Here is a 54,282-nt window from a genome sequence, read left to right on the forward strand (position 1 = left end):
TCGATCTTTATTGTTATGGATAAAATCCACCATTATTTGTGTGGGCGGTCGAGCTCCGCCTGGGCGAAAAAAGCGGCTGCTTTACGTAGAATTTCATTGGCACGCTTTAATTCTTTAATTTCACGTTCCATTTGCCTCATTTTTTCTTGATCAGATATCTGTTGTACTTTAATAGGATTTTGCTGATCTAAATGCTTTTGATGCCAGGCACGAAGTGTTTCAGGAGTACAACCAATCTTAGGCGCAATTGCTGTGATTGCAGCCCAAGTAGAAGGATAATCTTTTTCAGATTCAATCAATAATTGAACCGATCTTTCTCTGATTTCAGGGGTATATTTTAATTTTGTCATCGGGATAGTCTCTCAGAATATTGACTCTCCGACAAACCCGGTACGGTTCAGTTAGACAATGAAATTAATCCTGAAACAAAGTCATACACTGATATTCATTTAAAAAACTTAACTGACGATGAAGCGGAAACAGAACGTAATTTTCAAGAAGGTGATATTTAATGGCTAATTTACCTTCTGTTCCTGCAAATGCAACTAAACCTGTTAATCCCCATGTCTCCCAACAACAACTTAAAAAAGCTGATGATGATGTTGGTAAATGGTTTATGGGCTTACTTGATGGCAGCGGGACAGGTCCAAGTCAGATTATTGTGACTGCTGTTTTAGGTTGTGTTCCTGTAGTAGGTCAATTATTTGACCTAAGGGATTTGATTAGAGGCATTATTTTAGTTTCAGCAAATCCTACAAATGTTATGGGCTGGGTGGATTTAGTCATTACGCTGATAGGATGTATCCCAGGTTTTGGTGATGCATTTAAAGCTGGGTTTAAGTTGGCTAAAAATGGGGCAAATGCAGAACGTGTCTTTGATGCAATGCGTAAATATGCCAAGATCGATCCCAAAAAAGCACTCAAAGAAATAAATTGGAATAAGTTAAAAAATGAGTGTATTTCTTTACTCAATAAAATGATTGATGAGATTGTTGATGTACTTGATTCTTGGTTAGCTAAACAGGTTATAGGTCGCCCAAAGGTCAATGAAGTAATCAAAATGTTTACTCAGGTAAAAAAAGATGCGCCTAAGTATATGAACGCTGCATTTGCTGAAATTCAAAAAACTGTCAATCAAATGCTAAATATGCATCCACCTTTACCATCAACTGCTGTTGGTAAAGCTAGCCAACAAGTTCCTGCAAGACCTGTCGTGCCTAGAGGTGGTGGAAAAGGGGCAACACCTCCTCCTGCTCAAAGGCCTTCAAATCCTCAACGAGGTGGTGCGCAACAACAAGTTAAAAATAATGCGCCTACTGCTCAAAGTTCAGCAGCTGCAAAAGCAAAAAAAAGCCATGAAATACGTCAAGCAAAGAAAAAGCGTTGGTCTACTGGCGTGCCAGCCGAACATATCGTTGATTATTATTCGAAAGAAAAGCGTAAATCTTTACGTAAGGTCAATGATAATGGACGTTTGATTGAGGAGTATGAGCGTTTAAAGCGTAATGCGGCTGGTGATCGGATACGTAAGCAAGATATTAACCAAACCGGTATAGATCATTTATGGTTTGGTAACCATAAAGGGCGTAAATATTTAGTAGGCGAAACGAAGGGAAGTATTTTTGGTCACTTTTCTTTTTTGGCTGGTATGGCACAATCCGATGCTAAGGCTATTGAAGGAAATCGTTCTGAGATTGGAAATATTTTTAACGAAAAAACTGAATATAATGAAAATTCAGGCTTAGGAAAGAGATCAACCAGTGCTGAGACTTCAATTAAAAATGAAAGTGCTTTGGAAGGGAGTAAAGGTAAAGCGGGTCTAGGCGGAACTAAGACGAAAGGTCGTCAAATGAGTCATAAATGGATTGGAGCCTCATTAAAAGAGGATAACTCAGTTTCTGCTACACATAAGAATACTATATCTGCAAATATTATAATTGCTCTACGTAATTTGTCATATCCAACAATATATAACCGTGAAATTTATATGGTAACAGGAAAACAATATGAGCAACATGATCGATCAAAAGGTAAATCACATAATATTCAGATGCCTCTAATTTTTTTACCCGATAATATTTTAGTTGAATAGAGAGTCATATATGGAGTTGTTAAGCAAAAGTGATTGGGAGTCGTTAAGACGCGAACCATATCAAAAGTTCAAGGATTATGAATACACTATTAAGCAAGCTTTAGAATCAACCCTAACAATTGCTGAAAGACTAAATGACAAAGATTTTTTAAAAGACAAACCCAAAGGTGCGGTTTATTTATCATCTAATCACTTTTTTGAGGCTTCTTTAGAGCTTGAATTCTTTAGTTATTCAGCAGGTGTTCCTGTAAATGTATTATCTGAATATTTTCCAAATGTTATTTATGCTCTTAAAAAATTAGAATTTTTTCATTTAGATTTTCACAAAAGCGGTGAATCCGATGGACATCTAGTCCCACATTTAGAGTTAGTTACAAGTGAATATTGGGAAGCACTACAGTTAGTCTGCTTTTCGATACTGTTTGCTCAACCTGAACATTTACCTACGATCATGGATATTTTGGCTTATGAAAATGACGAACAAGATGCTCTATTAGATAAGTTGGTATCACCTTGGTTACCAGAGCGAGATATTTCGAATATTTATTTAAGACAGTTGCCTTATCGAAAACTAGATAAAGTCTTTTCAGCCAAAGAAGAAGACAGACCAAAACTGATGTCACAGTATTTGGATGAATGGTATGGAGCCAGTAAACGAGAGCCTTATCATGATCGGCATAAGAGTAGTCAATTTCCAGGCTATTGGTCGCTTGAAGCAGCGGCAGTTACCGTTGTATTGAGAATAGATGATAGTAGTTATCGGGATAAACCTTATTATCCAAAAGACTTGGTTGATTATGCTCGAAGCCAATATACGCCTTTAGATCAACAAGGTAATGCTGAGGATGGTGACAAGCGTTTACGTTGTTTTGCAGGTGAAATATGCCCTCAATCTGGTGAATGGTATAGCCCAGCAAACAACATGGATAAACGTCATTTTAACCAAGGTGATGTGATGCCCGAGATTCCAAATAATGCTTGGGGTGAAACGATTTGGTATTTGGATTTAAGTCATTGATATGAATTTAAAGGAACTGATGAGGTTCCTTTTTTATAAAAATTTTCTGGCGTTTAGAGTAATAAGATTGATTTGGGAGAAATTTTTAATTACTCAATTAAACTGTTATTGAGTAGGTTTATGGATATTTTAACATTAGATGATTGGAATAATTTTCATAGAGAAAATTATCAAAGTCATAAAGATTATAATTCACGAATAGATGCTATTTTTAGAAAGATTTCGATAGGAGTTAAAACATTAAGCAATCCAGAGAATATCCCTAGCAATCGTTTGACTGGGTTATCTATGGCATCAAATACTTTGGCTAAACTATCCTTGGAAAGTTTATTAATTAGCTATACTGCAGGATTACCTGTTAAAAATCTTGCATCATTTTTTCCAACTATAGTCGAATATTGGAATATACATGCGAAACACCATATCAATTTTCATGAAAGTAGTGAATGTGACGGCCATTTAGTACCGCATTTAGAGTTGATTACAGACGAATATTGGGAAGCTCTACAGTTGGTCTGCTTTTCGATTCTGTTTACTCAACTTGAACATTTACCTACAATTATGGATATTTTGGCTTATGAAAATGATGAACAAGATGCATTATTAGACAAGTTAGTTTCTCCTTGGTTACCAGACCGAGATATTTCGAATATTTATTTAAGACAGTTGCCTTATCGCAAACTAGATAAAGTATTTGCAGCAAAAGAAGAAGACCGACCTAAGTTGATGTCACAGTATTTGGATAAATGGTATGGTTCTAGCAAACGCGAGCCGTATCATGACCGACATAAGAGTAGTTTTTTCCCAGGCTATTGGTCGCTTGAAGCAGCGGCAGTTACCGTTGTATTGAGAATAGATGATAGGAGTTATCGGGATAAACCCTATTATCCTAAAGACTTGGTTGATTATGCCCGAAGCCAATATACGTCTTTAGATCAACAAGGTAATACTATGATCAAAGAATTACGATAATTTGTTTCTAATAGAAAAAAGGCTGCAAATAGCAGCCTTTTTATTTTTTCATCTATGACAACTTATGTGTCACGTGATGTTTTACCTTACCAGCTCAACGCACCGCCAGTCTGATAATCTGTCACACGCGTTTCGAAGAAGTTCTTCTCTTTACGCAAGTCCATCATTTCAGACATCCACTGGAATGGATTGTTCACACCAGCAAACTGCTCAGGCAAGCCCAACTGAGCTAAACGACGGTTACAGATGAATTTCAAGTATTCTTCCATCATCGCAGCATTCATACCCAATACACCACGTGGCATAGTGTCACGCGCATATTCGATTTCAAGCATTGTTCCTTCAAGAATCATTTGAATGATTTCTTCTTGGAATTCAGCAGTCCACAAGCTTGGGTTTTCGATCTTGATTTGGTTAATCATATCGATACCAAAGTTCAAGTGCATCGACTCATCACGTAAGATGTATTGGAATTGCTCAGCAACACCATTCATCTTATTACGACGGCCCATCGACAAGATTTGGCTGAAACCACAGTAGAAGAAGATCCCTTCAAGGACACAGTAGAACGCGATCAAGTTGCGAAGCAAAATTTGGTCGTTTTCAGGTGTACCAGTTTGGAAAGTAGGATCACTTAAAGACTGCGTATATTTCAAGCCCCAAGCTGCTTTACGCGCAACTGATGGAACTTCGCGATACATGTTGAAGACTTCGCCTTCGTCCATACCTAAAGATTCGATACAGTATTGGTAAGCGTGAGTATGAATAGCTTCTTCAAACGCTTGACGCAAAATGTACTGACGGCATTCAGGGTTGGTGATGTGACGGTAAATCGCCAACACCAAGTTATTTGCAACCAATGAGTCTGCTGTAGAGAAGAAACCAAGTGAGCGCATAACAATGGTACGTTCGTCTTCAGTTAAGCCATTTTCAGACTTCCAAAGCGCAATGTCATGGTTCATGTTGACTTCTTGTGGCATCCAGTGGTTTGCACAACCGTCTAGATATTTCTGCCAAGCCCATTCGTATTTGAACGGTACAAGTTGGTTTAAGTCCGCACGACAGTTAATCATCGCTTTGTCGTCAACTTGTACACGTTGTGCACCCATTTCTAGTTCTTCTAGACCTGGAGCAACATCTAAACTTTCTAAGGCGTTAGATGCTCTTGCCAATGGATCGGCTGGATTTGTTGATCGGCTTCGAGGGGTTGAAGTGGGTTGTGCAGTTGCCACATTCTTCTGTGGTTGCTCTGCAGCAGATACCATCTGCGGATTAGCCGCTTTTTGCGGTTCGACGGGCGCAGACTTGTGTTCAGGTGCAGCCGGTTTTTGCGAATCATCTTCGAAATCGTCCCAACTTAGGATAGACATATCAATTCTCTCTACGTTGCTTTATATCTTTTATCGACATCCAGCAGTGCTGAGATGTCTTACTATACGCTTAATTTGTGAAAGCAAAATTAAGTTTTGCCAATCATTGTTCTAAAACTGTGCATAGAACGTGATTCTCACGACTTATTTTGCTTTCGCTTTTTGCTTTGGTTTGCTTTTACCCAAAAGTAGGCAATGGGCATATAAAACAAAACCACAAAGGAAATCACCAAGGTCGCAAGACCTAACATATAGTTATGTGTCATATGGAGCATGGTGGGTTCCTTTAATGAAACATATTAAATATGTTCTTGAATCCAATCACATCCTTTGAGTGATAGCCAACCTCTAAAATCTTTAGATGCTTGCAATACAAGAACGTGATCATTTTTATCTAGATGTTTATTTAACTTTTCATAAATTTCATCAGCGCTTTTAGGGGTACTGATAAGCCAATATGATTTCATTAAATGACACCAGCTATCAAAGCTTTTTAATTCTTTGATTAAGGCTTCATAGCTTTGACCTTCCTTATAGAGGTCGTAGCTTATCGAATAAACTGCCATTTATATCTCCTTAAATATCATTCATTAGAGCAGTTGTTACCCAAAAGTCCTTGACGATATTGCGAGATCAGGCGATTATTCACCTGCTTTTTACGAAGCAATATGTCGAAGAACTCGCTTCTTAGACTGGAAAGGGGATCTGTAGGAAGATTCCCTTTTTTTTATGTCTAAAATTTGTCTCTTAGGATTAGTAGTAGGAATTACTTTGCCTCTGAGTTGAATTAACTATTTACATAATTAATCCAAGAATTCTAACTTTTTTAATCTCCCTAAGTCCCTCTTTTAAAAGAGGGACTTTCACACCTCAATAAGTTTGGTGTAATTCCCCTCCTTTTAGGAGGGGTTAGGGGAGGTGATTACTGACAAGCCTCACAGTCTGGATTGTCAATTGAACACGCCATTGGCACTGGAGCTGCTTGACCGAAGCCTTCATCTTCAGCAACCACTTCTGGTTTAACTTCCTGAGCAACTGCTGCAACAGGCGCTGCCGTTACAGTTGCAGGTTTTACTGCGTTCAATGCACCAGTGTTAATGGTTGATTTCTCAGCAGAAGTTGCACCTAAAGCTCGGAGGTAATACGTTGTTTTCAGACCACGTAACCAAGCCATTTTATAGGTCAAATCAAGTTTCTTACCGTTTGCACCAGAGATGTAAAGGTTTAAAGACTGCGCTTGATCGATCCATTTTTGACGACGTGATGCAGCATCCACAATCCAGCGTGGCTCAACTTCAAATGCCGTCGCGAAGATTGCTTTAAGCTCTTCAGGAATACGAGAAATCTTCTGAACCGAACCTTCAAAGTGTTTCAGATCATTCACCATCACAGAGTCCCACAGACCACGGTCTTTCAACGCACGTACTAGGTACGGGTTGATCACTGTGAATTCGCCTGATAGGTTCGATTTTACATATAAGTTTTGGAATGTTGGCTCAATCGACTGAGACACACCACAAATGTTTGAAATGGTTGCAGTCGGTGCAATGGCCATCACGTTCGAGTTACGCATACCGTCTTTTTGAACTTTGGCACGTAAAGTGTCCCAGTCCAAACGTTGAGTGCGGTCAACTTCAAACATACGCTCAGGACGTGTTTTAGCAACAAGGTCTAGTGAGTCAATTGGCAGGATACCTTGATCCCACAGTGAACCTTTAAATGTCTCATAAGTACCACGTTCAACAGCCAAATCACTTGATGTTGAAATTGCGTAGTAGCTGATCACTTCCATCGATTCATCAGCGAAGTCTACTGCTGCATCAGAGCCATAAGCGAGTTGCATTTCATACAGCGCATCTTGGAAGCCCATGATACCCATACCCACTGGGCGGTGTTTCAAGTTCGAGTTTTTCGCTTGTGGCACAGCATAGTAGTTAATGTCGATCACGTTATCGAGCATACGAACCGCTGTTTTTACGGTACGTGCAAGCTTTTCACGGTCTAACACACCACCTTGAACGTGTTGTACAAGGTTGATCGAACCTAAGTTACATACCGCAATTTCATCTTTGCTTGTGTTTAATGTGATTTCTGTACACAAGTTAGAAGAGTGAACTACGCCAACGTGTTGTTGTGGTGAACGTAAGTTACATACGTCTTTGAATGTGATCCACGGGTGACCAGTTTCAAACAACATCGACAGCATTTTGCGCCACAAATCTTTTGCACGGATTTTCTTGTGCAACATGTTTGTTTCTTTCGCAATCGCTTCATAGTGTGCATAACGCTCAGCGAACTCTGCACCCATTAAGTCGTGTAGATCTGGTGTTTCAGACGGCGTGAACAGGGTCCATTCAGCATCTTCAAAAACACGTTGCATAAACAAGTCAGGAACCCAGTTTGCCGTGTTCATGTCATGCGTACGGCGACGGTCATCACCGGTGTTTTTACGTAACTCTAGGAATTCTTCGATGTCCAAGTGCCAAGTTTCAAGGTATGCACAGACTGCACCTTTACGCTTACCACCTTGGTTTACTGCAACAGCAGTATCGTTCGCCACTTTAAGGAATGGAACTACACCTTGTGACTTACCGTTTGTACCTTTGATATACGAGTTCAAAGCACGAACTGGCGTCCAGTCATTACCTAAACCGCCTGCCCATTTAGATAGCATTGCGTTATCACGCATCGCGCCATAAATGTCATACAGGTCATCATCAATCGTGGTCAAGTAGCAGCTCGACAATTGAGGACGTAGCGTACCGGAGTTAAACAGGGTAGGCGTAGATGCCATGTAATCGAAGCTCGACAAGAGGTTGTAGAACTCGATTGCACGTTCTTCACGGTTTGCTTCGTTGAGTGAAAGACCCATCGAAACACGCATAAAGAATAACTGTGGCAATTCGAAACGCACGCCATCTGAGTGGATGAAGTAACGGTCAAATAATGTTTGTAGACCTAAGTACGTAAATTGGTTTGAGCGTTCTGGTTGAATCGCTGCGGCCAATTTCGCAAGGTCAAAGTTGAGAAGTTCTGGTGAAAGTAGGTCTAGCTCAATACCTTTCTTTAGGAAAGTTTCTAAAGCATCGCCTTCAGCTGTGTCTTCAGACAAGCCAAGGAAAGTCAAACCTGTCGCGACCAATTCATCACGAAGTAGGCGAGCCGTCACGTAGGTATAGTTTGGTTCTTGTTCGATACGTGTACGTGTTGCCATCATCATCGTGGTTGCGATATCTGACGCTTTTACACCGTTGTAAAGGTTTTTAATGGTTTCATCGATGATCGCTTGAACATTGATGCCTTCTAAACCTTCAGCCGCTTTTGTTACAGTCGCTTCAAGCTTACGCATGTCAAGCGGTTGAAGCTGACCATTGGCGTCAGTGATTTGTAAGGTTGGGTGATGGTTTTCACCTGCTTGTTTACGAGCATCAGCACGTTGATCGCGGTAGATGACATACGCACGAGCAACTTTCTGTTCACCTGTACGCATCAGCGCAAGTTCAACTTGGTCTTGGATTTCTTCGATGTGAATTGTACCGCCAGAAGGTAGGCGGCGACTGAACGTATTTAATACCATCTCGGTAAGTTGAGAAATACGATCGTGGATGCGGCTTGAGTCAGCACTTTGTTGGCCTTCAACAGCCAAAAATGCCTTACCAATGGCAACAGAGATTTTTTCTGCGTCAAAGCTGGCAACATCTCCAGTGCGTTTAATCACCTGAATTTGACCAGGGGTTGAATTCGATACGCTCATGCTAGCATAGCTCCATTTTGTCATCTATTTTTATGTCTATGGACCGTTTGAACTGGGCAATTTTTATGCCACAGTGTTTGAGGTTTAAACACAAGACCTAGTGGTTTAAAAATTAATTGAACACAAGATACGGGAAAATTCAGGGTAGATCAATATTGACATTTTATTAAATATTTTGATCGATCTGGTCTCGAAAAGATCTCAAAAAGATCCCTTTTTTATGATTCTTGTATTAAGCCTTATTAGACAAGGCGATAGCATAACAAAGCTCGGTTTAAGTGCTTATAGATAACATTGTGGATAAGTTCAAAACAGGCGAATGAGTGAGTTATAAACTGTTCAAACAGTGACTTGGTATGAAAAATCGCCATTTTGTAAAGAAACGTTTCTTTTGCTTTGGTTGGATATACAGCAAACGCGAGAAAGCGCTCATTTGGAGGCTAAAAAAATGTATAACAAAATGCTACTTTGATGTATCAGTTTGGTGAACAAGATCTTGTTTACAATGTAAACGTGTGTATATTGCAAAATATATCAGAGCGTATCCCTTGGATTTTAAAGGATACGTTAAGTCGTCAAAATAAAGGGGCACTCCATGAGCCAAGAAGAAAAGTTACCAAAAATTTTAATCGTAGAAGACGATGAGCGCCTAGCTCGCTTAACTCAAGAGTACCTGATCCGTAATGGTCTTGAGGTTGGGGTAGAACCCGATGGTAACCGTGCCATTCGTCGTATTATTGCAGAACAACCCGATATGGTGGTGTTGGATGTGATGCTTCCAGGTGCAGATGGTTTAACCATTTGCCGTGAAGTTCGTCCACATTATCACCAACCGATTTTGATGTTGACTGCACGTACCGAAGATATGGATCAAGTGCTTGGTCTAGAAATGGGTGCAGATGACTATGTGGCAAAACCAGTTCAGCCACGTGTTTTACTTGCACGTATTCGTGCTTTATTACGTCGTACTGACAAAGCGCCGGAAGATGAAGTTGCCCAGCGTATCGAATTTGATGATCTGGTGATCGATAACGGTGGTCGTTCAGTGACTTTAAATGGTGAGTTGGTTGACTTTACCAGCGCTGAATATGACTTATTGTGGTTGTTGGCTTCAAATGCAGGACGCATTCTTTCTCGCGAAGACATTTTCGAGCGCTTACGTGGTATTGAATATGACGGTCAAGACCGTTCAATTGATGTGCGTATTTCGCGTATTCGTCCAAAAATTGGTGATGATCCTGAAAATCCAAAACGTATTAAAACGGTACGTAGTAAAGGCTACTTATTTGTAAAAGAAACCAATGGTCTTTAAGCCGTTTATTTGATTCGTTAAAACGGGACATTTTTAGTGTTCAAACACAGTATATTCTTGCGTATCTATGCTGGGCTGGTAGTGCTGGTCGCTATTGTTGCCCTCATGGGATATTTGCTTGTACAAATTATTAACTATCAGCGAGTGCAAGAATATCGCGAGTCTTTGACGGACGGGATTTCCTTTATTATTAGTGAAGGTGTATCCCGTCAGACCAATGCACAGCAAAAAGCAGACTGGATTTCAGATGCTTCGGATTTGCTTGAACTACCGATTAATATGATCCCAGCCGATAAGGTGGATTTGAGTCGTGCAGAGTTAAAGCGGATCAGTGAGCGTAAAGCGGCTGTGCGTTATGATGCGCAAACTCAAGTAGCTTACCTGATCATTGGTCTAAAAGATGATCCGAATCATTTACTGTATATTAAAGTAGATAAAATTGGTGAGCTGCAAATGAAAGCACTCCCGATTTTTATCCTAGATTATCTGGTGTATTACCCAGGCCAAGAAGAAGAGTACTTGGAAAAAGTACAGAAACATTTCTCTTATCCTGTACAAATTGAAGAAGTACAAAATCTGGCTTTAGAGTCGGAGCAGATAGGGCGGTTGCGTTTAGATCATAGCGTGATCTTATATCGTGATAGTGCTTCTGTGCGTGGCACCACCATTTCTATTGTGTCTCCACCTTTACCAAGTTCACCAAGCAAGGTTTTGGTATTGGGGCCTGTGCCTATTTTTAACTGGATGCCGTTTCAGCTCGCAGCAGGGATTACCTTGTTGAGCCTGTTTGTACTCAGTTTGGGGGTGTATGGCTTGCTTGTACCGATGCAGCGTAAACTGCGTGAGGTCAATTACGGTCTAAACCGTATGAAAGCAGGTGATATGACCCTACGTTTGCCTGTCGACGGCACGGATGAAATGGCCAGTCTAGCCAATAGCTATAACAGCATGTCAGACCATATTCAGCGACTTATCGAGGCGCAGCGTGAACTGATGCGCGCGGTATCACATGAACTTCGGACACCAGTTGCTCGTATTCGCTTTGGCATGGAAATGCTAGCGGAAGAAGACGATTATGAATACCGTCTTCAGCAAGTCGATATGATTGATAAAGACATTGAGGCCTTAAATACCCTCATTGATGAAATCATGACCTACGCAAAGTTAGAGCAGGGCACACCATCACTCGATATTGAAAACATTGTATTGTTTGAAGTCTTAGATCAGGTGGTGGTTGAGACGGAAGCCTTAAAAACCCAGAAAGAAATTCATTTAAATGCTCCTCCTTTAACCTTAAAAGTTGAAGCTGAACGTCGTTATTTACACCGCGTGGTGCAGAACTTGGTTGGTAATGCGGTTCGTTATGGCGACCATCAGGTGCTGGTCAGTGGTGGTATTAATGACAGCGGTATGGCCTATGTTTGTGTTGAAGATGATGGGCCTGGTATTCCAGAAGACGAGCGAGAGCGCGTTTTTGAAGCCTTTGCACGTTTGGATGATAGCCGGACTCGAGCATCGGGTGGCTATGGTTTAGGTTTGTCGATTGTGAGCCGAATTGCCTATTGGTTTGGTGGTAGCGTTAAAGTGGATCAAAGCCCAAGTCTCGGTGGTGCACGTTTTACCATGACATGGCCGGCACACCACTTTAGTAAGTCTAAAAAGAAATATAGTGTCAAAGATAATACAGACTCAAAAAGTTAAGCATTAAAAAGCACCGAAATTCGGTGCTTTTTTATTTTTTCATGCTGACTTATTCTTGGATGCTAGCATCGGGAGAAATAATCTGCTTGCCTTGTTTTAGGCTTTCAAGCGCATCTGCATTAAAGTCAATCAATAACGAGTTGTTTTGGGTGTCTATGCCATAACGGCTAATGAGCTTCTGATCACCATTAATTGTTTCAATTTTATATTCATCCACAATATTCATAATGCCATCAAGGTTGGTGGTGGCTGAAGCTTTGTCTTGGCGAAAAAGTTCATAAATGTCGCGTAAATCAAAGATGGCATTGTTGGCATCGGGGTGTTTACGAACATAAGTTTCAACATGGCGAATAAGCAACTGGGCAAATAAAAAATAGTTAGGTTTATGGGTGAATTCCAGACTCATGTGGTGCTCCTTATTCTTTGTTGTTGGTTGTCTATATCAATAGCACAAGAAAAAGCCAAGTGCATTAATTGATTGGAGTGATTTGCAAAAAAATACAAAAAATATGAGTGACTTAATCTACTTTTGTACTTTTAAAATAAGCAAAATGCTGCGGTTGATGAGCTGAGTTTTTTAAACCGCTGATTGTGTGATTGTTATCGGAATGAGGCTGAAAAATGCTTTATAGGCTTTGTTTGAATGTCAAAATTTGGAAAAATAATAGAATAGTAGTGTTTTATTAGATAAAGCGATTGGTTTCGAAATAAAAGGGCTTTCATCGAAAAAATCTCAAAAAACGAAGAGAAATCATCCTAAAGACGAAGGTCTATAAGCTAGCAACTTACGTCAGCAATCGGGTACAATTGGCGGGATTAATTTTGTGTTTGGTGTATTTGAAGGCCAATACATGCATTCTTTGTTAATAAATTAGGCCTGCCAGGAGTTATCCCCGCATGAGTGCCATTACTCCATACGAATGGGCAATTATTGCCTTCGTGATCGGCGTTACATTTCTTTGCGTCTTTATGCTCACTGTCCCATTACTCCTTGGGGGTAAGTCATGGGGCCGTGCAAAGCAAGAGCAATTTGAATCAGGTGTGGTTGGTGCTGGTGGCGCACGTATCCGCCTGTCAGCAAAGTTCTATTTGGTTGCAATCTTCTTTGTCGTATTCGACTTAGAGGCGCTTTACCTTTACGCATGGGCTACATCGGTTCGTGAAGTGGGGTGGGTGGGTTTCACCACTGCAGCAGTATTTATTTTAGTTTTACTCGTTGGTTTGGTTTATGAGTTGTCTACTGGTGCGCTTAACTGGTCGCCTTCTGACAAACGTAAAGCAGCAGGGATTAAACCTAAAGTTGGTTCTCCAAATATGAATCTTGCAGAAATCACTCGCTTTAATTCAATTGAAGAGTTGGTTATGGACCCTACAGGTCAAATCCCAGCTCAATCATCTGGTCGTGTGAAAGATAAGTCACCGGCTAAATCGTCTGATAAGGAGTAACTCGGGATGAAATATACATTAACCCGTGCGAATCCGGATGCTGATCAATATCCACTTCAAGAGCGTCAAATCGTAACGGATCCGCTTGAAGAAGAAGTGAATAAAAATGTGTTCATGACTCGTTTAGAGGATGTGGCACATACAGCAGTGAACTGGGGTCGTAAGAACTCAGTTTGGCCGTTTAACTTTGGTACATCTTGCTGCTACGTAGAGTATGCAACGACTTTAACAGGCGTGCATGACTTGTCGCGTTTCGGTGCCGAAGTAATCCGTGCTTCACCTCGTCAGGCTGACTTGATGATTGTTGCGGGTACGTGTTTTGTAAAAATGGCACCTGTAATTCAGCGTTTGTACGAGCAAATGCTTGAGCCTAAATGGGTCATCTCAATGGGCGCCTGTGCAAACTCAGGTGGTATGTACGACATTTATTCAGTTGTGCAAGGTGTGGATAAAATCATTCCTGTGGATGTGTACATTCCGGGTTGCCCACCCCGTCCAGAAGCATTAATCCAAGCATTAATGTTGTTACAAGACCAAATTCAATTAGAGCGCCGTCCACTTTCTGCCGTGATTGGTGATGATCTTAAGCCAGTGTATAAGCCAAAGATGATGCCAGAACGTGACCGTAAGAATGCTGAACGTATTGCAGTGAAAAACTTACGCTCTATGGATGAAATTAAATAATTTAAACGACAGTTGTTTTGATGCACCCGGTCTGGGTGTAGTTGTCGTTTAGGTTGAATGAATTTGTATTAAATAGGAAGCCAAGCTAATGGCTGAAACTGACATTGCTATGCCAGAATCAACTCCAGTTGATTCACGCCCAGCATTTGCAATTGTAGAAGAGCTCAAAACCAAGTTTGGTGAGAACTTCTACGTGCAAGCGACCTTTGAAGATTTTCCAACGGTCTGGGTTGAGCGCGCACGTGTACAAGACGTTTTAATGTTCTTGCGTACAGTGTCACGTCCATACGTGATGTTGTTCGACTTGTCAGCGGTAGATGAACGTTTACGTACACACCGCGACGGTTTGCCTGCGTCTGACTTTACTGTGTTCTATCACTTATTATCGCTTGAGCGTAATAGTGATATTCGTATCAAAGTTGCATTGAGTGAAAATGATGTAAATCTTCCAACTGCAACCAACATTTGGCCAAATGCCAATTGGTACGAACGTGAAGCTTACGATATGTTCGGGATCAATTTCGAAGGGCATCCAATGCTCCGTCGTATTTTGTTGCCAACCTATTGGGAAGGTCATCCACTTCGTAAAGAATATTCTGCACGTGCTACGGAATATACACCGTACATGCAGAACCAAGCGAAGCAGGATTACGAACAGGAACACCTTCGTTTCGTACCTGAAGATTGGGGTATGAAACGCGGTAATGACGACGAAGACTTCATGTTCTTGAACTTAGGTCCGAACCACCCATCTGCGCACGGTGCTTTCCGTATCATTTTGCAGTTGGATGGTGAAGAAGTGAAAGACTGTGTGCCTGATATCGGCTATCACCACCGTGGTGTGGAAAAGATGGCTGAACGTCAAACTTGGCATTCATTCATTCCTTATACCGACCGTGTCGACTACTTAGGTGGTTGTGCGCAAAACATGCCTTATGTGATGGGTGTGGAGCAAATGGCGGGTATTACTGTACCTGACCGCGCGCAATGTATCCGTGTCATGATGTCTGAATTGTTCCGTATCAATAACCACTTATTGTATATCGGTACTGCGATTCAAGATGCCGGCGGTATGACGCCAGTCTTCTACATGTTTGCGGATCGTCAAAAAATCTATGACGCGATTGAAGCAATCACTGGTTACCGTATGCACCCAGCATGGTTCCGTATCGGTGGTACAGCGCATGACTTGCCAAACAACTGGCAGCATCTGATTCGTGAAATCCTAGATTGGATGCCGAAGCGTATGAATGAATACTACACCGCTGCATTACGCAACTCAGTATTTATTGGTCGTACCCGTAACGTAGCTCAATATGATGCAAAATCTGCATTGGCTTGGGGCGTGACTGGTACAGGTCTGCGTGCAACAGGTATTGATTTCGACGTTCGTAAATATCGCCCGTACAGTGGCTATGAAAACTACGACTTCGATGTGCCACTTGAGTACGAAGGAGATGCTTATGCACGTGTGATGGTTCACTTCCGTGAAATTGAAGAATCACTCAAAATCGTGAAGCAATGTTTAGACAACATGCCTTCAGGTGCGTACAAAGCAGATCATCCATTGGCTGTTCCACCACCAAAAGACAAGACTTTACAAGACATTGAAACCTTGATTACGCACTTCTTAAGCGTATCTTGGGGTCCAGTCATGCCTGCAGGTGAAGCATCTGTGATGGCGGAAGTGGTAAAAGGTGCGTCGAACTACTACTTGACTTCAGACAAGTCAACCATGAGTTATCGTACCCGTATTCGTACACCGACCTTCACGCATTTACAGCAAATGCCTTCTGTGATTAACGGCAGCTTAATGTCTGACTTGATCATTTATTTAGCGACCATTGACGTCGTTATGGCTGACGTGGATCGCTAAGGGGTAAACGCATTATGATGATTTTGACTGATAAAAAGCCACGCGTGAATGTTGAAGGGATTTTGACTACGGACGAAATCCACGAAATTGAACATCACATTGGTCACTACCCGTACCCACGCGCAGCATCTTTGGATGCTTTGAAGTGTGTACAACGCCGTAATGGTTGGGTAGATGACGCGCAGCTAAACGCCATTGCTCAGTTATTGACAATCAGTGTTGCTGATTTGGAAGGTGTTGCAACTTTCTATAACCGTATTTACCGTCAACCCGTGGGTCGTAACGTCATTTTACTTTGTGACTCGATCGCGTGCTTCTTGATGGGTGCGGAAACTTTAGCAGAAGCTTTTCAGCGCGAGTTAGGCATTCAGTTTGGTCAAACGACTGCTGATGGTCGTTTTACTTTGCTGCCGATTTGCTGCTTAGGTAACTGTGACAAAGGCCCAACCTTAATGGTGAATGAAGACACTCACGGTTTGGTTGAAGTTTCTTCAGTGAAACAGTTATTGGAGAAGTATGTATGAATACCGAACCAAAACCAATTTATGGCGAAGGTAACCCAGAAACGCATCCATTAACTTGGCGTTTGAGTAAACAAGAGCACGTTCGTAATGCCGATGATTACGAAGCGCTCGAAGGTTACGCGGGTCTGAAAAAAGCAATCACCATGCCGCCGAAAGATGTGCTTGAAGTGATTAAAGCTGCGACCGTAAAAGGCCGTGGTGGTGCAGGCTTCCCAGCAGGGATCAAATGGTCTTTGATGGCGCCAAATGACAACTCAGGTCCACGTTACCTGATTTGTAATGCCGATGAGATGGAACCAGGGACCTTTAAAGACCGTTTGTTGATGGAAAAACTTCCTCACCAATTGATCGAAGGGATGTTGATTGCAGCGTATACGCTAGAAGCAACTCATGGTTATATCTTTATTCGTGGCGAGTACATTGAAGCAGCTGCGTACTTAAATGAAGCGCTTGAGCAAGTTCGTGCCAAAGGTTACTTGGGTGATAACATCCTTGGAACTGGCTGGAACTTCGAGTTGCATGTGCACACGGGTGCGGGTCGTTATATCTGTGGTGAAGAAACTGCATTGATCAACTCGCTTGAAGGTCGCCGTGCAAACCCACGTACGAAACCACCATTCCCACAAGTTGCAGGTGCTTGGGGTCGTCCTACAATTGTGAACAACGTAGAGACCTACAATAACCTACCAGCAATCATGTTGCGTGGTCCTGAATGGTATATCGGCTTATCTGCGGGTAAGTCGAAAGATCCAGGCACAAAAATTTATGGTGCATCTGGCAAGGTGAAATTCCCTGGTCTTTGGGAGCTTCCATTTGGTACAACTGCGCGTGAAGTCATTGAAGACTATGCGGGCGGTATGCGTGATGGCTTGAAGCTTAAAGCATGGTTACCGGGTGGTGCGTCTACAGACTTCTTGGCTGCTGAACACATTGATCTACCGATGGATGCTGAGAGCATCATGAAAGCAGGTTCACGTTTAGGTACGTGTTTGCTGATGGTGGTGGATGAAACGCAATGTATGGTTTCAGCGACACGTAACTTAGAAGAATTCTTTGCACGTGAGTCATGTGGTTTCTGTACGCCTTGTCGTGATGGTTTACCGTGGGCGGTGAAAGCACTGAAAGCACTGGAAGATGGCACAGGTAAGAAAGAAGATATCGATCACTTACAAGAACTTACTCGTAAGCTTTGGATTGGTAAGACTTTCTGTGCGCATGCTCCAGGTGCAATGGAACCGTTGATGGGTGCACTCAAATATTTCCGTGGCGAGTTTGAAGCAAAAGTAGTGAATGCTGCTGCGCAAACTAGCAACGTAGAACAAGCTTAAGGAATTCGACTATGGCTACAATTCATGTCGATGGCAAATCGTACGAAGTCAATGGCTCAGAGAACTTGCTGCAAGCATGTTTGTCTTTGGGTATTGATATCCCGTACTTTTGTTGGCATCCATCCTTAGGTTCTGTCGGTTCTTGCCGTCAATGTGCCGTGACTCAATACGCGAATCCTGAAGATACGCGTGGTCGTTTAGTCATGTCATGTATGACGCCTGCATCTGACAATACCTACATCTCGATTGAAGACAAAGAAGCGAAAGACTTCCGTGCGTCAATTGTTGAGTTCTTGATGACGAACCACCCACACGACTGTCCAGTCTGTGAAGAAGGTGGGCACTGTCATTTACAAGATATGACCGTGATGACTCAACATGATCGTCGTCGTTACCGTTTCACTAAACGTACACACTACAACCAAGAGCTGGGCTCATTCATTTCACACGAAATGAACCGTTGTATCGCATGTTACCGTTGTGTTCGTTACTACAACGACTATGCGGGTGGTACAGACTTTGGTGTGTATGCAAGCGCGTCACGCGTTTACTTTGGTCGTCCTGAGTCAGGCACTTTAGAGTCTGAATTCTCAGGTAACTTGACTGAAGTATGTCCTACAGGTGTATTCACCGACAAAACTCACTCAGAACGTTATAACCGTAAGTGGGACATGCAGTATGCGCCAAGCGTATGCCAAGGCTGTTCTTCGGGTTGTAATATCTCTCCGGGTGAGCGTTATGGCGAACTTCGTCGTGTCGAAAACCGTTTTAACGGTGAAGTGAACCAATACTTCTTGTGTGACAAAGGTCGTTTTGGTACGGGCTATGTGAACCGTGCAGATCGTCCACGTCAACCGCAGTTCCGTGATGGTGCTGAAGTCACTACAGTTTCTGTAGATCAGGCATTAGATACGGTAATTGCAAATATCCAAGTCAAAAAAGTTTTGGGTATTGGTTCTCCACGTGCATCACTTGAGTCGAACTTCGCGCTTCGCGAATTAGTTGGTCAAGAGAACTATTCAACAGGTATGTCTCAAAAAGAGCAAAACTTGGTTGAATTGGCTGCATCGATTATGCAAACCGAAGGTGTATATAATCCGGGTATGCGTGAAATCGAAAGCTATGATGCTGTGCTTATTTTGGGTGAAGACTTAACGCAAACTGCACCACGTATGGCGTTGTCTGTTCGTCAAGCGGCGAAAAACAAAGCCAAAGAAATGGCTGCGGAACGTCGTACCCAAGACTGGTTAGCAGAACCGCTACAACGTATTGCTCAAGATGCGAAATCACCGATTTTCATCCTCGCTGCAACGCAAACACGCTTAGCTGATGTTGCTGCTGGTGAAGTGGTTGCTTCTCCAAACGACATCGCTCGTTTAGGTTTTGCCGTTGCTGCTGCTGTGAAGGGTGATGCAATTCTTGGTCTGGCAGATGATGCGAAAGCATTTGCTCAGAACATTGCAGATACACTGAAAGCGGCGAAGAAACCATTGATCATTTCAGGTACAAGTTTACAAGATGCATCCATCATGGAAGCTGCTGCACAAGTCGCGCAAAATCTTGGTGGAAATGCTGGCTTAAGCTTGACTGTTCCAGAAGTGAACTCTATGGGCTTAGCAATCTTCGGTGGACAAAGCTTAGAACAAGCTTTTGCACAAGACTATGACACGGTTGTGATTGTTGAAAATGATCTATTCCGTCGTTTGCCTGCGGTACAAGTTGAAGCGGCACTTTCTGGTAAAGATGTGATTGTTTTAGATCACTCTGAAACTGAAACTGTGAAGAAAGCGGATATCGTACTTTCTGCTGCGTCATTTGCTGAAGGTGATGGTACGGTTGTCTCTCAAGAAGGCCGTGCACAACGTTTCTATCAAGTGTATGACCCGAGCTACTACAAACCTGAACTGGCGATTAAAGAATCTTGGCGCTGGTTACATGCCATTGAAACCGGCGTGAAGGGCAAAGCGATTTCTTGGACCTTACTTGATGATGTCATCGAGTCAGTTGCGAAAAACGTACCTGCACTTGCTGCGATTCAAGATGTGGCTCCAGATGCGGGCTTCCGTGTCCATGGTTTGAAAGTTGCGCGTGAACCGCGTCGTTACTCTGGTCGTACCTCTATGCGTGCACCATTGAACGTGCATGAACCGAAACAACCGACAGATATCGACTCTGCATTAACATTCTCTATGGAAGGTTATGTTGGGAACCAGACGCCGTCTCCACTGGTACCATTTGCATGGTCAGCAGGTTGGAACTCACCGCAAGCTTGGAATAAATTCCAAGATAACGTGGGTGGTCACTTAAAAGGTGGTGATTCGGGTGTGCGTTTATTCGATCGTTTAGCGAAGCGTCCAGCACGTAGTTTCGTTGCTCCAGCGGTTGTGGTTGCAAACCCTGAAAGCTTCCGTTTAGTGCCGATGCATCACATTTTTGCTTCTGGTGAATTTACTGTGAAAACACCTGCGATGGAATCGCGTATTCCTGAAGCGGTCTTTGCAGTGGGTGAGCAAGATGCAACTCGTTTGAATGTTCAAGATGGTCAAAAAATCACTGTGAAAGCAGGCGAGACTTCGATCGTACTTCCAGTTCAAGTGATTGATTATTTACCTACAGGTTATATTGGTTATCCAGTTGGTCTTGCACCTACGGTTTCACTTGCTGAGCCTGTATCAGTCGCGGTAGGAGCGTAATTCATGCAACAAGAATTAATCCGTCAAACGCCGCTTTGGGCTGAGAACTGGCCAATTGCCTACTCAGTCATTCAAGCGATTGTGATTTTACTCGTTGTAGTACTCATCGCTGCGTTGATGTCTTTTATTGAGCGTCGTTTACTGGGCTTATGGCAAGACCGTTATGGTCCGAACCGTGTAGGTCCTGGGGGGATGTTCCAGATCGTTGCCGACATGCTGAAAATCATGTTCAAAGAAGACTGGACACCAAAGTTTGCTGACAAATTGACTTTCCGTTTAGCTCCTGCTGTTGCCATGGCAACAGCGGTGATGTCGTTCATGGTTATTCCTGTATCACCATACTTAGGTGTTGCAGACATGAGCATCGGTCTATTGTTCTTTATGGCAATGGCAGGTATTGCAGTCTATGCTGTATTGTTTGGTGGTTGGTCCTCAAACAACAAATATGCATTGCTTGGCGGTCTACGTTCTGCAGCTCAAACCATTTCCTATGAAGTGTTCTTGGGTATTTCATTGATGGGTGTGGTTGCGATTGCAGGCTCATTCAACATGCGTGAAATTGTAGAAGCACAAAAAGATGTATGGTTTGTAATTCCACAGTTCTTAGGTTTCTTAATCTTCGTGGTTGCAGGTGTTGCGGTAACTCACCGTCACCCATTTGACCAACCAGAAGCAGAACAAGAATTGGCGGAAGGTTACCACGTCGAGTACGGCGGTATGAAATGGGGGATGTTCTTCGTTGCGGAATACGTCAACGTAGTTCTGATCTCTGCATTGATCGTAACGCTATTCTTCGGTGGTTGGTTAGCGCCATTTAACATCGATATTCCGTTCATTCCACCAGTATTCTGGTTCATTATCAAAACAGCATTCTTTGTGATGATGTTTGTCTTGGCTCGTGGTTCACTTATGCGTCCGCGTTATGACCAAGTGATGAACTTTGGTTGGAAGATTTGCTTACCATTAGCGTTAGTTAACTTATTAGTTACTGGCGCAGTGATTCTGTGGTAGGGGCAGGGAGAATAAAATGTATAAAATTCTAGCTGGGTTCGGGTCAATCGTACGTTCACTGTGGATGGTTTTCTCACACGTGACACGTAAACGTGACACCATTCTTTACCCAGAAGTGCCAGCCGAACAAATTGTTCCACCACGTTTTCGTGGTCGTATCGTGTTAACACGTGACCCAGATGGTGAAGAACGTTGTGTTGCGTGTAACTTATGTGCAGTTGCATGTCCTGTTGGCTGTATTTCACTACAAAAAGCAGAAAAAGAAGATGGTCGTTGGTATCCGGAGTTTTTCCGTATCAACTTCTCACGCTGTATTTTCTGCGGTATGTGTGAAGAAGCATGTCCGACGACTGCAATTCAAATGACTCCAGATTTCGAGTTGGGTGAATATGTTCGTCAAGACTTGGTCTATGAGAAAGAAAACTTACTCATTTCAGGTCCTGGTAAATACCCAGACTACAACTTCTACCGTGTAACAGGTATGGCTGTAACTGGAAAAGACAAAGGTCAAGCGCAGCGTGAAAGTGCACCAGTTGATGTACGGAGCTTATTACCATGATGTGGCCATTTTATTTGATGGCACTTGTGGCCATCGTTTCTACGATTCGTGTTGTGACCAACGCGAATCCTGTACACGCTTTATTAAGCTTGATCGTGTCACTTCTTGCGGTTGCAGGTATGTTTATGATCGTGGGTGCGCCATTTGCTGGCGCGCTTGAGATCATCGTCTATGCAGGCGCGATCATGGTGTTATTCGTATTCGTAGTGATGATGTTAAACCTTGGTCAACACACCGTTGAACAAGAGCGTAAATGGTTAACATCGTCTGCTTGGGCATATCCAGCACTCATGAGCTTCTTAATGGGCTTGGTGTTGGTGTGGATGCTCGGCTCTGACTACACAGCGGCTGGCCCTGTTATGGGTACCGAAGTTGTGGGTCCAAAAGTCGTTGGCCAAGCACTCTTTACTCACTATTTATTATTGGTTGAAGTTGCTGCCATGTTATTGCTTGCTGCGTTGGTTGCAGCATTCCATCTTGGCAAACGTGAACCAGGTGCAGAAGAGGACAAACAATAATGGGCAACATCCCTTTAGAACATGGTTTGATTGTTGCAACCATTCTTTTTGCACTGGGTTTTTACGGTGTGATGGTGCGACGCAATCTATTATTTATGTTAATGAGCCTTGAAATCATGATGAACGCAGCTGCGCTTGCGTTTGTTTTGGCTGGTAGTGCATGGGTACAACCAGACGGACAAATCATGTTTATTCTGATCTTAACGCTTGCTGCGGCAGAGGCTTGTATTGGTCTTGCGATCGTCCTTCAGTTCTACCATCGCTTCCATCACTTGGATGTGGATGCTGCTAGTGAGATGCGCGGATGAGTTTTTTATATTTAACAGTATTATTCCCGCTCATTGGTTTTGTCCTTTTAGCGGCAGGTCGCAACAAGCTTCCTGAAAATGTCGCTGCCATTATTGGTGTGGGAGCGGTTGGCCTTTCTGCATTGGTTGCTTTGATCGCTGGTCTAGACTTTGTTAATAATGGCAAAGTGACTTATGTTCAACATCTTTGGACATGGTTCAATGTCGGTAATCTAAGCCCAGGCATTAGCTTACATCTTGACGGTTTATCACTGCTCATGATGGGTATGGTGACGGGTGTGGGTTTCCTGATTCACATCTTTGCGTCATGGTACATGCGTGGTGAAGAAGACTTTGCACGTTTCTTCTCTTATTTCAACCTGTTCGTTGCTAGCATGTTGCTGCTCGTATTGGGCGATAACTTAGCGTTATTGTTCTTAGGTTGGGAAGGCGTGGGCCTATGTTCTTACTTGCTGATTGGTTACTACTACCAAAACCCTGCAAATGGTTTTGCAGCAATTAAAGCATTTACCGTAACACGTATCGGTGATGTGTTCTTACTGATCGCTTTGTTCTTAATTTACCAACAGTTCGGTACATTAAACATTGCGGAAGTGGTTGCAGCTGCACCAACAGTGATGACACAAAGTTCATCTTTAACCATTTGGACAGCACTCATGTTGTTCTTGGGTGCAGCAGGTAAATCTGCACAGATCCCATTACAAACATGGTTGGCCGATGCGATGGCAGGTCCTACACCTGTATCTGCATTGATCCACGCTGCAACGATGGTAACTGCAGGTGTTTACCTGTGCTGCCGTATGCACACCGTGTTTGAAATGGCACCAGAAGTGATGATGTTTATCTCAATCACAGGTGCAGTAACATTATTAGTGGCTGGTTTTGCAGCATTGGTTCAAACCGACATCAAACGTATTTTGGCTTACTCAACGATGAGTCAGCTGGGTTATATGTTTATGGCTGTGGGTGCTGAAGCTTATCAAGCAGGCCTGTTCCACATGCTAACTCACGCATTCTTCAAGGCATTATTGTTCTTGTCTTCGGGTGCAGTGATTTTGGCTTACCACCACGAACAAAACATCTTCAAGATGGGCGGTTTGTTCTACAAGAACAAATTCCTATTTGCTTGTTTCGCTATTGGTGGCGGTGCATTGGCCGCGATTCCATACATCACCGTAGGCTTCTTCTCTAAAGACGCGATCTTGGGTGCAGTTTGGGTGCAAGGCGAATCAATCGCAGTGTATAACTCATTGTACTGGGTGGGTGTAGCAGGTGCTTTCTTAACGTCGATTTACACATTCCGTCTCATTTGGGTTGTGTTCTTTGGTAAAGAAAATACACCGTATCATGCGATCAAAGGCATTACCTTCTGGGGTCCTTTGGCGATTCTTGCTGTACTTTCAACTTTCGTCGGTGCGGCACTTAAAGCACCAGTGGAAAGCATTTTAAATGCAGCAAAAATTCCAGCATTTGTGATTCCTGAAGCTTTAGAACATGGTATGCACAGCGCAGAATATACCGCTGTGGGTATTGCATTGGTTGGTTTAGTGATTGGTGTGGTCTTGTTTGCGTTTGCTTATAGCGCAGTGAAAGGCTTTGCTAAAACGTCATTGGGTGCAGGTCTTGCAAACATTTGCCGTAATGCACTGGGCTTCGATGCGCTTTATGACATCGTTTTTGTGAAACCATATTTGCTTATTGCGAAGATTTTAGGTCGTGATCCAATTGATCGTTTGTGGTTAGTCTTGCCTGCACTTGTAAAAGGTGGTCATAGCTTCACAAGTTCACGTCAAACGGGTTCATTGCGTGATTACGCATCAAGCATGGCATTAGGTATCTTTGTATTGCTAATGGTCTTGATCGTAACTCAGATCGTGGGGAAATAAGATGGAAATCACAAACAACTGGATTCTACCCGCGCTGATCTTAGTTCCGTTCATTGCTGGTTTTATTTGTTGGTTAGTCGACAAACTCGACGACAAACTGCCGCGTTATATCGCGTTAGTGGGTATGCTCATTACTTTGGGCTTAACTGTTGCGCTATGGCAGACAGGTACATTTAACTACGAACTTGGCGCGAAAGTGCCATCGTGGTCTGCTGAATTCATGTTGCCATGGATTCAAACTTTAGGCATTAACATCCACTTAGCGGTGGATGGTCTATCTCTATTAATGGTGGGCTTAACGGCACTTTTAGGTGTGTTGGCTGTCGGCTGTTCTTGGGGTGAAATTCAAAAGAATGTTGGTTTCTTCCACTTAAACCTTTTATGGTCTTTAGGTGGTGTGATCGGTGTATTCTTAGCGATTGACATGTTCTTGTTCTTCTTCTTCTGGGAGATGATGCTTGTACCTATCTACTTCTTGATTGCGCTTTGGGGTCATAAAGGGGCGGAAGGTAAATCACGTGTTTACGCTGCAACCAAATTCTTTATCTATACGCAAGTTGCTGGTCTTATTATGTTGATCGGTATCCTAGGCCTCGTGGTTTACGGTTACATGATGACAGGTATGATCGGTTTCGATTACAACTACTTATTAGCTGTAGCCAATACTTTAGATAAAGAATTACCTACTGTTGCTTATACATTTATGCTGTGTTTATTCGTCGGTTTTGCGGTAAAACTTCCAGTTTTCCCATTACACGGCTGGTTACCAGATGCGCATGCACAAGCGCCTACAGCGGGTTCGGTTGACCTTGCAGGTATTTTGATTAAGACAGCTGCATACGGTTTACTTCGTTTTGTGATTCCATTCTTCCCAGCGGCTTCTGCACAGTTTGCAGACATCGCGATCATTTTCGGTTTAATCGGTATCTTCTACGGTGCTTGGTGTGCTTTCCAGCAAACCGATATGAAACGCTTACTGGCGTACACGTCAATTTCACACATGGGCTTTGTTTTACTTGCGATTTACGCAGGTAACATTTTAACCTTCCAAGGTTTGATGATCATGATGTTGGCACATGGCTTGTCATCTGCTGCATTATTCATTATGTGTGGTCAAGTGTATGAGCGTGTTCATACACGCGATATGCGTTTGATGGGCGGTATGCGTGGTCAATTCCCATATCTTGCATTCTTCCTCATGTTCTTCGTGGCGGCGCTTGTGGGTATTCCGGGTCTAGGTAACTTCATTGGTGAGTTCCTGATCTTGATGGGTTCTTATGCAAAATTCCCAGTGTTTACTATTCTTGCAGCTGTAAGCTTAGTATTTGCAGGTCTTTATGGCTTGATTCTGATCCACAAAGCATTGTTTGGTACGCCAAATGAAGAACAACAACAGCATTACAAGAACCCATTGAAAGACTTAAATGCGCGTGAAGTAGTGATCTTGTTAATCTGTGCTTTCGGTCTGTTATGGCTTGGTCTGTACCCACAAAGCTTCCTTGATATTTCAAATTCAAGCATGGCGTGGTTAGCGAACAGCTACATTCCTGTACAAGAAGTAGTTGACGTTGCGAGTCAAGCAACTGTTCAACTCGAAAATGTGGAGATGCAATAAGTCATGAACTTCACAATGTCATTTTCTGAGCTTATGCCTTTAACTCCTGTGATGATCGTTGCTTTAACAACGATTGTCGTGATGATTCTTACTGCAATTAAGCGTAACCATAACTTAATTGCGACAGCATCAGTGGTGGGCTTAAACCTTGCAGCAGCATATGTACTATTCACAATGTTCGGTGGTGCTTTTAAACCAGCGAACGTGATGGGTATGTTCATGGTGGATGCGTTCACCTTGCTGTACCAAGTAATTATTCTAATTGCTGCTTTGGCATGCTGTACTCTGTCGCATGCCTATATTGAAAGCTATAAAGATAACCGTGAAGAACTGTATATCTTAATGTTGTCATCAGTCACTGGTGCAATGTTAATGGTGGCAAGCTCTCACTATGCATCGTTCTTCATTAGCCTTGAGTTAATGTCGATTCCTGTATATGGCTTATTGGCCTATACATACCAACGCTCTAAGTCTTTAGAAGCGGGTGTGAAGTACTTGGTGCTTTCAGCAACAGCTTCGGCAATGTTGTTGATGGGTATGGCTTACATTTACGCGTACACAGGTTCAATGTCGTTCTATGACAATGTTCAAGCGTTAATGCAAAACATCCAACAGCCAATGGTACTTTTAGGTTTAGGCCTGATTGTTTTTGCTGTGGCATTCAAACTGTCTTTAGCGCCATTCCACAAATGGACGCCAGACGTTTATGCAGGTGCACCGACTCCGATCGCAACATTCCTTGCTACAGCTGCAAAAGTAGCGACGATTGGTCTGTTTGTACGTTACATCCTTACTTCAGGTGCGATTCTTGTTGACTCAATCGTGACGATCTTAACCGTGATTGCGGTGTTATCGATCTTGGTGGGTAACTTCCTTGCAGTGAAACAAGTGAACTTGAAACGTATCTTGGCATACTCTTCAATTGCGCACTTTGGTTACTTGTTGATTGGTTTAATCAGCATGACTTATGCAAGCCTTGGTAACGTATCGGTCTATGTGATCACTTATGTGTTAACTACGATTGGTGCGTTCGGTGCGGTTGCATTGATGTCTAGTCCATACAACAACGTAGACGAAGCAGAAAGTCTAGCGGACTACCGTGGTCTATTCTGGCGTCGTCCAGTGTTGACTGCCGTATTAACCGTGATGATGCTATCGCTTGCTGGTATTCCATTGACAGCGGGCTTCATTGGTAAGTTCCTTGTGGTCATGGCTGCTGTAACGACTCAGCATTGGTTCCTTGCTGCGATGATCATCGTTGGTTCTGGTATTGGTCTGTACTACTACCTCCGTGTGATGGTTGTTATGTACATGACACCACCAGATGCACCGCGTGTAGACGCTGTGGATCATTGGGGCCAAAAAGTGGGTGGTATTATGGTGCTTTTAGCTGCGGCAGCAGTGCTTGTGATTGGTATCTATCCAGATCCAATTATCAAGTTAGCACTCCAGTCAGAGATTCTATCTCCAATCCACTTTATGCTTTCTCAACAGCACTAATTTTTAAAAACGTTTCGTTTTAACAAAAAAGCCTCCATCAATTGGGGGCTTTTTTGTTTTTATCGCACGATAAAAAGCTTTATAATGTAAGGAATTTTATTTTACCTTTTAGGTGCTCTCCCGTGGCTATCCATGAAATTCGTCATCCACTCATTCGTCATAAGCTTGGTCTTCTTCGTCGTGCAGATATCAGCACTAAAAACTTCCGTGAGCTGGCTCAGGAAGTGACCATGCTGTTGACCTATGAAGCGACCAAAGATTTACCTGTTTGCGACCATGAAATTGATGGTTGGAATGGTAAAGTAACGGTAGACCGCATTGTGGGTAAAAAAATCACCGTTGTGCCAATTTTACGTGCGGGTATTGGCATGTTGGATGGTTTTTTAAACCTGATCCCAAGTGCCAAAGTGTCTGTACTGGGTTTAGAGCGTGATGAAGAAACGCTTGAAGCACGTACTTATTACAAAAAATTAGTTCCAGATGTACAAAACCGTTTAGCGATGATTATCGACCCAATGCTTGCAACGGGTTCTTCATTGGTTGCTGCAATTAATGTATTGAAAGCAAGTGGCTGTAAAGACATCCGTGTGATGGTGTTGGTTGCGGCGCCTGAAGGTATTAAACGTGTTTTGGATGCGCACCCAGATGTCACTATTTTCACGGCTTCAATTGACCAAGGCTTAAATGCCAATGGTTATATCGTGCCGGGTCTAGGCGATGCGGGCGACAAAATCTTTGGTTCAGTTCAAAAAGATTAAGATTGAGCCCCAGCAAAAAGAGGCTTTTATAGCCTCTTTTTTATATACTACAACAAAGCGTGTACATATTAGGATCTGTTTATGAAGGCCGAGCAATATCAAGGAAAAGTTAAGCAATATAACGCTGACAAAGGTTTTGGCTTTATTTCCTCACCTGAAGGCGAAGTATTTTTTCATATCTCGGATTTTCCTGCAGACTCAGGTGAGCCGAAACGCAATGAACGCGTGAAGTTTAATGTGGTTGAAAATGGCGATCGCTATAAAGCAATTAAAATTGAGCGGGTTGAAGACAACTCTGCCAAAGCCAAGAAATCGAAAGTCTCAAGCCATAATAAATCGATTACCACGGATTTATTGTCTAATTTTAGACGCTAAGTCAGTGTTGATTCAGAGTTCAATCGTGCAAAGATTAATCTTTGCATTTTGAAGCAAAGAGGCTTTTTAGCCTCTTTTTTATTGATTACAATACGAAAAATACAGTTGAATAGAGCAGATTATGTTTCTGAAAGGAAAAATCAAAAGCTTTAGTACCCCACGTGGTTTTGGTTTCATTGCGGTGGAAGGGGATATTGATGATGTGTTTTTTCATATCAAAGATTTGCCACAGAACAACATTGAACCCAAAATTGGTGAAGCACTTCAGTTTATGATTGTAGAAGACCAAGGCAAGTTTAAGGCTGGTAATATCCAGAGGCTTGGTCTGTCCTCAGAAAGCAAAGCCACGACATCATCAAATAAGAAAAAAGCACGTACCCAAGCCTCACCACGTTACCATGAGGCAGGTCATAAAAGTACCCTTATCACCGTGATTGGGATCATTATCGTCGCGGTATTGGGCTTTTTGACCTATGGGAAATATCAAAGTTATAGTGCAGAAAAACAGCGTAAAGCTGAACAGTTGATGCTCGAGCAACAACAGATTGTAGAAGAACAGCGTAAAGCTCTAGGAAAGTTACCCGATCAAATCCTTTCTGAGCAAGGGAAGCGTAATTTAGATGCAGGTCTACACCAGACCAATCAACCCCGTTCTGAACGTGTGACTGAAAGTATTGATAAACAAAATGGTCGTTTACCTGTCAGCACAGGGCAGTTTAAATGCGATGGACGAACCCATTGCTCCCAAATGCGTTCCTATGAGGAAGCGCTTTATTTTTTAAGGAACTGTCCAAATACCCAAATGGATGGGAATAATGATGGTGAGCCATGTGAGCGCCAATTTGGGAAATAAAAAAAGCACCCTCGGGTGCTTTTTGCTTACTTATTTTTCGCAAAACTTCATAAAGGCTTTGAGTCCTGGGCCTTGGTATTTTTGACGATGTACCAACATGAACAGTGGACGCGTTAAAGACCAGAACGGCGTATCAAGCACCACTAACTGACCTTTTTCGCGCAAAGGCTCCGTTGCCAGTTTTGAAATACATGACATCCCTAAACCACCCGCCACGATTTTTAAAATCGCTTCATTATGACCCAAGGTCAGACGGATATTGGCATCAGGCAAGTCTTTTAAAATAGCGTTATCAAACACTTCACGCGTACCTGAACCTTCTTCACGCAAGATCCACTCGACCGATTTAAAGTCTTCAGGCGTTAATGTACGATTTAACTGTGCCAAAGGATGTTCTGGTGCACAGCAGACCGCTAATTCATCGTCACGCCAGTGAATGCACTGGAGCTGTGGCAAGTGACAAGAGCCTTCAATCAGCGCCAAATCTAGTTGGAACTGATTCACCGCCTCAATCATTTGGCGAGTGTTGCCAACTTGCAGCTGTAAATGAGCCTGAGGCTGAATTTGTAAAAAGTCAGCCATCAGGTCAGGCATGAGGTAGTCACTGATGGTCAGGGTTGCACCCAAACGTAAATCAATGCTTTGTAACTCACCTTTAGCGGCTTGCTCGAAAGCATCACAGCGACCCAAAATTTCTAAAGCTTGTGGCAGCAGGAAACGACCCAGATCATTGAGCTGAAGACGCTTACCTAGACGGTCAAACAGAGGAGCCCCCAAACCGTCTTCTAGATCTGCTAAAGCCATACTCGCAGCACTCTGGGTGAGTCGAACCGCATCACTGGCTTTGGTTACTGTGCCTTCTTGAGCAACTGCTACAAAAACCGCCAACTGGCGTAAAGTCATGCGCATGAATATAGCCTTAACATTTAAAAAATATTAACAAATTATGTGGTCATGCTAACATGAGCAACGTCTTTGATGCCACGCTGAAATCATGTCAATTGAAAAATTTAGCCTAGAAAAGGTTTTATCCGTACACCGTTGGACCAATACACTTTTTAGCTTCACCATGACGCGACCTGCACATTTTAAGTTTACTGCAGGACAATTTGCCCGTATTGGCATCAAAGTGAGTGATGAATTAGTGGTTCGAGCGTATTCGGTGGTGTCCTCTCCCTTTGATGAAACTTTAGAGTTTTTCTCGATTGTGGTGCCTGACGGTGCATTTACCTCAAATTTACAACATTTAAAAGTCGATGATGAGATCTACCTTGAAAAGATCCCGTACGGCTTTTTGACTTTGGCACGTTATCAACTGCCGTTACCAAAAGACTTATGGTTACTGGGCACAGGGACAGGGTTGGCACCTTTTATTTCAATGTTACAAGACTTTGAGACGTGGTCGAAATACGAGAGCATTACACTGGTTTATAGTGTACGTACAGCCTCTGAACTGGCCTATGCAACACGCATTCAAGAAATTGCAGAGACATTTGGTGAAGGGCATACGGGCTTTAAGTTTGTGCCCATTATTACCCGTGATCCGCATGCGCCACTACATGACCGCTTACCTATACTGATTGAAAGTGGTGAGCTTGAAAAAGCAGTTGGTTTGAGTCTGAACCCTGAAACCAGCCATGTGATGCTGTGTGGTAACCCGCAAATGGTCGAAGACACTAAAGAAGCCCTGAAAGCACGTGGCCTGACCATGAACCGCCGTGGTGAAGGAAATATCGCGGTCGAAAACTATTGGTAAAGCTATTTCACTCAATAAAATGCTCATCGAATGATGGGCTTTTTTATTTAAAATTTGAATCACTCAGATTTAAACTTGGTTTAAAGAGAGATCACTGCTTGTGCACTCAGATCGCGCTATAATTTCTTTTTTGTACTGGGTTGGATGGGTTATGTCTTCAGCGTTAAAAATGACGGCTCAGCCAGAGGTTCAACTCAGTCCGCAGCAGAAAAAATTAAATCGCTTAATTGATCAGATTGAACAACAAAAACAAGAACTGGCGACATGGAAAAATGCGCAAGCCGACATTCAAAACTATACACGTAGCAAGCTTTTACCTGTTTATAGAGAGTTACATACGGTGTTATTTGTACAGCTCGAAACCCTGTGGAATCACTTAGCCAGCGATGGCTTTAGCAAAGTTGATCTGGCGCAGATTGACACCAAAATAGCCGCTTTAGCCAAGATGCTAAAAAAATCACAAATGCTAACTTCAGCGCAGAAAGAGCAAGTAGAGAAAATTGATACTTTCTATATGCAGCATGCAGAGTATATACGCGCGAAGAAAGCCAAAGCAAACTCAATACAAATTCATGAGGATACTGAAACGGTAGAACAAAACGTGGATCTGGACTGGGAAAATTATGAACATAATTCTGCCCAGTATGAAGCAGAACGAGAACGTGCCAAGCTGTTAAAACAACAAGAAAAGCGTGAGCAAGCCGCCAAAATGACAGGGCAGTCGTTGAAAACCGTATATTTAAAAATTACTGCGATGATTCATCCTGACCGTGAGCCTGATGAAGTGAAGAAGTTGAAGAAGACCGAACTTTTGCAGAAGGTCAATGAAGCTTATGCAGCGCAGGATTTATTTTATTTATTGAAGCTTCAGTTACAGCTAGAGATCAATAAAAGCCTAAGCTCAAAAGCTTTAAGCTCGGAGCAAGTGAAGTTTTATCAGTTGGCTTTGGAAGCGCAGAGTCAGAGTTTACAAGGTCAATTAGATGAGATCTTTGCGTCTTTTCACTTGAGTAGTCATATCAATACCAAACAGCTCAAAATGAGTGATGTGTATAAGGTCATAGATCAGGATGCTACCGAGTTAAAACAGCAGTTGAAGTGGGAAAAGGAACGTTTAAAGCATATGAAAAAGGTGAGTGGGATGAAGATCTTGATGGAGCATGGGGTTCTATGAGATAAGATTTTACTTTTTAAACAAATAGTCGTAGGCATGCTTTCTGTTAAAATATTGAGTCAAATCGCATTTGTATTGAAATAAAGTCATGAGCATTTTAGATTTAAGTTTGTATCAAGAAACTGAAAATTTATCCCCACAACAAAAAAAGTTTAATCGTCAGATTCAAAAAATTGAGAAATTACAACTCTCTTTGGTTGAGTGGCAACAAGCACAACAAAAAGTACAGGAGGATGCAAGTTTTGAACTCTTGCCATTATATGCCCAATGGCACCAAGTTTTATTTAGTCAACTAGAGGTACTTTGGCAATATAAACAATCGCATAAATTTGCTAAAACCCATTTAGAGCGTTTAGATAAAAAAATCTCAATTTTAGTGAGTCAACTTTTAAATAATCCCAATCTGTCTGAAGAACAACATAAATTGACCATCGTCATTGCTCAATTTTACAAAATTTTAGAAGACCATGATCATTTGCCTACATCACAAGTAGATGATACAGAGGATGATTTTCATTCAGAGCATGATGTTGATGAAATGATGCAAAAACAAGTGATGAAAGAAATTCTTGCAGATCAATTGGGTGTGTCTGAGGACTGGATTGACTTTGATTTTGATCTCGAAAATCTTGAAGAGTTTATGCAAAAAGTAAAAGAAAAATTTGATCGAGAGGAAGCTGATTTCATTCAAAATCAACTTAATGATCATGAACGTGAGGCATATCAAAAGTTTGCAGAAAAAGAAAAAAAGAAAATTTTAAAGAAGCAAATGCAACTTGAAGATGCAAAAAAAATGGCAGGGCAGTCATTAAAAAGCATTTATTTAAAAATTGCCTCTGTGATCCATCCTGACCGCGAAAGAGATGAGCAAAAACGTATAGAGAAAACTGAGCTTTTGCAGCAAGCAAATACTGCACTTGAAGAAAAAGATTTACTTACGCTGTTAAAGTTACGTGCTTATACAGAACAAGGTGATCAAAAACAAGCAGTTAAAATCGCAAATGAACATTTGAAATCTTATAATCTATTGCTAGAAGATCAAATTGAACAATTGCAAATTGAGTTAGATCACATTATTTACTCATTTGATTGGGAAAGCTCTGGTTTTTATAAACAGACTTTTAAACCTGCTGATTTGGCTAAGAAGTACCAATATGATTTGACAGAAATTCGAAGAAAGCTATTGCAAGATGAACAGTGTTTAAATAGTTATAAGGATTTTGATTGTTTAAAAAACTTACTTAAAAATAGAGCATTCGGCTGGTCATTTAATTTTTAAAGTGGGTTGAGCCTGTAAATAATTTTGTGTAATTGATTTTCATCAATTAAAGGTGATTGCTTAGGGGCGGTCAACAAATTCAATAATAACGCGGCTCATGGCTAAACGCCATGAGCTGCACAGCAGCGCAAGATAAGCGTATTTCACTTTTTAGACGCTGCATCACAATTGCTAGATAAATCACGTTACGCACAGCATCTCCGTTGGAAAGACTTTACGCTTTTGATCGATTAGCGTATTTTCCATCTTTAATGACTTGATTGCTTTGGTGGCGTAGATGGCTTTGCATATCTCTGATAAATAAACAAAAAAAGTAAAAGCTGAGCATGTGTATATGAAAAAGCTGAGTGGGGTGGAGATGTTGTTGGAACATGGGGTACTTTGATTTTCCCTCACCTCCTTGCGGACAGTATGTGATTGCACCGTATATTGTGGATTTTTACTGTCATGAAATTGGCTTGATCATTGAGTTGGATGGCAGTCAGCATGGAACTAATGATCTCATGGCATATGATGTTGAACGAACCAAGTTTTTTTAGAGGCTTTGGGCTTAACTGCCGTGCGGTACTGGAATTCTGATGTGTTGGGGCTTGACGGATAGAGTTTTGGAGGATTTGTGGCAGATATGTTCTAGATTAAAACTATTTAATTTAATAACTAAGGTTTAATAATATAAAATAGATTTATTGATATAATTAATTGATTAGACCTCTTGCGAAAGTATAGTTTTATCTATTTTTTGAATTGGCTAAAACCTCATAAAATATAGCTTTCGGCTACTTAAAATTTGACTAACGCAAGAAGTCTATTGTTAATGTCTTATTAGGGGAAAAAATGTCTTATTATAATTTAGCTACTAATCAAGTTTTACTTAGAAGCTACGAAGAATTAGCATTGCTTCATAAAAGAAAAAATGCACCAACGGAATCAAAAGAAGAGTTAGCAAAAACATTTGGAATGAGCGTGGATACATTCTTTCGTGATTCTAGAAGAATTGATAATTATGTATATAATTTCCCATTGTTATCTTTAAATGCTGCAATAATTGAAGGCATTCTTAGATTTATTTTGTCACAGAATTTAAGAGCTGTGATTAATAAACATGTAGAAGAGAAATCTAAGAAAGGTCAAGATACTAAAAGTCCTTATGAAAATATTTTAGATAACTTTTTAATTCGTGTTGAAAATGATGGCGGGATTGAGAATGTATTTAAGTATTACTTTAGTTACCTAAAATTTCATTTCGATACTGAAATTGATAAAGCACTATTTAAGAAAATAAAAATATTATTCCGCTTAAGAAATATTTTAGCTCACGGTACTACATTGGTAGAGACGAATCCTGATTTCATTGATGAAAATAATTTAGCATTTTTCAAACAACAAGAAATGCTGAAAGATGCAAAAAAACTTTTAGACGAACTATATGGTGAAAATGATTTATTAAAAAATATATCTCATTACGAAGTACCAGAATATTTTATGGGAGTCACCCAAGAATTTTTACAAGAATTTAAAAATAAATTTGGCAGCAAACATAACTTATCTGATGATGATAGTCTTTTTTTGGATAAGATAATTGGATACTCTTGGGGATATAGATTAGTTTGATTCTAAAAATAAAGGGCTGAATAATCAGCCCTTTATACACAAATTAGATCAAACTAACAACACATTAAAGCGCCGAAATTTGCTCCATATTCGCTTTAATCTTCGCTAACTGATCAGCAAACTCAGCAAGTTTGACTTTCTCACCTTCAACAACAGCAGCAGGGGCTTTCGCCACAAAACCTTCGTTAGAAAGTTTAGTTGCAATTTGGTCATGCTGTTTTTGCACCTTGTCTAAGTCTTTTTGTAGACGACCCAATTCTGCTTTCGGGTCAATTAAACCCTTCATTGGAACGAATACAGACACATGACCGACTACGCTTGAAGAAGACAATGGTGGTTGTTCACCATTCGCCAAGAACGTAATGCTTTCTACTTTTGCTAAAGCTTTAAACAACGCTTCAATACGTGTGATCTGTGCTTTCTCAGCTTCCGTTGTGTTTTGTAGAAGCACTGGTAATAAACGTGCATTACCTAAGCCCATTTCACCACGAATGTTACGTACTGCACCAATCAAACCTTGAAGCCATTGCATATCTGCTTCAGCCTGTTCGTTTACACGCTCAGGGTTAGCAACAGGGTACTGCGCCAGCATAATAGTTTCGCCAGAAATACCAAGTTTCGGTGCAAGTGTTTGCCAAATTTCTTCAGTCAAATACGGCATGATTGGGTGTGCAAGACGTAAAGACGCTTCCATTACTGCAAGAAGTATACGACGAACTTCAGCTTTACGCTCAACAGATACGTTTTCATCATTCAGAACAGGTTTGGTCAGTTCGACATACCAGTCACAGTATTCATTCCAAATGAACTCGTAAATTGCTTGTGCAGCCAAGTCTAAACGATAAGTTGCGAAAGCTTGTTGCACCGCAGCTTCAGCTTTTTGCAAACGGCTTACGATCCACTGTTCAGGCAATTCCCAAAGGTCTTGACGAACTTCAGTACCAATCACTTGCTCTTCACAGTTCATCATCACGAAACGGGTTGCGTTCCAGATCTTGTTGGCAAAGTTACGGTAGCCTTCAACACGCTTCATATCGAACTTAATGTCACGGCCTGTGTTGGCAAGCGCACAGAAGGTGAAACGCACTGCATCTGTACCATAGGCTTGAATGCCTTCTGGGAATTCTTTACGGGTCGATTTTTCAATGTTCGCCGCTTGTTTCGGGTTCATCAGACCTGTAGTACGTTTTTGTACCAACGTCTCAAGGTCTACACCGTCAATCAAGTCAAGAGGGTCAAGCACGTTGCCCTTAGACTTCGACATTTTTTGACCTTCACCATCACGAACTAGACCGTGAACATAGACCGTTTTAAACGGTACTTGTGGCGTACCATCTTCATTCTTCATGAAGTGCATCGTAAACATGATCATACGAGCAACCCAGAAGAAGATGATGTCAAAACCAGTGACTAAGACATCGGTTGGGTGGAAAGTATTGAGGAAATAGTTTTCCGCATCTTTTTTGGCATCGCCCGTCCAACCTAAAGTTGAGAAGGTCCACAGCGCAGAAGAGAACCATGTGTCCAGTACGTCTTCGTCTTGGCTAAGCGCAACATCAGCAGGGATGTTGTTTTTTGCACGGACTTCAGCTTCGTCACGACCGACATAGATGTTGCCTTCAGCATCATACCAAGCTGGGATACGGTGACCCCACCAAAGTTGACGAGAGATACACCAGTCTTGAATGTTGTTCATCCACGCCATGTACATGTTGCTGTACTGCTCAGGAACAAACTTGATGCGACCGTCTTGAACCGCTTCAATGGCAGGTTGCGCCAATGGTGCAATTTTTACATACCATTGGTCTGTCAATAATGGCTCAACGATCACACCTGAACGATCACCACGAGGTGGTTTCAAGATGTAAGGTTGAATTTGATCTAACCAACCTTCAGCTTCAGCTTGTTCAACCAGTTTTTTACGTGCTTCAAAACGCTCTAAACCAATATAGTCCGCAGGGGCTGGGATGGTTTTCGAGATTTGCTCACCCGCTTTCGCGATATATTCAAACTCAGCCAACACTTCTGCATTTTTGTTGAAGATGTTGATGATTGGCAGTTCACAACGCTTACCAACTTCATAGTCGTTAAAGTCGTGCGCAGGGGTGATTTTTACACAGCCTGTACCGAATTCTTTATCCACATATTCATCTTTCACGATTGGAACAGCACGACCTGTAATTGGCAGAATAATGTTCTGACCAACAAGGTGCGTATAGCGTTCATCATCCAGTGCCACAGCAACCGCAGTATCACCGAGCAATGTTTCAGGACGAGTGGTTGCGACAACAATGTGGTCTTTACCATCATGGGTACGGAGGTTTTTATCTTCAAAGAAATATTTGAAGTGCCACAGTGAACCTGCTTCTTCTTTATCCGACTCAACTTCGAGGTCAGAAAGGGCAGTTTGTAATTTTGGATCCCAGTTTACTAAACGTTTGCCACGGTAAATCAAGCCGTCTTCGTGTAATTTAACGAACACTTCTTTGACCGCATTGGATAAACCTTCATCCATGGTGAAGCGTTCACGCGACCAATCCACTGAAGAACCTAAACGACGGATTTGACGGGTAATGTTGCCACCAGATTGTTCTTTCCATTCCCAGACTTTTTCGATGAATTTTTCACGACCTAAGTCATGGCGGCTGATATTTTGCGCGCCCAATTGACGCTCTACCACCATTTGTGTGGCAATACCTGCATGGTCTGTACCCGGTTGCCATAAGGTGTTTTTACCTGACATACGGTTGTAGCGGGTTAACGCATCCATAATGGCATTGTTAAAACCATGACCCATGTGCAAGCTACCGGTGACGTTTGGCGGCGGAATCATGATACAAAATGACTCACCTTTTTTAGAGGGCTTGAAATAGCCACGTTCTTCCCAAGTTTGGTACCATTTTTTCTCGATCTCGGTCGGATCGTAAGTTGTAGCGATATTTTGCGCTGAATCAGTCATAGTTCAAACAGTTCAAAAGTAGATAAAAAATTGCATCTATTGTAGCAAAGAAATCGCAAATGGGGGCATGTAAAGCAAATGCGTTGATCTAGCAATTGCGACATGATGCAGAGCGCTTTATGATGTGTCTAAACCTAGAGTGCGCTTTGTTCGCAGTAAAAATCAAAAAAGGGGAGGATCATTATGACTTATCAAATATCATTAAAATTAAAACCTGAAACTCACCAACGCTTTGCTCACATTCATCAACAGCTTAATGCCGGCGAAAGCCAAAGTCTTGCCAAACCTTTGGGTGAGGTTTTAGCGGATATTTCATGTGAAGTGATTGATCAAGTCTTTGGCGATCTTGCACGCTTGTCTACCTCAGGCGATGGGGAGTCTGAGAAAATTATTCAGCACATTGTAGACACTATGCGTAAGTACATGCCGTGGTCCGTGTCTTTTTTTTCAAATGACCGTCTAATTCCAATGGTGAATTATCTAGAGCAAAGGATGTATGACACCGAGAGCATGCATTTTTTAAGCTACCCAGTCGAAAAAACTTTAGTCACCGAACTTTTGGGTTGTGCGGAACAGATGGAAAAGGGCAATAACAGCTATGTTACTCCAGCTTTGAAAGTGTTTACGCAAATTGTCGATCAAGGGGTGACCAGTCTGGTTCGCGAACCCAAAAAAATGCTTAAATTTAATTTGGTGGTCGATAAAACACTAAATGGGGTGATTAATTTGACGACCCAATTGGGCTATAAACGTTTTGATAAATTAGGGCGTATCTATGATGCGCAGATGATGAGTCAATATTTCGATCATTTCCTGACTTTTTTAAATGATCAATCTGCAAATAAAACTTCGGTATGAGGCAATAAGGACATGGCACAGTTAAACAGTTTAGACGCTAAGGTGGTGTGGATTACGGGGGCATCTTCTGGGTTAGGTGAAGCACTAGCCAAAGAGTGTGCTTTACAAGGGGCAGAGGTGATACTCACGGCAAGACGGTTTGATGAACTCGAAAAAGTCCGTGTCGGGCTGCTCAATCCAGATCAACACATTTCCATTTGTGCCGACATTACCGATGAAGCTCAAGTTCGTCATGCCTATGAGCAAGTGCTACAGAAAAAAGGTCGAATTGATTGGCTGATTAATAATGCGGGTTTAAGCCAACGTGCCTTGATTGCTGATACCAGCATGCAGACTGAACGTGCGATTATGGAAGTGGATTATTTCTCACAAGTGTTTTTAACCAAAACCGTTCTGCCGACATTTTTAGCGCAAAAATCTGGCCGTATTGCTTTTGTTTCGAGTGTTGCGGGGTTGTTGGGGACGCAGTACCGTGCCAGCTATTCAGCAGCCAAGGCTGCCATTCATATGTGGGCAAATAGCCTGCGTGCCGAAGTGGCCAATGAGGGCGTAGATGTATCGGTGATTTTCCCAGGCTTTGTTAAAACCAATGTCTCGTTTAATGCTTTAAATGGCGCGGGTAAACCACAGGGTCATCAAGACGAAGCGATTGAAAATGGTTTAGAACCCGATATTTTTGCGCAAACGGTGGTGAGTGCTTTGCTCAAAGGTGAAGAATACATCGTAGTCGGTGGACGCAAGGAGAAAATGGGGGTTCTGGTGTCTCGTTTATCGCCTACAACGTTGTATAAAATGATTCGTAAGATGAAAGTGAAGTAAATTTAAAAAGGCAGGAGGAACGTCACTTCCACCTGCCTTGTGGGATCATGATGTTCCCATATCCCATCCCCCCATGCATTGATAGGGGAGCCGCACTGCACTACTTACTGATTTTATTTAAATAGTTTAAGAACAATTCCGCATTTTTCCCACGCACTTGCTAAGACATACAACGTACACCGCCGCCCATATGACAGACATTTGAAGACTGTATTGGGACAACAGTACGTTTGGTTACACTACGAATTTGCTTTAAAGCGACAGCATCTTCTTTAATCCCAAATTGCGGGAAGTAAATCCGTTCAGGCGTCACCAGCATATTGGTGTACAGGCCACATGCAGAACCAAATTTTTCATCGTAGATTTCGCTGCCATCATAAGGGGTGATGATTTCACGAATTTTAACATTGGGAATGCCGCGCTTTAAATCGGCTTTAAGTTGCTTGGCATAGTCGGGATCTTCAGGGTAAGAGTTAATCACCAAGGTGTTTTGGTCGACAAAGCTGACCACACCATCGGCATGTTCCAAGCCCCCTTGTTCATCGGCTTCAATGAAGGTAATCTGCTTTGCACCTGTTAGAGCCATGAGTTTTTTACGGGCTTCGCTTTCGGTGAGCTTGTTATCCGCTAGGAATTTGGTGCTGAGGACGACATTGCCATAACCATCTTCCACCCAGTTTCCGCCATCATTCAATAGTTTGCTTTGCGAAAACTGTAAGCCAGCCTTTTGGCTGTAGTACTTAAATTCGTCTTGCACTTCATCTGAAATGGCCTGACCTTTTTTAGCGCCACCTTGTCCTGCCGCCGTGTAGCGGAACATGACGGGTTGAGCAGGATTGGCGCTGGTGAAGTCGCGCATCCAAATGTCATGCATCGGTGCGATTGCCACATGCTTTGTGCCCAAGGCTTTTACATAGTCGGGGTAGAGGCCTTTGTCCGTCAGAACAACGACATTGTCTCCGTTTTTAATAATTTTTTTTGCATAATCGACGTGAAAATCAAAAATATCATCAATCATTTTTGCATAGTACGCATCATTACTTTGAGGCGATACCAGTACAATTAATTCAGCTTTGGCTACAAGTGGAATCATGCTGAGTACAGCCATACTTATTTTCAGTGCTAAAGATTTCATTATCTGTGACCTCTTTGTAGTGTAGGTGAAGTCCATTTTTATTATGTTTAGTGTAGAGAATTATGCTCTAGTGAGTAATCACCAACCGAATGTACGATAGAAGGTGAGCGAGCATGAGCTATTTTGAACGCTCATGCTATTTGAGTTTAGTGAATGGATAATTGATCAATAGTGACTGTTTGAGGACTTTGAATGGCAGTCCCATAAGCAAAGACTTCAACCATACCGCCTTGCATGCCCATTTCTGTGGTCGCCAGTCGCATACAAGCAATATGCGTTGCGCCGTGCTTTTCCGCTTCAAGTTTGAGTCGGACGATGGCTTCACGACGGGCACGATCGATGACACTTTCATAGCTGGTGAGTCTACCCCCAAAAAAGTTTTGCACGGTCGCCAACACATATTTGAAATAATCATGAGAAATCACAACATTGCTACTGATCATGTGCCCAGACTGTTCGAAGCTTACTTTGCGTAAATTACCCACGGTAATGTAAGCAAGACGCTTCTCATTCTGTTCAAGCTGCGCCAAATGTTTACGTTCATTGTAGCGACCAAAGCCAAAACCGACGCTAAAGAGCACCGCATAGATCAGCAGTTGGAAAACTAAACTTTCCATTGCTTAGACCTGTGTGGGAAATGGATCGGGGAGATGGTTGTCTAACGGTGTGACACGGACTGCAGTGCCATAAACAAATAACTCAGATGCACCTTGGGCAATATTTGAGGTTGAAAAACGAATACCTACAATGGCATTGGCCCCTAAGTCTTGTGCTTTTGCAATCATACGATTCATGGCTTCTTGGCGGGATTCTTCTAAAAGCTCGGTATAGGCAGTGAGCTCACCACCGACAATATTTTTTAAACCTGCCAAGAAGTCACGCCCGACATGTTTACTTCGAACCGTACTGCCATAGACCACATCCAGTTGTTGAGAAATGCGATGTCCAGGAACAGACTCAAGGTTACTTAAAAGCATAATGTTCAATATTCAAATGATTTGATTATCTTTGAAGATAGGAAAAAGCCCAGCAAAAAGCAATAAAAAAGCCCACCGAAGTGAGCTTTTGATGTTGCAAACCTTAGTTTGCTGTTTTGTTGTATTTCACATCTGAAGAAGAAGGCTGTTTCACCACTTGATCCGTCGTGTTGGCTTTAACGCCGCCACCGAGGGTTTTATACACTTCAACTTGGTTGTTCAAGTTTGCTTGTTCAAGCAATAACAAACCTTGTTCCGCTGAGTACGATGTACGCTGTGCATCAAGTACAGTCAGGTAGTTATCAATACCTGCACGGAAGCGAGCCGTTGAAAGTTTATAGGTGGTGTTGGTTGCGTCGACCAGACGACGTTGCGCTGCTAGACGGTCACCAATATTTTCACGTACTGCCAAGGCATCATTCACTTCACGGAAAGCGGTTTGAATGGTTTTTTCATAATCTGACAACGCAATTTTTTGGTCAGTTTCTGAAATCTTCACATTGGCACGACGTGTGCCCCAGTCAAAGATTGGAATATCCAAGCTTGGGCCAAGTGACCACACAAAGGCACCTGATTTAAACAAATCGCTTAAATCTGTCGATGCATAACCAGCTGTGCCTGTTAAGCTGATAGTTGGGTACAACTGTGCTTTTGCCGCACCAATGTTGGCACCCGCAGCAGACAGTTGATATTCCGCAGCGCGGACATCAGGACGGTTATTCAACAAGTCGCTTGGTAAGCCCGCTGTCAACGCTGTACTTTGGGTAATGCGTTTCACAGGTTGAGGAGACAATAAGTTTGCAGGAACAGGCTGACCCACCAACAGGTTGAGCAAGTTCTGAGCTTGTGCAAGTTGAGTCTTGTAGTTCGCAACGTCATTACGCGCGGTTTCAACCGAAATTTGCGCTTGACGTACAGGGACTTCGCTGTCGATACCTACATCAAAACGTTTTTTGTTCAGATTGTATGATTCAAGCTGTGCTTTTAAGGTTTGGTCTGCCAGTTTTAAGTTGGCATTGGCAAACGAATAGCTCAGCCATGCTTGTGCAACCTGACCAATCAACGAAATTTGTGTTGCATCACGTGCACTTTGAGTCGCCAAATAGCTGTCTAAAGCATTGTCTTTTAAGCTACGAACACGACCCCAAAAGTCTAATTCATACGCAGTTACGCCAAGGCCAACATTATATGTTGTCATAGGTTTGTTGCTGCTGAGTGTATCTTGGCGAAGCACACTACCACTTGCACCAATGGTTGGCAGTTGGTTGTTTTCGCTAATTTGATACGCTTGCTGAGCACGTTGAATATTTAAAGTCGCCGTACGGAGGTCACGGTTATTGGCTAGTGCTAACTCGATGACTTGGACTAAACGCTGATCAGCAAAAAAGTCTTTATAGCCTTGTTCTGCAACAGATGGACCTGTCGTTGAACCAATATATCCTGTTGGGATATCCGCTTGAGCGACGGGTTCTGGACCACGCATGCTTTGACATGCAGTCAAAGCAAGCGCAAGTGCAGATACCGCAATGCTACGACCTGAAATAGACCATACTTTTTGCATCACGATGTTTGCTCCTGATTATTTTGTTTCTTAGGTTTGTATTTGAAAATACTACGAATCCAAACAAAGAATACTGGAATGAAGAAAATACCCAACAGTGTAGAACTAATTACACCACCAAGGACACCAAAGCCTACCGAGTGTTGGCTACCTGCACCAGCACCTGTTGAAAGGGCAAGCGGAAGGACACCAAAACCGAATGCAAGGGTGGTCATGATAATTGGGCGTAAACGCATTTTTGCAGCATGAAGGGTTGCATCAAACAAGTCTTCACCTTGTTCTTGCAACTCTTTTGCAAACTCTACGATCAAGATCGCATTTTTCGCAGAAAGACCAATCACGGCAACAATCGCAACTTGGAAGTAGATGTTGAACGATAAGTTTGGATCGCCCTTAATGATCATACCTAACCATGTCAGTGCAAATGCACCAAGAATACCGAGTGGTACAACTAGCAATACTGAAACAGGGATAGACCAACTTTCATACAATGCGGCAAGACATAAGAAGACGATAAGCATTGAAAGAACAAGCAGCGGAGCTGTTTGATTGCCCGAATCACGTTCTTCTAAAGATAAGCCTGTCCATTCATAGTCGAAACCTTGTAAGCCCATAGATGGTAACTTACCAATAATTTCTTCCATCGCGAGCATTGCATCACCCGAACTTACGCCCGGTGCTGGAGTACCTTGAATGTTTACAGAAGATACACCGTTATAACGCTCTAGACGTGGTGAACCATAAGTCCATTCGCCTGTTGCAAATGCTGAGAATGGAACCATTGTGCCGCTACTATTACGTACATACCACTTGTTCAAGTCTTCAGGCATCATACGTGCATTTGCTTCGCCTTGCACATAGACTTTTTTCACACGACCACGGTCTACGAAGTCATTAATATATGAACCACCCCAAGCCATGCTCATGGTTGTATTGATATCCGCAATACTGACACCCATTGCGCCTGCTTGTGCTTGGTCAATACTAATTTGATACTGAGGTGTATCTTCTTGACCATTTGGACGCACACCTGTAAGGCGTTTATCCTGTGCTGCCATACCTAAAATCGCATTACGTGCAGCAATCAGTTTTTCATGACCTTGACCACTCGCATCTTTTAATTGGATGTCAAAACCAGCAGATACACCTAATTCAGGCATTGCAGGTAACTGTAATGGCATGATGTAAGATGCGTCTTTCACAATCATATTCAATGCCATACCACGTTGGATGATGGCACCAATTTGCGACTCAGGTGTCGTACGCTCACTCCAGTCCTTCAGCTTGATAAAGGCAAGACCTGCGTTTTGACCAACACCTGTGAATGAGAAACCAGAAACAGTAAAGATAGACTCTACATGTTCTTTTTCTTTATTCATGAAATAGTCTGTCATTGTGGTGATGACTTTATCGGTACGTTCAAGGCTTGCACTTGGTGGAAGCTGAACTAAAGTCATGACGACGCCTTGGTCTTCGTCAGGCAAGAATGAGGATGGTAAAGCTTTATATAGGCCAACTAAGCCTGCAATCACCAGTAAATAAACCACACCAGAAAATACTTTATGATGGGTCATACGGTTGACACCACCTTGGTATTTTACGGATAGCTTTTCAAAGCTGCTGTTAAACCAACGGAAGAAACGCGCAAAAATATTATTACTTTCTGCTTTATTCGGATCGTGTTGTTTTAACAAGGTTGCACACAGGGCAGGGGTGAAGGTTAATGCCACGATCAGTGACAAAATCATTGCGGTAACTAGCGTAATCGAGAACTGACGGTAAATAACACCGGTTGTACCTGCAAAGAATGCCATCGGTACGAATACCGCAGTTAATACACTGGTAATACCGACCAAGGCACCAGAAATCTGTTGCATTGATTTTTCGGTCGCAGCTACAGGGTCGAGGTGTTCTTCTTGCATTACCCGCTCGACGTTTTCCACCACAACAATCGCATCATCGACCAGAAGACCAATCGCTAAGACCATCGCAAACATAGTGAGCGTGTTGATTGAGAAACCGAAGATGTTAATGACAGCAAATGTGCCCAATACAACCACTGGAACAGCTAATGTTGGGATAATCGTGGCACGCCAGTTCTGTAAGAATAAGAACATGACAATGAACACCAACACGACAGCTTCAATCAACGTGTGTACAACACTTTCAATCGACAGCTTAATAAACGGTGTGGTGTCATAAGCCAGTTGATCTTTTAAACCATTTGGGTAGTTTTTACGAAGTTCACTGAGGCGCTTTTCTACAGCCGCTGCTGTATCTAGTGCATTTGCACCAGTTGCCAGTTTAATCGCAACACCGCCAGCAGCCTTACCATTAAATTTAGAGTCGAACTGATAGTTATCTGACCCGAGTTCAACACGCGCAACATCGCCTAAGCGAACTTGAGCACCTGAGGCTGTATTTTTCAAAAAGATATTTCTAAACTGCTCAGGCGTCTGCAACATACTTTGCGCATTGACCGTAGCATTCAGAACTTGTCCCTGAATTGATGGAGCACCACCGAGTTGACCCACAGCAACTTGTGAGTTTTGCGCATTAATGGCAGTTGCAACATCACTTGGAGTAATTTGTAAGCTGGTCATTTTCGCTGGATCAAGCCAAATACGCATCGCGTATGAACCACCAAAAACTTGGACTTCACCCACACCTGCAACACGGCTCAGCGGTTCAGAAATGTTTGAGTTTACATAGTCTTTAATGTCGGCAGCAGATAAGCTTCCATCTGGAGAGTAAAATGCAAGAACTTGCATAAAGCTCGCACCAGACTTGGTGACTTTTACACCTTGACGTTGTACATCTTCAGGTAAAAGCGCTGTTGCCGATTGTAGTTTATTCTGTACTTGAACTTGAGCAATATCAGGATCGATGCCTTGTTCAAAGTTTAAGTTAATAGACGCTTGACCGTTACCCGCACTGTTTGAAGAGATATAACGTAGACCATCCAGACCATTCATTTGTTGTTCAATGATCTGAGTGACTGTGTTTTCAACAGTCTGTGCAGAAGCACCTGGATAAGTTGCAGAGATTGTCACCGAGGGTGGTGCAATCGTCGGATATTGGGCAACTGGCATTTTTGTCAGCGTGAGAATACCCGCCAACATAATCACCAGTGCAATCACCCACGCAAAAATGGGGCGATGAATAAAAAATTGAGCCATTCAGTCTACCCCTTATGCGTTTGAAGTAGCTTTTTGTTCAGTTTTTGCACCAGCTTCTGTCTTTTTAGCATCCGTTGTTGGAGCTTGAGGTGCTGCTGCTTTAGGTTGATACGGTTTCGCAACAACTTTCTGTTCAGCTTTAACTTTAGCTATTCCGTCAACAATAACTTTTTCACCTGTTTTAAGGCCTTGAGTCACAATCCAGTCTTGGCCTTGAATACCAACTGTGGTGATTTGACGAGGCTCTACTACGCCTTTGTCATTCACAATCATTGCCATCGCTTGACCTGTTGGTGTGCGAGTCACTGCAATTTGCGGCACTAACATCGCATTCGGGATTACGCCTTGAACGATTTGTGCATTGGCAAACATACCTGGAAGCAGCAAGTGATTCGGGTTCGGGAACACCGCACGAATCGTCACAGTCCCTGTATCTGGGTTGACACTGGCATCAGAGAACGCTAAACGGCCTTCGATTGGATAGTCACTGCCATCTTCAAGTTTCAGCTTCACACGCGTGTTGTTACTGCTGTCTAAGCTACCTTTACTCAATTGTTGACGTAAACGAAGAAGTTCAGAGCTTGATTGGTTGATATCAACATAGATTGGGTCTAAACGTTGAATTGTCACCAATGGCTCTGTTTGGTTTGCAGTCACCAAAGCACCCGCAGTAACTGTAGAGCGGTTGGTTTGACCTGAAATTGGTGAGCGTATGGTTGAATAACCTAAGTCCACTTCAGCATTTTTAACTTGAGCACGTGCTGCGGCCACTTGTGCCTCAGCAACCTTTACTTGACCCACTAAGTCGTCATAGTCCTGTTTCGCAACAGCGTTGCTTGAAACCAGTTGCTGATAACGATTTAGTTTGGTTCTGAGTGTGCTTAAATTCGCTTCTTGTTGTAATAATGCTGCTTTGGCATTATCAAATGTTGCGCGGTTGGTACGAGCATCAAGTTCATAAAGTGCTTGACCTTCACGTACATAACTGCCTTCCGCAAACAAACGTTTTAGAATGATCCCACTCGTTTGTGGGCGAACTTCAGAGATTTCAAATGCCGTGGTTCTGCCAGATAACTCTACAGATTGTTCTACATTTTGTGGTTGTGCAACAATGACACCGACTTCAGTAGGTGGCATTTGTTGAGAAGCGCCAGCTTGCTGCGCATCCTTTGGATCTTTGCTACAACCAACAAGTGCAATACTCGTTGCTAATGCGCAAGCGGTAAGGGCTGGGGCCCAAAGCTTTGCCGACATCATAGTTCCACCTCGATTAGATTCTTATCTAAAAATAATGTGTATTTAATTGGGTATATCTGCCGCACAAGATGTAAAGCAGTGAAATCCAGATAATACTAATGCTCCAACCTGCGAGAACGTCGGATGGGAAATGTACTCCAAGATAGACTCTTGAAATTCCCATCATCAGCATCCATAAAAGAGCAATGGATACAACATGACGATGTGCAGAAAATGGTCGACTTAAGAAAATGGCAAGACACGCCAAAGTGGCAGCATACATACTGTGCGCACTCGGAAAGGAAGCACCATAGCTCGTCACTAGGTGAAACATTTCTGGTGGGCGTGGTCTTGAAATTAGAAATTTAAGTAGCCAAGCAGAAGCAATACTTCCAACAACGCCTAAACCAATAAAAACAACATCTCTATACTTTTTATACCATGCACGATGGAAACACCATAGAGTGGTTAGAAATAATACAAACGGCATGCCGCCGAGTGCTGATAAAAGTATTGCAAGCTTATCTATAGGTTCAGTTCTTAATGTGCTGAAATATTCGACCATCGCCAGATCTAAATCTGTAAGTGGTTGAATGCTTAGAACTAATGCACTGATTATAAATAAAATAATACCGATAAAAAGCAACAAGTAAGGCATGCTGGAACTCGTGTCATTTCAACCGATTTAAGCGCGGTTATTTACTGGGTTAAAGTGTACTCATCAGTACACTTTAATTCAAGTGTTGATTAATCATGTATAAAATTTTGTTTACAGTGTAACAAGAGCTCAAAATCAGTACAAAATCATTTTGGATGGTGTTTTGTACTGTTTGAACTTTCTTCAACTTCAAGTGGGACTTTCGGGGGCCAAAAGAAATCACTAGGGCGAGTCAGAAAATGGGTGAGGACCAATTTTGCTAAAGGTTTCCATTGTTCAAATCGAACTCGACGTGCACGTAAAGCCACAATAATCGTGAGGGTAAAACTGACAAATAAGTTCGTTAGACCAATAGCGAGCACTCCGAGGAACGATACAATAATCAAGCCAATCTCAGGACTACCATTAATATTCATCAGGCCTTGAATGAAGTTTGCTGAAGCAAAGGCAATATGGCGAATATCTAGGGGTAAACCCAAAATATAACCAATGGTTCCCATACTTCCTAACATAATCCCGAACAGAAAATTACCCGCCAACGCACCTAAGTTGCGTTCTATATAGCCTGCAAATTTATCGAGTCGTTCTTGCCCCATGATGGTTTTGAGACGAGGGTGTGCTTTTAAGCGTGGGCCAACTTTGCGATAAACCGCCATATTGTCAAAATAACCCGCCAGCAGACCTGACAAAAATAAACACACGCCAGCAATAGCAGCATGGGGAATGGCTAAAGAGGTAAATGGATTCAGGTCGTGTAGTGTTTTGCTGGCTTTTGCATGTGTCATCAGCGGTTCGTGTAGCCCCGTTGCCCAAGCCCATGCAATAAAGGCTGCAACGGGTATGGCAATCGAGATATTTCCCAAAATAGCAATGAACTGGGTACGGATAATATTGATAATCAATGCTGCTAATTCAGCAATTTGCGCGGTTTTAGAACCTTTGCGGTGTTGTACTGTTGCTGCAAGGGCTGCAGCAGTCATTGCGGGTTGTTTGGTCGCTACAGTAAAGTGCAAGACATGAATCAGCATAAAACCTAGTGAGTAATTCATACTGTAAATAAAGGCTTGCATGAGTGGTGCCATGACCATACGTGCCGACAAGGTTTTGAGCGTTGCCATAATGGCAATAATAACTCCTGCACCCGCTGCGGACTTATACATGGCTAAAAAGCCTTGTTTGTCTGTACTTACATAGTGTTCCCCGGTTTTACTGGCATTTTCAGTCACCTGTAAAGCAATCAATTCACTATTGGTCGTCAGTAAAGAGCGCACACTCCGTTCACTATAAATCGCAGCAGTAATGTCGACTAAGAGCAGACTCACCGCTTCATAGTGTACTTCGCCTTCTTCTACAATTAAATTGAGCAACAGTTCGACGCGGTCTAAGCATTGCTCAAGTAAGGAAATCAGATAGGTTAAACTGACACTGACTCCAATACGTCTAGTCGCACGACGAATTTTCAATACCACATCACGACACTGCTCAATCATGACCAGCGCTTGAGAAGCGTCGGGTGGGGCAACCACACTCGAGGTTTCTGCGTCTTGATGTGCCTTTTTATACTGTTGAATGAATTCGACAATTTCGCGGTTCTGCACTAAAAAAGGCGATTCATATTCGGTCAGCTCAGGATGCGCATTAATAAACTCTGGATATAAACCAATACCACTAATCCGATAAGACAACACCGTAATGGCTTTAATCACTTCACTGCGAATTTTGACTTTTTCTTTTTGATTGGCATGCCCGTGATTGAGCAGGTTCAGCAGTTGTAGCCAGTCACTGTCTCGGATGTTATCGAGCCAATATTTGTCACTTCGGTTGGGAAAAACGCGACGGACTAAATTTTGCAGTTGAGTTTCGTCATTAATCAGCGGGAGAAAATGTGCCCCTAAACGCTGTGACAATTGGTTCCAAAACCCATCTAAAGACAAGATACCTGTATCGGCATAAAGACTGGTTTGTTTATATTGGGAAATAAGCCGCAGTACAAAGCTTTGTAAGGTTGATGCGGCATCGGGAGTGATGAGTAATGCTTGAATGAGCGCTTGAAATTTTTGGTGGATTTCATCGGTTTGATACGCATCTATTGGACGAATACGCTCCACCAACTCAATTAAAAGTTGATCATTTAAAACAGCTTGAGGTTGCTCAAGCTGTTGCTGCATTTGAGAAAACAGATCATTAAATTTTATATGCATAGGCAAGTTAAAAACATTTTAAAGCATCATTTGTTATTGAATTCGATGTAAAGCCAGTTGGGTTAAATTGACCAGTGCTTGACGATATTGGCTGTCAGGTAAAGCCTGTAATGCTTGAAGTGCGGCTTCGGTTTCTTCATGCGCCCGTTGTCGACAGTAATCGAGTGCGCCAGAACTATTTACGATAGCAATGACCTGATCAAGATCTGCCGTTCCGCCTGTCGCAATACTTCGACGAACAATGCCATGTTCCTCACCCGTTGTATTTTTCAATGCTGAGATTAACGGCAAAGTCGGTTTACCTTCCATTAAATCATCGCCAATATTTTTACCTAATGTTTCAGCATCTGAGGTGTAATCTAAAATATCATCAATGATTTGAAAGGCATTGCCAAAGTGGCCTGCAAATAAACGTAGTGGTTCACGGTACTGCGGTGTCCCAGAAAGAATGGCAGCCCCTTCAGTTGCCAGTTCAAATAAACGTGACGTTTTACCGTGAATAATATCTAAATAAGTTTGTTCTGTGGTTTCAGGTTGGTGCTGTGCTTGAAGTTGTAGCACTTCACCTTCGGCAATTTCACAAGTCCCTGTAGAAAAATCTTTGAGTAAGGTCATATCACCGAGATCGACCAATAAATCAAAGGCACGTGAAATTAGAAAGTCACCCACCAGTACTGCGGTCTGATTGTTCCAAGTCGCGTTGGCCGTTGGGCGACCACGTCGTAAGCCAGATTCATCGACCACATCATCATGGACTAAAGTTGCGGTATGCAGCATTTCAATGATTGCAGCAAGTTTACGTTGGCGTTCAAGGTCTTCTGCACCACAGGCTTTGGCGGCCAATAAACACATAATGGGACGCATGCGTTTACCACCTGCTTCAACCACATGTTTACTCACCGCCATGACTAATGCCACTTTAGAGGTAATGCCTTCATTAATAAATGTGTCCATCGTGGCAAAGTCTTGAGCTACAGGGGCGAGAATATCTTGCTTAAAGTCGATGGTCATTTGAAGAGCGGCCTCATCTATATAAAGTGATAAAAATCAGCATTACCAGTATTGTGTAAATAGGGATACCTGTCTAAATGATTCATTTCAATCATAAATAAGACTCGCTAGAGTGCGAGACTATATTTTACTAAAGACAGTTCCTTATTTCCCCAATGTATAAGCGTACTGCATTTGTAGGCTTATTTACATTTTAAAAATCAATTCATCCATACTATAGCGGATTGATTTTAAAAATCTATTTCATTGTAAGCAAAGTCAAGCAAGAGTTGAACTGTAATTTGTTGATTGAGTTTTTCTCGATTATTAAATAATCGTTAATTTAGTCTAATAAGTTCGGCAAATCTCTTGTTGTTTGAGTCAATATCACTTAAAATCCTTGCCCTTGATTAACCCCAGTGGCGTTCGTATTAAGATCGATATCTTCCTTTATCGGCACGACGACACGGGCATGTTTGGAGTACATTATGTACGCAGTAATCCAAAGCGGTGGTAAACAGCACCGTGTTGTAGAGGGTGAAACCCTTAAAGTTGAATTGTTGAAAGCTGAAACTGGCGCAACTATTACGTTTGATGACGTATTAATGCTAGTAAATGGTGACAGCATTCAAATCGGTGCTCCAGTTGTTGCTGGCGCTACTGTAACTGCTGAAGTAGTTAGCCATGGTCGTCACGACAAAATCCGTATTGTAAAAATGCGTCGTCGTAAACACTACCGTAAACAACAAGGTCACCGTCAATGGTTCACTGAGTTGAAAATTACAGCTATTTCAGGCTAATCACGAGGAGTAATGAGACATGGCAACTAAAAAAGCCGGTGGTTCGACTAAGAACGGTCGTGATTCGAACCCTAAAATGCTTGGTGTTAAAATTTACGGTGGTCAATCTGTGACTGCTGGTAACATCATCGTTCGTCAACGTGGTACAGAATTCCACGCAGGTCAAAACGTTGGTATGGGCCGTGACCATACTTTGTTTGCAACCGCTGACGGCGTAGTAAAATTCGAAGTGAAAGGTCAGTTTGGCCGTCGCTACGTAACTGTTGAAGCGTAAGTTTTAATAGTAAGAAAAACCCACATTCTGTGGGTTTTTTTTCGTCTATTCATATGGTTAGCATATTTTTCTTGCGTTTTTTAATTTTGAATTAAAACACTAAATACTAATAAATAGTGATGTGAATCACAAAAAAAATAGGAGTGTAATAAAGAAACAAAATTAAAAGAAAGGCAGACGGATATGAATAAAATAGATACGAATGTCTTGGGTAATCCAGACAGCCAGATAATGAAAGTCTCTGGTCAGAACTTAAAACAAGAACATACTCATATTAGTACTGCAGTTTCTGCTGCAATGAATCTACAAACACTTAAGCCAAACCATTGTCTACAAAGGTTTGCTATGAACGTGCTTGTTTTAAGTGCGATTTTAATGACAGCGAATACAAATGTTTTTGCAGGTTCGTGTAATTCTAATCAAGACACAGGTAGTTGTCCTGGAAGTGGAATACCAGGACCAGCAGGACCTGCAGGAGCTGATGGTGAGGATGGGTTGAGTGCATATGAAATTGCGGTCAATACAATGAGTTATAATCCTGATCCAAATAAAACTGATCTCGAAAATGAAACAGCTTGGATAGAGAGTCTTCAGGGTGCCACTGGAGCACAAGGTGAACAAGGTCTCCAAGGTTTACAGGGTGAGCAAGGTATCCAAGGTGT

Annotated in this window: 46 protein-coding genes and 2 pseudogenes; 31 read left to right on the plus strand and 17 right to left on the minus strand. The window is 42.3% G+C overall.

Features of this window, described 5'->3' with window-relative positions:
• Positions 1 to 350, minus strand: a pseudogene (locus tag F986_RS11810) (transposase); the annotation flags it as partial.
• A 161-nt stretch (positions 351 to 511) separates the two neighbouring features.
• Between F986_RS11810 and F986_RS11815 the strand changes: the two are divergent.
• The 3 genes from F986_RS11815 (at position 512) to F986_RS11825 (ending at position 4,082) form a co-directional block, all read left to right on the plus strand.
• A complete protein-coding gene (locus F986_RS11815; protein WP_004695361.1) occupies positions 512 to 2,092 on the plus strand; it encodes a hypothetical protein in 1,581 nt (526 codons plus the stop codon).
• 10 nt (positions 2,093 to 2,102) lie between these two features.
• Positions 2,103 to 3,110, plus strand: a complete 1,008-nt coding sequence (locus tag F986_RS11820) for a PoNe immunity protein domain-containing protein (protein ID WP_004695362.1) — start codon at positions 2,103 to 2,105, stop codon at positions 3,108 to 3,110.
• 120 nt (positions 3,111 to 3,230) lie between these two features.
• Entirely contained in the window at positions 3,231 to 4,082 is an 852-nt protein-coding gene (locus F986_RS11825) for a PoNe immunity protein domain-containing protein (RefSeq protein ID WP_004695364.1), read from the plus strand.
• Between the two features lie 86 nt (positions 4,083 to 4,168).
• Here the strand turns inward: F986_RS11825 and F986_RS11830 are convergent, their stop codons facing one another.
• The 4 genes from F986_RS11830 to F986_RS11840 form a co-directional block, all read right to left on the minus strand.
• Complete coding sequence (locus F986_RS11830; protein ID WP_004695366.1) at positions 4,169 to 5,452, minus strand: ribonucleotide-diphosphate reductase subunit beta; 1,284 nt, start codon at positions 5,450 to 5,452, stop codon at positions 4,169 to 4,171.
• A 137-nt stretch (positions 5,453 to 5,589) separates the two neighbouring features.
• Positions 5,590 to 5,727 carry a hypothetical protein gene (locus F986_RS18445; RefSeq protein WP_004695369.1) on the minus strand — a complete coding sequence of 46 codons (138 nt, stop codon included), beginning with the start codon at positions 5,725 to 5,727 and terminating at the stop codon, positions 5,590 to 5,592.
• Between the two features lie 24 nt (positions 5,728 to 5,751).
• Positions 5,752 to 6,018, minus strand: a complete 267-nt coding sequence (locus F986_RS11835) for a hypothetical protein (RefSeq protein ID WP_004695371.1) — start codon at positions 6,016 to 6,018, stop codon at positions 5,752 to 5,754.
• 356 nt (positions 6,019 to 6,374) lie between these two features.
• Entirely contained in the window at positions 6,375 to 9,206 is a 2,832-nt protein-coding gene (locus F986_RS11840) for a ribonucleoside-diphosphate reductase subunit alpha (RefSeq protein ID WP_004695373.1), read from the minus strand.
• 595 nt (positions 9,207 to 9,801) lie between these two features.
• Here F986_RS11840 and bfmR point away from each other — a divergent pair.
• Positions 9,802 to 10,518 (plus strand): response regulator transcription factor BfmR, encoded by a 717-nt coding sequence (gene bfmR, locus F986_RS11845; protein WP_004695375.1) that lies wholly within the window; start codon positions 9,802 to 9,804, stop codon positions 10,516 to 10,518.
• Positions 10,519 to 10,554: 36 nt separating this feature from the next.
• Positions 10,555 to 12,219, plus strand: a complete 1,665-nt coding sequence (bfmS, locus tag F986_RS11850) for a sensor histidine kinase BfmS (RefSeq protein WP_004695377.1) — start codon at positions 10,555 to 10,557, stop codon at positions 12,217 to 12,219.
• 49 nt (positions 12,220 to 12,268) lie between these two features.
• Here the strand turns inward: bfmS and F986_RS11855 are convergent, their stop codons facing one another.
• Complete coding sequence (locus F986_RS11855) at positions 12,269 to 12,625, minus strand: hypothetical protein (RefSeq protein WP_004695379.1); 357 nt, start codon at positions 12,623 to 12,625, stop codon at positions 12,269 to 12,271.
• A gap of 491 nt (positions 12,626 to 13,116) precedes the next feature.
• Here F986_RS11855 and F986_RS11860 point away from each other — a divergent pair, with 491 nt between their 5' ends.
• The 16 genes from F986_RS11860 (at position 13,117) to F986_RS11935 (ending at position 30,153) form a co-directional block, all read left to right on the plus strand.
• A complete protein-coding gene (locus F986_RS11860; RefSeq protein WP_004695380.1) occupies positions 13,117 to 13,665 on the plus strand; it encodes an NADH-quinone oxidoreductase subunit A in 549 nt (182 codons plus the stop codon).
• A 6-nt stretch (positions 13,666 to 13,671) separates the two neighbouring features.
• Entirely contained in the window at positions 13,672 to 14,349 is a 678-nt protein-coding gene (locus F986_RS11865) for a NuoB/complex I 20 kDa subunit family protein (protein ID WP_004695382.1), read from the plus strand.
• An 88-nt stretch (positions 14,350 to 14,437) separates the two neighbouring features.
• Positions 14,438 to 16,225, plus strand: coding sequence for an NADH-quinone oxidoreductase subunit C/D (gene nuoC, locus F986_RS11870; protein WP_004695384.1), 1,788 nt, complete (start codon positions 14,438 to 14,440; stop codon positions 16,223 to 16,225).
• 14 nt (positions 16,226 to 16,239) lie between these two features.
• Positions 16,240 to 16,749, plus strand: coding sequence for an NADH-quinone oxidoreductase subunit NuoE (gene nuoE / locus F986_RS11875; protein ID WP_004695385.1), 510 nt, complete (start codon positions 16,240 to 16,242; stop codon positions 16,747 to 16,749).
• Positions 16,746 to 18,077 (plus strand): NADH-quinone oxidoreductase subunit NuoF, encoded by a 1,332-nt coding sequence (nuoF, locus tag F986_RS11880; RefSeq protein ID WP_004695387.1) that lies wholly within the window; start codon positions 16,746 to 16,748, stop codon positions 18,075 to 18,077. The genes nuoE and nuoF overlap by 4 nt, the downstream gene beginning before the upstream one ends.
• An 11-nt stretch (positions 18,078 to 18,088) precedes the next feature.
• Positions 18,089 to 20,770: an NADH-quinone oxidoreductase subunit NuoG gene (gene nuoG, locus F986_RS11885; protein ID WP_004695388.1), complete on the plus strand. Its 2,682-nt coding sequence runs from the start codon at positions 18,089 to 18,091 to the stop codon at positions 20,768 to 20,770.
• Positions 20,771 to 20,773: 3 nt separating this feature from the next.
• Positions 20,774 to 21,781 carry an NADH-quinone oxidoreductase subunit NuoH gene (nuoH, locus tag F986_RS11890; RefSeq protein WP_004695391.1) on the plus strand — a complete coding sequence of 336 codons (1,008 nt, stop codon included), beginning with the start codon at positions 20,774 to 20,776 and terminating at the stop codon, positions 21,779 to 21,781.
• A 16-nt stretch (positions 21,782 to 21,797) separates the two neighbouring features.
• Entirely contained in the window at positions 21,798 to 22,340 is a 543-nt protein-coding gene (gene nuoI / locus F986_RS11895) for an NADH-quinone oxidoreductase subunit NuoI (protein WP_004651038.1), read from the plus strand.
• On the plus strand, positions 22,340 to 22,858 hold the full coding sequence (nuoJ, locus tag F986_RS11900; RefSeq protein ID WP_171056751.1) for an NADH-quinone oxidoreductase subunit J: 519 nt from the start codon (positions 22,340 to 22,342) through the stop codon (positions 22,856 to 22,858). Before nuoI ends, nuoJ begins: the two co-directional genes overlap by 1 nt.
• Positions 22,858 to 23,166: an NADH-quinone oxidoreductase subunit NuoK gene (nuoK, locus tag F986_RS11905; protein ID WP_004695395.1), complete on the plus strand. Its 309-nt coding sequence runs from the start codon at positions 22,858 to 22,860 to the stop codon at positions 23,164 to 23,166. Before nuoJ ends, nuoK begins: the two co-directional genes overlap by 1 nt.
• Positions 23,163 to 25,052 carry an NADH-quinone oxidoreductase subunit L gene (nuoL, locus tag F986_RS11910; RefSeq protein ID WP_004695396.1) on the plus strand — a complete coding sequence of 630 codons (1,890 nt, stop codon included), beginning with the start codon at positions 23,163 to 23,165 and terminating at the stop codon, positions 25,050 to 25,052. Before nuoK ends, nuoL begins: the two co-directional genes overlap by 4 nt.
• Positions 25,053 to 25,059: 7 nt before the next feature.
• Positions 25,060 to 26,667 (plus strand): NADH-quinone oxidoreductase subunit M, encoded by a 1,608-nt coding sequence (nuoM, locus tag F986_RS11915; protein ID WP_026056419.1) that lies wholly within the window; start codon positions 25,060 to 25,062, stop codon positions 26,665 to 26,667.
• 3 nt (positions 26,668 to 26,670) lie between these two features.
• On the plus strand, positions 26,671 to 28,167 hold the full coding sequence (nuoN, locus tag F986_RS11920) for an NADH-quinone oxidoreductase subunit NuoN (protein WP_004695399.1): 1,497 nt from the start codon (positions 26,671 to 26,673) through the stop codon (positions 28,165 to 28,167).
• Positions 28,168 to 28,289: 122 nt separating this feature from the next.
• Positions 28,290 to 28,925: a uracil phosphoribosyltransferase gene (gene upp, locus F986_RS11925; RefSeq protein ID WP_004695401.1), complete on the plus strand. Its 636-nt coding sequence runs from the start codon at positions 28,290 to 28,292 to the stop codon at positions 28,923 to 28,925.
• An 81-nt stretch (positions 28,926 to 29,006) separates the two neighbouring features.
• The gene (locus tag F986_RS11930; RefSeq protein ID WP_004695403.1) at positions 29,007 to 29,300 is read left to right on the plus strand and encodes a cold shock domain-containing protein; all 294 of its coding nucleotides are present in this window, start codon (positions 29,007 to 29,009) and stop codon (positions 29,298 to 29,300) included.
• A gap of 121 nt (positions 29,301 to 29,421) precedes the next feature.
• Positions 29,422 to 30,153, plus strand: a complete 732-nt coding sequence (locus F986_RS11935; RefSeq protein WP_004695405.1) for a cold shock domain-containing protein — start codon at positions 29,422 to 29,424, stop codon at positions 30,151 to 30,153.
• 30 nt (positions 30,154 to 30,183) lie between these two features.
• On the opposite strand, the gene gigC is transcribed toward F986_RS11935, so the two are convergent.
• Positions 30,184 to 31,062, minus strand: coding sequence for a LysR family transcriptional regulator GigC (gene gigC / locus F986_RS11940; RefSeq protein WP_004695408.1), 879 nt, complete (start codon positions 31,060 to 31,062; stop codon positions 30,184 to 30,186).
• A gap of 85 nt (positions 31,063 to 31,147) precedes the next feature.
• Between gigC and F986_RS11945 the strand changes: the two genes are divergently transcribed.
• The 5 genes and pseudogenes from F986_RS11945 to F986_RS11965 all read left to right on the plus strand — a co-directional run bounded on the left by F986_RS11945 (position 31,148) and on the right by F986_RS11965 (position 35,973).
• Positions 31,148 to 31,909, plus strand: a complete 762-nt coding sequence (locus F986_RS11945) for a ferredoxin--NADP reductase (RefSeq protein ID WP_004695409.1) — start codon at positions 31,148 to 31,150, stop codon at positions 31,907 to 31,909.
• Positions 31,910 to 32,060: 151 nt separating this feature from the next.
• Complete coding sequence (locus F986_RS11950) at positions 32,061 to 33,083, plus strand: hypothetical protein (protein ID WP_004695412.1); 1,023 nt, start codon at positions 32,061 to 32,063, stop codon at positions 33,081 to 33,083.
• An 88-nt stretch (positions 33,084 to 33,171) separates the two neighbouring features.
• Positions 33,172 to 34,362 carry a hypothetical protein gene (locus F986_RS11955; RefSeq protein ID WP_004695414.1) on the plus strand — a complete coding sequence of 397 codons (1,191 nt, stop codon included), beginning with the start codon at positions 33,172 to 33,174 and terminating at the stop codon, positions 34,360 to 34,362.
• A gap of 407 nt (positions 34,363 to 34,769) precedes the next feature.
• Positions 34,770 to 35,030, plus strand: a pseudogene (locus F986_RS11960) (endonuclease domain-containing protein); the annotation flags it as partial.
• Between the two features lie 166 nt (positions 35,031 to 35,196).
• Entirely contained in the window at positions 35,197 to 35,973 is a 777-nt protein-coding gene (locus tag F986_RS11965) for a hypothetical protein (RefSeq protein WP_004695415.1), read from the plus strand.
• A gap of 64 nt (positions 35,974 to 36,037) precedes the next feature.
• On the opposite strand, the gene F986_RS11970 is transcribed toward F986_RS11965, so the two are convergent.
• Positions 36,038 to 38,932, minus strand: coding sequence for a valine--tRNA ligase (locus tag F986_RS11970; RefSeq protein ID WP_004695417.1), 2,895 nt, complete (start codon positions 38,930 to 38,932; stop codon positions 36,038 to 36,040).
• A 183-nt stretch (positions 38,933 to 39,115) separates the two neighbouring features.
• On the opposite strand from F986_RS11970, the gene F986_RS11975 reads away from it, so the two are divergent.
• A complete protein-coding gene (locus F986_RS11975) occupies positions 39,116 to 39,790 on the plus strand; it encodes a hypothetical protein (protein WP_004695420.1) in 675 nt (224 codons plus the stop codon).
• Positions 39,791 to 39,802: 12 nt separating this feature from the next.
• Positions 39,803 to 40,609 (plus strand): SDR family NAD(P)-dependent oxidoreductase, encoded by an 807-nt coding sequence (locus tag F986_RS11980; RefSeq protein WP_004695421.1) that lies wholly within the window; start codon positions 39,803 to 39,805, stop codon positions 40,607 to 40,609.
• A 160-nt stretch (positions 40,610 to 40,769) separates the two neighbouring features.
• On the opposite strand, the gene F986_RS11985 is transcribed toward F986_RS11980, so the two are convergent.
• The 9 genes from F986_RS11985 to sdsA form a co-directional block, all read right to left on the minus strand.
• Positions 40,770 to 41,744 (minus strand): agmatine deiminase family protein, encoded by a 975-nt coding sequence (locus tag F986_RS11985; protein WP_004695424.1) that lies wholly within the window; start codon positions 41,742 to 41,744, stop codon positions 40,770 to 40,772.
• Positions 41,745 to 41,890: 146 nt separating this feature from the next.
• Positions 41,891 to 42,361 carry a YbjQ family protein gene (locus tag F986_RS11990; protein ID WP_004695425.1) on the minus strand — a complete coding sequence of 157 codons (471 nt, stop codon included), beginning with the start codon at positions 42,359 to 42,361 and terminating at the stop codon, positions 41,891 to 41,893.
• A 3-nt stretch (positions 42,362 to 42,364) separates the two neighbouring features.
• A complete protein-coding gene (locus tag F986_RS11995) occupies positions 42,365 to 42,721 on the minus strand; it encodes a YbjQ family protein (RefSeq protein ID WP_004695427.1) in 357 nt (118 codons plus the stop codon).
• Between the two features lie 103 nt (positions 42,722 to 42,824).
• Entirely contained in the window at positions 42,825 to 44,282 is a 1,458-nt protein-coding gene (adeK, locus tag F986_RS12000) for a multidrug efflux RND transporter AdeIJK outer membrane channel subunit AdeK (protein ID WP_004695429.1), read from the minus strand.
• Positions 44,282 to 47,461, minus strand: coding sequence for a multidrug efflux RND transporter permease subunit AdeJ (gene adeJ, locus F986_RS12005; protein WP_004695430.1), 3,180 nt, complete (start codon positions 47,459 to 47,461; stop codon positions 44,282 to 44,284). The genes adeK and adeJ overlap by 1 nt, the downstream gene beginning before the upstream one ends.
• 12 nt (positions 47,462 to 47,473) lie before the next feature.
• Complete coding sequence (locus F986_RS12010) at positions 47,474 to 48,718, minus strand: efflux RND transporter periplasmic adaptor subunit (RefSeq protein ID WP_004695432.1); 1,245 nt, start codon at positions 48,716 to 48,718, stop codon at positions 47,474 to 47,476.
• Between the two features lie 25 nt (positions 48,719 to 48,743).
• Positions 48,744 to 49,355, minus strand: coding sequence for a phosphatase PAP2 family protein (locus F986_RS12015; protein ID WP_004695435.1), 612 nt, complete (start codon positions 49,353 to 49,355; stop codon positions 48,744 to 48,746).
• Between the two features lie 146 nt (positions 49,356 to 49,501).
• On the minus strand, positions 49,502 to 51,556 hold the full coding sequence (locus F986_RS12020; protein ID WP_004695436.1) for a site-specific recombinase: 2,055 nt from the start codon (positions 51,554 to 51,556) through the stop codon (positions 49,502 to 49,504).
• Between the two features lie 33 nt (positions 51,557 to 51,589).
• Entirely contained in the window at positions 51,590 to 52,567 is a 978-nt protein-coding gene (gene sdsA / locus F986_RS12025) for an All-trans-nonaprenyl-diphosphate synthase (protein WP_004695439.1), read from the minus strand.
• Positions 52,568 to 53,034: 467 nt separating this feature from the next.
• On the opposite strand from sdsA, the gene rplU reads away from it, so the two are divergent.
• From rplU to F986_RS12040, 3 genes are all read left to right on the plus strand, one after another.
• Positions 53,035 to 53,346, plus strand: coding sequence for a 50S ribosomal protein L21 (rplU, locus tag F986_RS12030; RefSeq protein WP_004695441.1), 312 nt, complete (start codon positions 53,035 to 53,037; stop codon positions 53,344 to 53,346).
• A 19-nt stretch (positions 53,347 to 53,365) separates the two neighbouring features.
• Positions 53,366 to 53,620, plus strand: a complete 255-nt coding sequence (gene rpmA, locus F986_RS12035; protein WP_004695443.1) for a 50S ribosomal protein L27 — start codon at positions 53,366 to 53,368, stop codon at positions 53,618 to 53,620.
• Positions 53,621 to 53,803: 183 nt separating this feature from the next.
• On the plus strand, positions 53,804 to 54,282 hold a 479-nt coding region (locus F986_RS12040), incomplete at its 3' end, for a hypothetical protein (protein WP_004695445.1).

Origin of the sequence: Acinetobacter johnsonii CIP 64.6 (genome assembly GCF_000368045.1) — a bacterium.
Lineage (GTDB): Bacteria > Pseudomonadota > Gammaproteobacteria > Pseudomonadales > Moraxellaceae > Acinetobacter > Acinetobacter johnsonii.

What these genes read in the sequence shown, in the direction of transcription:
- F986_RS11815 (WP_004695361.1), top strand. Translation starts at nt 512, where the DNA reads ATGGCTAATTTACCTTCTGTTCCTGCAAATGCAACTAAACCTGTTAAT.
- F986_RS11820 (WP_004695362.1), top strand. Translation starts at nt 2,103, where the DNA reads ATGGAGTTGTTAAGCAAAAGTGATTGGGAGTCGTTAAGACGCGAACCA.
- F986_RS11825 (WP_004695364.1), top strand. Translation starts at nt 3,231, where the DNA reads ATGGATATTTTAACATTAGATGATTGGAATAATTTTCATAGAGAAAAT.
- F986_RS11830 (WP_004695366.1), bottom strand. Translation starts at nt 5,452, where the DNA reads ATGTCTATCCTAAGTTGGGACGATTTCGAAGATGATTCGCAAAAACCG.
- F986_RS18445 (WP_004695369.1), bottom strand. Translation starts at nt 5,727, where the DNA reads ATGCTCCATATGACACATAACTATATGTTAGGTCTTGCGACCTTGGTG.
- F986_RS11835 (WP_004695371.1), bottom strand. Translation starts at nt 6,018, where the DNA reads ATGGCAGTTTATTCGATAAGCTACGACCTCTATAAGGAAGGTCAAAGC.
- F986_RS11840 (WP_004695373.1), bottom strand. Translation starts at nt 9,206, where the DNA reads ATGAGCGTATCGAATTCAACCCCTGGTCAAATTCAGGTGATTAAACGC.
- bfmR (WP_004695375.1), top strand. Translation starts at nt 9,802, where the DNA reads ATGAGCCAAGAAGAAAAGTTACCAAAAATTTTAATCGTAGAAGACGAT.
- F986_RS11855 (WP_004695379.1), bottom strand. Translation starts at nt 12,625, where the DNA reads ATGAGTCTGGAATTCACCCATAAACCTAACTATTTTTTATTTGCCCAG.
- F986_RS11860 (WP_004695380.1), top strand. Translation starts at nt 13,117, where the DNA reads ATGAGTGCCATTACTCCATACGAATGGGCAATTATTGCCTTCGTGATC.
- F986_RS11865 (WP_004695382.1), top strand. Translation starts at nt 13,672, where the DNA reads ATGAAATATACATTAACCCGTGCGAATCCGGATGCTGATCAATATCCA.
- nuoC (WP_004695384.1), top strand. Translation starts at nt 14,438, where the DNA reads ATGGCTGAAACTGACATTGCTATGCCAGAATCAACTCCAGTTGATTCA.
- nuoE (WP_004695385.1), top strand. Translation starts at nt 16,240, where the DNA reads ATGATGATTTTGACTGATAAAAAGCCACGCGTGAATGTTGAAGGGATT.
- nuoF (WP_004695387.1), top strand. Translation starts at nt 16,746, where the DNA reads ATGAATACCGAACCAAAACCAATTTATGGCGAAGGTAACCCAGAAACG.
- nuoG (WP_004695388.1), top strand. Translation starts at nt 18,089, where the DNA reads ATGGCTACAATTCATGTCGATGGCAAATCGTACGAAGTCAATGGCTCA.
- nuoH (WP_004695391.1), top strand. Translation starts at nt 20,774, where the DNA reads ATGCAACAAGAATTAATCCGTCAAACGCCGCTTTGGGCTGAGAACTGG.
- nuoI (WP_004651038.1), top strand. Translation starts at nt 21,798, where the DNA reads ATGTATAAAATTCTAGCTGGGTTCGGGTCAATCGTACGTTCACTGTGG.
- nuoJ (WP_171056751.1), top strand. Translation starts at nt 22,340, where the DNA reads ATGTGGCCATTTTATTTGATGGCACTTGTGGCCATCGTTTCTACGATT.
- nuoK (WP_004695395.1), top strand. Translation starts at nt 22,858, where the DNA reads ATGGGCAACATCCCTTTAGAACATGGTTTGATTGTTGCAACCATTCTT.
- nuoL (WP_004695396.1), top strand. Translation starts at nt 23,163, where the DNA reads ATGAGTTTTTTATATTTAACAGTATTATTCCCGCTCATTGGTTTTGTC.
- nuoN (WP_004695399.1), top strand. Translation starts at nt 26,671, where the DNA reads ATGAACTTCACAATGTCATTTTCTGAGCTTATGCCTTTAACTCCTGTG.
- F986_RS11930 (WP_004695403.1), top strand. Translation starts at nt 29,007, where the DNA reads ATGAAGGCCGAGCAATATCAAGGAAAAGTTAAGCAATATAACGCTGAC.
- F986_RS11935 (WP_004695405.1), top strand. Translation starts at nt 29,422, where the DNA reads ATGTTTCTGAAAGGAAAAATCAAAAGCTTTAGTACCCCACGTGGTTTT.
- gigC (WP_004695408.1), bottom strand. Translation starts at nt 31,062, where the DNA reads ATGCGCATGACTTTACGCCAGTTGGCGGTTTTTGTAGCAGTTGCTCAA.
- F986_RS11945 (WP_004695409.1), top strand. Translation starts at nt 31,148, where the DNA reads ATGTCAATTGAAAAATTTAGCCTAGAAAAGGTTTTATCCGTACACCGT.
- F986_RS11950 (WP_004695412.1), top strand. Translation starts at nt 32,061, where the DNA reads ATGTCTTCAGCGTTAAAAATGACGGCTCAGCCAGAGGTTCAACTCAGT.
- F986_RS11955 (WP_004695414.1), top strand. Translation starts at nt 33,172, where the DNA reads ATGAGCATTTTAGATTTAAGTTTGTATCAAGAAACTGAAAATTTATCC.
- F986_RS11965 (WP_004695415.1), top strand. Translation starts at nt 35,197, where the DNA reads ATGTCTTATTATAATTTAGCTACTAATCAAGTTTTACTTAGAAGCTAC.
- F986_RS11970 (WP_004695417.1), bottom strand. Translation starts at nt 38,932, where the DNA reads ATGACTGATTCAGCGCAAAATATCGCTACAACTTACGATCCGACCGAG.
- F986_RS11975 (WP_004695420.1), top strand. Translation starts at nt 39,116, where the DNA reads ATGACTTATCAAATATCATTAAAATTAAAACCTGAAACTCACCAACGC.
- F986_RS11980 (WP_004695421.1), top strand. Translation starts at nt 39,803, where the DNA reads ATGGCACAGTTAAACAGTTTAGACGCTAAGGTGGTGTGGATTACGGGG.
- F986_RS11985 (WP_004695424.1), bottom strand. Translation starts at nt 41,744, where the DNA reads ATGAAATCTTTAGCACTGAAAATAAGTATGGCTGTACTCAGCATGATT.
- F986_RS11990 (WP_004695425.1), bottom strand. Translation starts at nt 42,361, where the DNA reads ATGGAAAGTTTAGTTTTCCAACTGCTGATCTATGCGGTGCTCTTTAGC.
- F986_RS11995 (WP_004695427.1), bottom strand. Translation starts at nt 42,721, where the DNA reads ATGCTTTTAAGTAACCTTGAGTCTGTTCCTGGACATCGCATTTCTCAA.
- adeK (WP_004695429.1), bottom strand. Translation starts at nt 44,282, where the DNA reads ATGCAAAAAGTATGGTCTATTTCAGGTCGTAGCATTGCGGTATCTGCA.
- adeJ (WP_004695430.1), bottom strand. Translation starts at nt 47,461, where the DNA reads ATGGCTCAATTTTTTATTCATCGCCCCATTTTTGCGTGGGTGATTGCA.
- F986_RS12010 (WP_004695432.1), bottom strand. Translation starts at nt 48,718, where the DNA reads ATGATGTCGGCAAAGCTTTGGGCCCCAGCCCTTACCGCTTGCGCATTA.
- F986_RS12015 (WP_004695435.1), bottom strand. Translation starts at nt 49,355, where the DNA reads ATGCCTTACTTGTTGCTTTTTATCGGTATTATTTTATTTATAATCAGT.
- F986_RS12020 (WP_004695436.1), bottom strand. Translation starts at nt 51,556, where the DNA reads ATGCATATAAAATTTAATGATCTGTTTTCTCAAATGCAGCAACAGCTT.
- sdsA (WP_004695439.1), bottom strand. Translation starts at nt 52,567, where the DNA reads ATGACCATCGACTTTAAGCAAGATATTCTCGCCCCTGTAGCTCAAGAC.
- rplU (WP_004695441.1), top strand. Translation starts at nt 53,035, where the DNA reads ATGTACGCAGTAATCCAAAGCGGTGGTAAACAGCACCGTGTTGTAGAG.
- rpmA (WP_004695443.1), top strand. Translation starts at nt 53,366, where the DNA reads ATGGCAACTAAAAAAGCCGGTGGTTCGACTAAGAACGGTCGTGATTCG.